The following is a 48,666-nucleotide window of genomic DNA, read 5'->3' on the forward strand; positions in this document are numbered from 1 at the left end:
TGTGGTTACCGTTGTGCTAAGAGAAGAAATAATACATTACGCTGCGATAACAAACGTATCGTTTACGAAAACCAATTGGAGCAGTACATATTGAATCAAACCAGATATGTACTAGCTCAAACAAGAATCAACTTTGATAAAGATCGGAATAAACAAAAACCAAAATTGGATAATAAAAGAAAAATTGAAGTCAAACTAGATAGATTGAAAAAAGCATACTTAAACGAAATAATCGAGTTAGAAGAATATAAAGAGGACAGACAAAAATTGATTAATGAACTGGAATCAATAAAAATAATCCCGATGCCGACCAATACTAAAATGATTGATTTTTTTCTTTCAGATGAGTTTTTAGAAATATATAATAATTCTACCGCTGAAGATAAACAATCCATATGGCGATCGGTTATAGATAAAATAGAGATTGATAAAGACGGAAATATAGACGTTTCTTTTTTAATATAATTTTATTGCTCAACTTATAGTTTCCAGAGGGATGATTATGACCTAAAACTACCCGTGCGGCACTTATCCGAACGGCCTCGCGAAATATCTCCCGTGGATGCGCGATTGACTGGTTCAATGAACCGATGAAAATCGTCTTCTGTAAAATGATTTCATTTTTAGTATTCAAAAAGAGCGCAACTAAATGTTCTTGTTGATAATCCTTCAGCTCTGTGATCAAATGCTGGCCTAAAGATAAGCTAGACTGGATCTTGCCCATTTTCGGCTGCAACGCTCGGTTGATCCGATACCCAAACTCCATCATCGCCTTCAATTCAATTGCACGTGTTTCCCCGATTCCTTTAAACTGCTGTAATTCTTGCAGCGTTGTATGTTTTAGATCATAAAGTGCCGGATATTCACGTAAAATACTGCCTGCCAACTCCATAACATTTTGCTGCCGTGATCCATTCCGCAGAATGATTGCCAACAGTTCTTGATCAGATAAATGTTTCTCGCCTTCTCGCAGCAATCGTTCTCGCGGCCATGAACTTTCTGGCAGCTCCTGTAGTAATAAACTCTTTTCCATAAAAAACTCCTTTGCCTACTTTTCATTAAAGTACGCAAAGGAGTCTATTATTATGCTTCTAAAAAGTTGATTACCTCATGCAGCGTCGGTAAAACAGCTTCTGTTTTTTCCTTTATCTCAGCGGTTGGCGGAACAATATCCGGAACCATCACAACCGGGACACCCGCTCCTTCTGCAGCGAGAATGCCATTTTTCGAATCCTCTAAGACTAAGCCGTCAGCAGCAGCAATTCCTAGCCGGTCAGCAGCAATCATAAAAATTTCTGGATCAGGCTTAGCAAATTTTACATCTTCTGCCGAAATGATATCAGAAAATTTGTCGCGAATCCCGGCATGTTCTAATAGAATCTCAATCACAGGACGGACATTGCTGGATGCCAATACGCGCGGAATTTCTTTTTCTTCTAAATAAGCCAGCAGTTCGTGGACACCTGGTTTCAAATCGACATTCCCTGTTTTGAAACGATCATGGGCCATTCCCCAACTCTCATCAATGAACTTTTGGACGGTCTCTTTACCATGGTCAACAAACATTTTGTGCAATTCCGCCCAGACTTCTTCATCCGAGATACCGATAAAACGTGCATATGTTTCTTCAGTAAAAGGAAGATCATATTTTTCAGCCACTACTAAATTCGCATCACAATAAATCGATTCCGTGTCAAACAACAAACCATCCATATCAAAAATAATTCCCTTAACTTTTTTCATTCGTACCTCCCAAGTTTAATAGTAATTGACGTACTTCAGAAACGAAGTACAGTGATCCTGTAATTAATAGTAAATCATCTGATCCCATATCCTCTAACAATTCTCCTAATCCAAACTGCCAGAGTGACACAACTTCAAAGCGGCTATCTAATTTATCAAAACGACTAAGATCTAATGCCTTCGGATATTCAAATGTCGTTAGATAGATTCGTGCATTGGGAATATCTGAGAGCAAAGCCAACATCCGATCAACATCTTTTGTCTCTAATGCTGAAAAAAGGATTTTAATCGTATAGCCGCGAAATTCGCGTTTTACATTTTCGACCAAACGCTTCATGGCATGCCCATTATGGGCGCCATCCATCACAATCAACGGTTCGTCGCTGATTTTTTCCATCCGAGCAGGCCAATGCGCTTTCGCTAAGCCTTTTTGGATCGTTTTTTCTTCGAATGGCAACCCCTGCTGCTCACAATATAGATGAAATAGTTCAATCGCGACACCAGCGTTTTCAACTTGATGACGCCCTAATAACGGAACTTTGAGCGCAGTAAGTTTGCCCGCCTCATCCGTAAAATTGAATAATTCTCCCCAAGTTGTATCTGGACGCAAGTAGTCTACTTGGTACTCCTCGCCGTAGCGGTAGATTTTGGCCGTTTCAGTCACCGCCTTTTCTACAATTTCAATCAATGGCCCTTTGCCGATTTTCCCAGTCACAACTGGAATATTTTCTTTAATAATGCCCGCCTTTTGCTGCGCGATCTCATGCAGGGTATCGCCTAAAACATCCATATGATCGTAACCGATAGTCGTAATTGCTGTTAAAATCGGTTCCACCACATTGGTTGAATCAAGCAACCCGCCTAGTCCTACTTCGACAACTGCGACATCAACCTTTTTTTCCGCAAAATAATCAAGCATGACTGCGGTTAAAATTTCAAATTCAGTGATCCCGCCAATTGCAGGGTCTTGATCTAGTTCAGCTACAATCGGCTGATATTTTTCTACATAATGGATCAGTTCAATATCTGGAATAGGCTTCGTATCAATGGCAATCCGCTCATTGAACTCTTCAATATAAGGAGAGGTAAAACTTCCAACGGTTATTCCAGCCTCCATCAAGATACTCCGCAAATAAGCTACAGTCGAGCCTTTGCCGTTCGTCCCGGCGATATGAATCACGGATACTTTTTTTTCTGGATTGTCTACTTTATTTAATAAGGCTTGAACACGGTCTAAACCAGGGCGCGACCCAAATTTTTGCCGACTGTGAATCCAAGCAATCGCTTCTTCTATCGTCATAATCATTCGCCTCATTTACAACATTTTTTGCATGCCTCTAGTATAGCAAAGTTTATCAAAGAAAGATTGTTAAGCGCAGATGAAATTCCGCAAAAGAGAATAAATTTATAAAAAGGAAATCCTGCTATCAAAAAAATGAGTGCGGCCTCAGTAAGACCACACTCATTTATTTTATCCATTTTCTTTTTAAGAAATCGTCCGCAAGCTTTCGATTCGTTCTTGAACCGCTGCTTGTTTTTCTAAATAGTCTTTTTCCTTCGCACGTTCTTCAGCAACGACATTTTCAGGCGCGTTCGCGACAAAACGTTCGTTGGCTAATTTACCCTGTACGCGTTTCACTTCGCCGCTCCATTTTGCTAGTTCTTTTTCTAAACGTTTGATTTCTTCTTCAATATTAATCAAACCAGCTAACGGCAGATAAATTTCGGCACCAGTCAATACAGCAGACATCGCCAAGTCCGGCGCAATGATATCACTTGCGATTACTAATTCTTCCGGGTTACAGAAGCGTTCGATGTAGCTGGTATTCTCAATCAAGAATTCCTCTACTTTCAGATCACTGGTTTTAATCAATAAAGTGATTTGTTTTGAAAGTGGTGTATTTACTTCCGCACGAATATTACGAACAGAGCGGATCAATTCTTTCAAGACTTCCATCCCTTTGGCAGCTGATTCATCGTTGTTTTCTGGATGAACTATAGGATAATCAGCCACGACTAATGATTCACCAATATGAGGAATCTTCGCCCAGATTTCTTCCGTCACAAACGGCATGATTGGGTGCAGCAAACGGAGTGTTTGATCCAATACAAAAATCAAAATACTCTTAGTTGTTTGTTTCGCAGCTTCGTCTTCACCGTAAAGAATCTCTTTACTCATTTCGATATACCAGTCACAGAAGTCATCCCACATAAAGTTGTATAATTGACGTCCCGCTTCACCAAATTCAAATTGATCAAACAGATTGGTTACTTTTTCGATGGTTTCATTCAAACGCGTCAGAATCCAACGATCGGCGACAGTCTTTTCACCAGAAAAATCAATGTCTTCCGCGCTAAAGTCCTCAACATTCATAATTACGAAACGAGAGGCGTTCCAAATTTTATTGATGAAATTCCAAGCCGCGTCCATTTTTTCATAACTAAAACGAACATCTTGACCCGGTGCTGAACCAGTTGATAAGAACCAACGTAATGCATCGGCACCATATTTTTCAATGACATCCATTGGATCAATCCCGTTGCCTAATGACTTACTCATCTTACGGCCTTGCTCGTCACGGATCAATCCGTGGATCAAAACGTTTTTGAATGGACGTTCATCGGTGAATTCCAAACTTTGGAAAATCATTCGGCTAACCCAGAAGAAAATAATGTCGTAGCCAGTAACTAATGTACTTGTTGGGAAGTAACGTTTGTAATCTTCGCTCTCTTCATTCGGCCAGCCCATCGTAGAAAATGGCCATAAGGCTGAACTGAACCACGTATCCAAGACATCTGGATCTTGCTCCCAATTCTCGCTATCGGCTGGTGCTTCCATGCCTACATACATTTCACCAGTTTCTTTGTGATACCAAGCTGGAATACGGTGTCCCCACCATAATTGACGAGAGATTACCCAGTCGTGAACATTTTCCATCCATGTCATAAAGGTATTATTGAAGCGCGGTGGGAAGAATTCTACCGCATTGTCGGTCTCTTGATTTTTAACTGCTTGATCAGAAAGTGGTCCCATTTTTACGAACCATTGCGTAGATAAACGCGGTTCAACGACCACTCCGGTTCTTTCTGAATGTCCAACACTGTGAACCATTTTTTCAACTTTAATCAAACGGCCGATTTCTTTTAAGTCAGCGACAATCGCTTTACGAGCGGCGAAACGATCCATGCCGGCATATTTTCCAGCAAGCTCATTCATACTGCCGTCTGCATTCATCACATTCACTCGCGGCAAGTCATGACGGTTACCAACTTCAAAGTCATTAGGGTCATGGGCAGGTGTAATCTTCACCGCGCCCGTTCCAAATTCGCGATCCACATAGCTGTCCGCAATAATCGGAATTTCTTTATCAACTAACGGCAAGATTGCTGTTTTCCCAATTAAATCTTGATAGCGTTCGTCATCCGGATGAACCGCAATAGCTGTATCTCCTAGCATCGTTTCAGGACGAGTAGTTGCGATTTCCAATACACCGCTGCCATCCGTTAACGGATAAGAAACATGATAAAAGGCGCCTTCTAAATCTTTATGAATAACTTCGATATCAGATAAGGCTGTTTTAGCTTGCGGATCCCAGTTGATGATGTATTCACCGCGATAGATCAGATCCTTTTCGTACAAAGAAACGAATACTTTACGAACAGCATCAGACAATCCATCATCAAGTGTGAAGCGTTCACGACCATAATCAAGCGACAGACCTAACTTCGCCCATTGCTCGCGGATATGTCCAGCGTATTCCTCTTTCCATTCCCAAACCTGATCAACAAATTTTTCGCGACCAAGATCATAGCGCGAAATGCCCTGTTCTCTCAATTTTTCTTCAACCTTTGCTTGCGTCGCGATCCCCGCATGATCCATTCCAGGCAACCATAGAGTATCAAAACCTTGCATCCGTTTTTGACGAATAATCATGTCTTGCAATGTTGTATCCCAAGCATGACCTAAGTGCAATTTCCCCGTTACGTTTGGGGGCGGAATAACGATTGAATAGGGTTTTGCTTGTTTATCTTCTGATGGCTTGAACAAATCTTGGTCCAACCATTTTTGGTAGCGACCCGCTTCGACTTCCTGCGGATTGAATTTTGTTGGTAAATTTTCAGTCATAGATGTTCCTCCTAATTAATTGTTTCGAAAATTATCTAAAGCTTGCTTAACTAAATAATGACTCTTACATTTAGTGAGACTCACAAAAAAAGTCCTAGAACACAAGTGTGTTCTAGGACGTAAAATACGCGGTACCACCTAAATTGCAGAAAAATTTTCTGCCGCTCTTTCATGCCATAACGGGCATGTGCCGTGCGCTCCTACTTGATTCAGCTCGCAAAACTCCCAAGCTACCTTCCATGAGTCAAAGTGAAAATGTTTCAGCCAGGCATCTTCTCTCTAAGACTTCGTTGCTCATGTACTCCTCTTGATCATCGTATGAATCATTCTACAATGAAGTCAGAAACTTGTAAAGTCCTACTGTCCATCAAAATAGATCAGCGTCTGCAATTCTGATGTTAAATCAATATAATGTACATGAACATTTTCCGGAACCTTCAAGGGATCTGGCGCAAAATTCAAAATGGCAGTGACCCCATTGGCAACTACTTGATCAATCGCCCCTTGTGCATTTTGACTTGGAACAGTAGAAATGGCTACAGTAATTTTTTCTTTTGCCAAAACATCATTCATCTCATCAATTGAATAAACGTAATAGCCGCAAATTTCTTTTCCAACTTTTTCTGGATCATTGTCAAAAGCGCAGACAATATTCAAGTTTTCATTGCGGCGAAAATTATTATTTAAAAGAGCTTGTCCTAAATTACCGCAACCAATCAATGCAATCCGCTTTTCTTCTTTTGTTTCTAACATATCGCTGAAAACCTTAATCAGATCGCTAACGTCATAGCCGTAACCGCTGCGTCCAAGTTCACCGAAATGAGAAAAGTCTCGTCGAATCGTCGCGGACCCGACTTGCGTCATTTTACTTAACTCAGAAGATTTGACGCGGGTAACACCATTCTTTTCCAATCCTTTTAAACAACGCAAATACAATGACAATCTTTTTGTCGTTGCTTTTGATAGTTGAGGTTTTTCAATTATCCGCTCCATGTTTGTTCTCCTTGTTCGTTTTAGGGTAATAAAAACAGTTCGTGCTTAGAACCACTCTGCCAAAGCAAAAACGTGGAATCCACACCTTTGTTAATTACTTCACATAAATGATTTTAACATGGAAAAAAATCAATAACAATCTTTTGACAAAAAAAGAGCAAGAAAGTGTCCTTTCCTGCTCAAAAATTTTATAGTAAGTCCGCAAATTCTTCGGCTCTCTCTGCTTGTGCAGGAGTAATTTCTTCAATCTTAATTCCTGCTAAGCAACGTGCCATTAAGCCTTCAATATCAAAACGTTCTTCTAATTCCAAAACTTTTTCCAATTTAGGACGTGTCTTCGGCTGCGGCGGTGCAAAGATCGTACAGCAGTCTTCAAATGGTTGGATCGCCAATTCGAAAGTATCAATTTTTTCCGCCAATTCGATAATTTCTGTCTTATCCATCGTTACAACTGGCCGGATAATTGGTGTTGTTGTCACTTCGTTGATCGCTACCATGCTGTGTAACGTTTGCGAGGCTACCTGTCCTAATGATTCCCCATTAATGATCACTAGACCATGGCGCATTTCACGAATCGCATCTGTCAAACGCAGCATCATTCGACGTGTCAGTGTCATCCAATAGCCTTGCGGACTGCGTTTTTTTATTTCTTCCTGAATCTCTGTAAATGGGACTTCGATAAATTGAATTCCGCCAACATATGGGGTCAATTTTTCTGTTAGATCTTTAGCTTTTTGTAAGGCCTGCTCGCTAGTATATGGTGGGCTTGCAAAATGAACTGCTTCAATCTCGACTCCACGTTTCATCGCTAAATAGCCCGCCACCGGTGAATCAATCCCACCAGACAGCATCAACATACCGCGGCCGCTAGTACCAACTGGCAACCCGCCTGCTCCCTTGATCGTCTCATAAGAAAGATAGGCTGCGTCCTGACGAATCTCCACGCGTAAATTGATATCCGGACGTTTCATTTGAGCTTTGATTTCTGGGAAAATATCGATCACAGCGTCACCCAAAAATTGCTGCAAACCATGACTATCTAGTTCAAAGGTATGATCACTGCGTTTGGCCGTGATTTTGAATGTTTCTTTCCCAGTGTAAATTTCTTGCATGATTTGATGGGTCATTTGTTCAAGAGCATCCAAGTTTTTTTCAACCCGAATACTTGGTGAAAAATTTTGAATTCCAAAGACCTTTTTCAATTTTGGAAATACTAAGCGGCTATCTTCACCATTTAATAATATATGCATCCGATCACGATCCGCTTGAATTTTTAAATTTGGAAATTCACCCAGAGCGTTTCGAACATTTTGAGCGAGTCGCATGATGAAACTACGACGATTTTTCCCCTTTGTCGATAACTCCCCATAGCGCACCATAATTTCAGTATATTGCACAGTCATTCTCCTCATTCGTTTTACCATATTCTTTTCTAAACTATAAATAATCTGCCAGTCTTTTCACAAAACAATCGACTTTGGCGATATTCGCGTTTAATTTATCTTTGAAAATTTTTCGTAGAGATGGTTGATTATCACCATAAATTGTTCTGCTTCAGCCATCGTATTCGCTTCATCCAAACTTACACGAATTGCTGTAGTCGCAACATCGTGTGGAACATTCATGGCATGTAAGGTTGAACTGTCGACCTTTTTCCGACTAGAGCAGGCACTAGTAGTAGAAACAAAGATTTGTTTTTCTTCCAATGCATGAACCAATACTTCTCCACGTATCCCCTTAATACCGAACGTCAAGATATGCGGAGCAAAGTTCTCATCCCCAGAAAAAATCATTACCTTATCGTAACTGGCTAAGGCCTCTTTCAAATACTGGCGAATAATCGCTGTGTGATTAGGCCGTTCTGCCTTTCTCTCAAGATGTAAACGTAAAGCACGACTCATAGCTACGATTCCAGGAAGATTTTCAGTCGTCGCACGCTGCCCATTCTCCTGCCCGCCACCGTTCAATAATGGTGCTAATTTTCTGCCAGCTTTCCAATAAATGAAGCCAACACCGCGCGGCCCATGAAATTTATGTGCAGAGAAAGTGGCAAAATCAACACGTGGTGTTAACCATTTCGCTTGATCAACTTTTCCGATGGCTTGCACTGCATCCACATGAAAATGAATCGTTGGATAATCTTCCAAGATTTCACTGATTGCTACAATTGGTTGGATTGCTCCCATCTCATTGTTAACGCCCATAACAGAAACTAGAATTGTTTCAGGCCGAATCAATTCAGCTAGTTTATCAACCTGAACGAAGCCTTTACTATCAACTGGTGCGATACTGACCTCGAATCCAAGTTCGTTTAATTGTTGAGCTGTTCTGCTGACTGCTGGATGTTCAACACTCGAAATAATAATATGATTGCCATAGTCTCTTTTTTCGATTGCCGTTCCCTTCAAAACCCAGTTGTCGCCTTCCGTGCCGCCGCTAGTAAAATAAATTTCATTATCCTGAACACTCAAGAGCTCCGCAATTTGCTTGCGGGCCTGTTGCAGTAGACGGTTCGCTTGGGTTCCTAAGTCGTGCAGACTTGAAGGATTCCCCATGATGCGCTGGCTAGTTTTTACATATGTATCAAGTGCCGACGGATAAATTGCGGTCGTTGCACTATTATCAAAATAAATCATTATCTGACCTTCCTTCAAAAATTCTTTCCTATTATAGCGAGAAAGCCACAAGTCTTCAAGTATTCCTTACAAATAAGAAGAGTTTCATAAACTATCGTCAATAATTCGCAAAAAAAAAGCCGAGCAGGTCGCTCAGCTTAAACTAAATCTCGGTTATTGAAATAGAAATCTTCTATTCGTTTGAATGCGCCTGGTTCAACACGTTCTAACGCTGTACCAATTTCGTCCAAAGCATCTTGATAGCGATACTCTTTGTTAAACAACTCTAGACTATTTTCAATTGCAGTTTTGATGTCAGGATGTGTATGGCGATAACGATTCGCATATTGCATCATTTGTTCGGTCAAAGCTGCTGCATCAACTAGATCATAGGTCTTTTGATCCAACATTTCCATGTCTTCATCACAAAGGCTGACCAGTTTGTTGATGTCCTGCATGTTGATTCGAATCTTATTCAATGATTTGCTTAATTCCTCTACACGATCTGTTGCTACGAAGAAAAATTCTAAGTAGTCGCCTGGCAACCCAGGTAAACGCTGTTGTTCTACATAGCGTTTCAAATTACGTAAGCGGAATTCATATTTTTCGATTTTGGCAGAGGCTTCTTTTTCACCTTTGCGCAAATCGTGCAAGTCTTCGTCTATTTCAACTTGTTTGGTTTCGATATCGTCTAAGACTTTAAAAGCATCCTTATAAAAGACTTGAACCTCTGAATATGGCAGCTCATGTTTGTCAATCTGCGGTTCAATGTTGCGGTTGCGACGTTCTAATTCTTCGATCTCTGTTTGGAAACCGCGGGCACGTCCCAACTCATTATTATTCAATGCATAACTTTGAGAAGTATGATCCAATTCAACCATCAGCTGATGATTGTTGCGAGAAGCGTGAGCAATGTATTCACCAATCGTTTTACGATTCGTCGTAACATATTTTTTCGCTTCAAATTCTTTTTCTAGCGTTGCATATAGATCATCAATCAACTCAGCAGTTTCTTTGTTCGCTGTTTCCACTGTACCTAATTCAATTTTCTCTAAATCCTCTAATGAACGTTCCAAGTGTTTTTTTACTTGCCCTAAACGTTCTTCAAAATTATCTTCAGGTAGAACAAAATTTTCTGCCATCATCTTCTTGTAAGTTTTTTCTAACTCATCAATTTGACTTGGGAAAGTTTTTTCTAAATCTTCATAAATAGCTGGAACTTTTTGCATCATTTCTTGAACTTCATAGGTATGCTTCTCAGCCTCGTCTAGCACTTCACGGGCTTCAATCGGATCACCGGAGGTATTCAGAGTCACAAATTGTGTAAATTCGATTTCAACATTCTTCACTTGCTTTTGGATTTCCGGTAAAGCAGGACCAAAGTTGTCTTTCTTTTCCTTCATATCCTTTTTCAGTTCTTCAAAAACATCCAGTGCTTGTTGAACAGCTAATGAATTTCGTTCTTCTGTTTCACGCAATTCTTTCAATCCAGCGCGAATGCCTTCAACTTCTTCTTCCATCTCAGTCATCGTACGTTCAGCGCTTTCGATTGCTGATTTGCCCTTCATAAAACGGAAGGTTTCATTTTGGCTCTCAACTTCAAAAATTTGACTTTCTAATTCCGCAAAAGATTTTGTCGAAACGTCCGTCCATTTTTGATTCCATTCACGGAAAGTATTCTGACTTTGGCCGACAAGGTGCATTTTCTTCACTTCATCGACTTCTTCCACAACGGGAAGATCGAATAACGCTTCTTTCCTTTTATCAAGTTCTTTTAAGCGTTCTTGATTCTTTTTCTTCATCAGATAACCAATCAAGTATAAAACGGCAGCCAGTATGACTAAGCCGATAACGATCCCTATGATTACATTACTTCCCATGTATGATTTTCCTTTCAACTATCAAGATTCAGTTTATTTAATGGTCCACTATTTCCTGTTTTTGGCGAAAACATCTAACGTAGATTATAACACAAAAGACTTTTCTCTTCACTAGCTAGTTTCGAATTCGTTTTTTAAATGCCTATCGCACAGTCACTCCTCATACTAGCATTTTTTGGAGATCGCTTCAATTACTATAAATTTAAGAATATTGTAATTTTATAAAATTTTCTATTCGTGAAAGCGACGAATCCTCTTGAAATTGTACGACTTTTCAGATAATATTAAAGCCACATTAAAATAAGAGGTGATTAAAGTGAAAGTGATTAAATTTGGCGGAAGCTCAGTAGCTTCAGCTGAACAACTAAAAAAAGTCTTACAGATCGTTACTGACGACTCCGAGCGTCGTTTCGTGGTGGTTTCAGCTCCAGGAAAGCGAACCAATAAAGACAAAAAAGTCACCGACTTATTGATTCAATTTTACAATGCTGTTTTATACAAACATGAAACTGAAACGTTAATTCGCGAGATCGTTGCCCGCTACACAGAAATCGCAACTGAATTTCACGTAGATGACGATATTGAAAAAAAATTTACTGCTGAACTACAGCACTTGCAAGAAAATTTTAATGAGACAGATCCTTATGCCTTAGACAGTTTTTTAGCCAGCGGAGAAAACTTGAATGCACAATTAGTTGCTGCTTGTTTTCAAAAAGGCGGGACTAAGGCTCGCTACATTAATCCAAAAGAATTAGGTATCACCGTTTCCAACGAACCGCAAAACGCTCGGATTTTAGACGAATCCTATGAAAAAATTTATCAATGGCATGATTCATCAGAAATTTTGATCATCCCTGGATTTTTCGGCTACACGAAGGATGGACATCTTTGTACATTCTCGCGGGGCGGCTCTGACATTACCGGTTCAATCGTCGCAGCAGGTTTGAAAGTGGATCTCTACGAAAACTTTACTGATGTCGATGGTATTTTTGCTGCCAGTCCAAAATATATTCACGATCCAGAACTGATTGAATATGCCACATATCGAGAAATTCGTGAATTAACTTACGCAGGTTTTACCGTTTTTCACGATGAAGCGCTGATGCCGGCTTTTAAAGCACAAATTCCCGTCATCATCAAAAATACCAATAATCCTGAGTGTCAAGGAACCTTGATTAAGAAGTCCTTTGAAGATGAAACTCGGAATGAGGTCGTTGGGGTTGCCAGCGATGGCGGCTTCTGCGGGATTACTATCGGAAAATATTTATTAAACCGAGAAGTCGGGATCGTTCGGCGAATCCTGCAAATCATTGAAGATTTAAACATTGGTTTCGAACACATGCCTTCAGGAATTGATGACATCTCGATCATTTTAAGGGAACGTCAGTTAACTCGGGATATTGAAGCCGAGCTAATGAAACAGATAGAAGAACAGATTCAACCCGATCAATTGTCAATCGAACACGGGCTATCTGTCGTGGCATTAGTTGGCGAGGGTATGCGAGAACGACCTGGCACTACTTCAGACAGCACTGCTGCTCTGGCACGTAAAAATGTTAACTTGCGGATGATTTCCCAAGGAGCTGATGAACGCAGTATCATCTTCGCGATTCGCAGCGAACAAGAACGTTTGGCCGTTCGTTCCCTCTACTATACATTCTTTGATTAACCATATATCCAATAAACCAATACTTAAAAAGGTAGCAAGTGCTGATTGGCACCTGCTACCTTTTTCGTTTTACCGATTTACTTAAGCTTATACTGTTTTTACTTATTTTCTTTTTCCAGCTCGAATTTCAATTAGTCGTTTAGCCAGATTGGCCCAATCGGTCGCTCTTGGAGGTGCTAACCACAAAATCTTTTCACTATGCCTTTTGTCGTACAATTTATTCAGATCAGTGATAACTAAATCGGTCTGATCATCAGCTACATTCGTTATGTTGATGACAAAATTTATAAAGAAAGACAAATTTCGAGCAATAAACTGATTGTACTGCTGGCCAAAAGAAAAATCGATACAGACGGAAAGCGGCTCGGATATCTCCTCCATAGGAATATACATAATAAAGGTAAGCAGATATTTGGAAAAAAGATAAATTCTGGCATCCAGCAAGTCTTCAGATTTTAAAAAGGACTGGTCTGACAAATATTTTTGGCAAAAAGTAAAATACTCAAAATAGGAATCTTTAAAAAATGTCATATCAAAACGCTCAAAAGAATAGAGTGTATTCAATGGAAAGTAAATTGCCTCATAGTGAATCCGATTAAAATCATTAAATACCTGAACCAACTTATCAGATGATCCAGGTATTGTCTTTCTTAATCGAGACATCCTTTTTGTTCAGCTCTTTCGCTTTTGTTCCATCAATCGTGAAGTCTTTTTCCAGAATCCAACGATCTTTATAATGAACATCTTTTCCTCGAGTAAATTGACCATCCGTATTCTTATTTCCATAAGCAATTATTTTGATATGGTAATCCCCAGTTTTTAGCGGATCACCTTTGAGTGAGACCGGCAGACTGAAGGTTGAGTTAGGAGCAATTTGTAGTCCATCTTTATGTTCTGAATACAATACTTGCTTGTCGCCCTTTTGAGTGATTTCAGCATCAACAGCAACTTGATTGATATAGGTCATTCGATCATTTTGCAAATCAGATAAAATGACATTCCGCGCATTAATTTGATCTGGCTTAACCGTGTTCAGCACTAAATTAGCTGGGACTGTCTTTTCTGATTGGCGCATCAGTAAGGCAACAACAAAAGAATACTCATTTTTGATTGCCAGTCCCTTTTCATCTGATGAACTGTCTGTTTGAGCAGTGTCTTTTACTTCTTTAAAGGTAATTCCGCCAGCCATCACACCATCAAATGTTTCATTAGGCATGGTAACTTTGATTTTTACAATAGATTCTGTATGTGGTTTAAGTAAAACTTCTTTGGGAAGCTCTGTATAATTGGCTAAACTGTATTTTAGGCTTTTATCTGCTTTGATTGCATTTTTGCCATATTCTACAACGCCATTGATATTAGTCGTAGCACTCGCAGTACTCATAGCTACTTTGACCTCTTTATCCGTATCATTACGTAAAACTGTCTCAAGGGTTTGTTGCTGCCCTGGCGTCATCGCCAGATCATAATAAGTCTTAGACTTGTCTATTTGGTTTTCAGGAATTGTTGGGGTTACCGCGAAATTAAACTCACTGGCATGGCTAATCGGTGCCTGCGTAAAAAGGGCAAGCATAATTAATAATAAAAAGGGCAGTATTCTTTTGATTTTCATCGTTCTAATCTCCTATGTATAGAGTAGTTAAAGCCATAAATTGAACAATTTATGGCTCTGACTACTATTTGTTCGTTCATTTTGTTATAGTACATAATCCAATCAAGACTATGATTTTGGCGTTGTGCTGCCATTTCCAGGTACATCTGTTAATGTCCAAACTAATTTTGTTGCGTATTTTTCTGCATATTTTGTTGTTGAGCCAGGAACTGTAAGATCAACAGATTGACCCCCAGTTGCTTCATCGGTACCCCAATCTAATAGGTATGTGCCGGCTCCTTCTTTATCTTTTGCAACCATCACGTCAGCTTCAGCACCTGTTGGATCTAAAGTAATTTTAGCCGTACCTGTTGGTTTTGCAGAAGCCGAATTTGTCACAACATGCCCGTTATTCAAGACTAGTTGAGCTCCAGTTAATTCAGCTTGTTTATCCTCTGCATGTTTTCCTTCAGAAAGAAATTGACCATCTTGTTTCACTTTTAATGTCCAACCTGTTTCTGTTCCGCGATTATCTGTAATTTGAACATAGTTAGGTCCTTTTTTAACGTCACCTGTCGGTTTGCCATCAGCACCTAAGATTTGGTAAGACTGCGCATCTGCATGGTATGTTTCATTTTGAGAAGTGATCTTTTGTTTGCCAAAGTAAAAACTTGAGGCAAAGTCAATTGATAAAGGTCCATTTGTTCCTGGATTAGGTCCTTCAGGGTTTGTTGGATCAGTCGGATCAACTGGCTTTTCTGGATCAGTCGGGTCAACCGGATCGGTTGGATCGGTGCTAGGGACATATTCGATTACTCCATTTGACTTGTATTCGCCCCCATTGTTTGCAGCAAGAGTGGCGATTGGTGCCGCGAACATTGAACCTAAGATCAAGCTTGACATCAATAAATTTTTACCTAATTTCATTTGTTGTATTCTCCTTTTTTACATGAACTTTTTTTAATTCTAGTTTCCTGGAACATCTTGCAACGTCCAATTAAGAGTTCCGTTGTAGTCACCCTTTAATTGTTTTTCTACAGGTACAACGAGGTGCAATCCGTATTCTTTATTCCAGTTGTCGCTAATAACTTGCGATCTACTGTCCTTATCACTTTTCTCTACTAATGCTGGTGTCGAGCCAATTGAAACTTTCCCGCCTTGATTTGTATAAACCAGCAGCCCGCTAAGGTCGTTATCAGCTGAGGTTAGCCCCGTTTTCTCACTTAACAGCAGCTGCCAATCACCAGCAGTTGCCCCTCTTGTATCAGATACTTCTAATGACCCGGTGATTTTGGGAGTCAGCGTCTGCGTTGAGGTAGTAATTTCATTCATGCCAAAATCAATTGCACTCGGTGCAGTAAATTCCAATGATCCCGCCACTTTTACTTTAAGTGCGGCTAAGAAATCAGCATCATGAAAAGTTAACTCTTCCGCCGGCTCAATATTTCCGACAGCATTGTTGATAGCTGGCGGATTTGATATTTCGGCCTTTCCAGCATGATCTCTTAAGAAAATTTGTAAAACATCATTTTTCTTCAGGTTATCTGGTAAGGTCAAAGTAAATTTTCCAGAACTGTCTGTTTTGGCAGTCAGCCCTGTTTCTTTACCATTTAATGTCAAGCTGACATCGGTATTTGCTTCACCAGTCCCTTGTAATTCCTTAGTTCCGGGTGCAATCGTTGTCGCGTTGCCAACTAATTTAGCCGGTTTTGTCGGTGTTACGTCATAGGTTAGAACCGAATCTGTTTTGATATCTTCTGGTCGGCTCTGATGAATCCATTTTCCTTCATACTGCCCTGACCAAGCTTCTAACACCTTCATGGTATAGCCCGCTTTAAGAAAGTCTTTGTCTGAGGAATCAATTTTGAACATACCAGCTCGCGCCGGATCCCCGTAGACACTCATTGCCGAACCGACTGACGTTCCTTGAACTTGGCCGACCTCTTTGCCCGTTGTATCATAAATACCGATTTTTAGCAGAACCTCATTGTCATAGGCATCGCGAATTTCGCCTTTTGCTTCTGGTACCGAGGCATGGGCGTAAATATATTTATCTGCATTCGTTGGTACACGTAAGTCTTCAATTACAGCTGCTTGATTATTGGCCATCATCCGCGAGTAATTTGTTAGTTTCCCAAACTCACTAGACATCGTTGCACTGGACGAAGAATCTAAATTTGCCAGATCCGTCCCCGACAACTTATAGTCAACCGTGAACCATTGCCTTGTCGGAGTACCGTTCAAATCTGATCCGGCATTCCAAACAGCTAAATCCGCCTTATTACTTTCAAATTTTGAACTGGCACTTGATTCAATGATTCTCCCCCCGCCAGAACGACGATTGGCAAAATCAAAATACTTCACTTGATTCATCGTGAAATTCAATGCCCCAGCATTAAAAGTTCCTCGACCAGCTGTATTCGTCGCACCCCGCGTAACGAAATACGTTCCTGGATCTGCGACAATATTCATGGAGTGCGTTTTGGAATCAATCGCGGCGCCATTTTTAGCATCAATTAAGACAGAAGAATTTTCATCTTTCAAATTGAACTCGTTATTGGCTCCAGCGGTGTAAAGGATCCCCTGATTGCCGGCATCAACGCCAGGGTCATTGGGCGATCCATCCCCTTGGTTAGTAACGATAAAATCTGATCCGCCGGAAACATTTATTTTATTATTCCCGCCATACATTCGAATGGCTGGTGCATTTCCTGCGGTTTTATTTACTTCAATGGAAGAATGATCTTCTACATTAAAGGTCATATCACCATCTAATCTAAAACGTAAAGTGGCTCCCAGCGTATTGGATTGCCCATCGGAAATCAGCTTGATTTTTCCTTTATTTTTGACATTGAAGGAACCGCCCTTACTTTGAAGCAATAATGCGGGCGCTTTTTGTGAGTGGCTTTCAAAATAAGCACCATCAGAAACATTCATCGTTGAGTTCGCTGCATTAAAAATAAACAGCCCGCCGTCTTCACCGGTATAGGCAATATTCCCTTCCATCAACAGTTTGGTTCCCTCATCTCGAATCCAAAAATCGGTTTGTCTTTCAACTTTCCAAACTTGTCCGGAAATACTCCCTTTATCACTATTCGTTTTAACGATCGAACCTTTTTCAATAATGATTTGGCTCCCATCGCTGGCAGCAACTTGATTTTCATAAAAACGGATCGCTGTGGAAGTTACTTGAGATTGATTGGTAATTGTAAAGAATTTTGCAATTACGCCTCCAGCAATCGCAGTATCACGATCGTAAGTCAACACGACTCCATCAAAAACGACCGTCCCAGTATTCATATCCGCGATACCAGCATGATTGCCCGGACCTGAACTAACTGTTCCCATTAGAGTTAGTTTTCCTTCACCTTCGGCTAAGTTACCCACTCCCGTTCCCGTGAATTTCAAATCTTTAAGTGTCAAAGCACCAGTATCCTTAATATCAAAGTCGTACCCTTTAATATCAAGCTGATGGTTGCCAAAATCAACAGCCACCCCATGATCAACTTTTGGCCCTGTTGAGCTTGCTGTCAGATCCGTTGTTACAGTAATTGCCGTAATATTCTTATTCTGCACAGCTGTCTTCAGTTCAGCCCAAGTGTCTACCGATTCAGCGGCTTTTGTACTTTTGGCAAGATCTTGTATTCTGGGTGTCACTGGATCAGTTTCTTCATTTGAATCTGTAGTTCCAGCAGGTTGATCACTGGTAGTATTATCGGTCGGCTCTGCTTCAACCAACTCAAGATTTTCTTTCGATGGTAAGCCTTCCGAGGAGCTTGTTGATACTGTCGAACTGGAATCTGTGGTTAAAGGCGGCGTAGGCTCAGAAGACTCTGTTCCAGAAGTCTTTTCAATCTGCGTTTCTGTAAAATCCGATTGGTTAACATCAGCAGCAGCTAACACCGGAATACTCAGCAGCAGACTAGCGGAAAGAACGATACTTGCTATCTTACTAAACACTACAAATCTCCTCCTTTTCTATTTTTCAAAACAAAAATTACTCATACACTAATTCTCAGGAATATCATTAAGCGTCCACGTTAAGCTCGTTTTATACGTAACCGCATCTTTAGGCGTACTTCCAGGTACGCTTAAAGACACTGCTTTCGTAATATTGTAGCTTTGCTTAGGCAAGACACTTTTACTAACAAATGGTTCAACTTTCCCCCAATATTCATCCCAAGTTCCTGATCCTATTCCTGATTTTGCTGTCAGTACTAGTGAAACAGCTCCGGCTGGATCAACGTGGATAGTGGATGCGGCATCCGGTTTCAGCACACTTCTTGCGTTTGATTTCAATTCTGGATCTGCTAACGTAATTTGAGCGCCTAATAAATTATTATGCTGCACTTTTTTCTCAGCCATAAATTGTCCATTCTGCGCTACTGTTAGAGTCCAACCACCATTTGTTCCACGATTATCCGTCACTTGAAGATAGTTGGGCGAGTCTGAATGCCCATTATAGTGCTGTGCCATAGCATAGTAGGTTTCATCTTTATTGGATATTTTATTTTTACCAAAATCAAAACTCGAGACATAATCAATCGATAGCGGACCTGCTGTTCCTGGTTCTGGTTCACCGCCGGGTTCAGTCGGATCCACTGGATCGACCGGCTTTTCTGGGTCTGGATTTTCCGGATCAACCGGCGGTGTTATTTCATCATTAGGAACAAACTCAACAATTCCATTTGAATGATACTCTTTTGCTTCCGCTGTAGGAGCAATCGCCGCAGCTGAGATACTTAACATTGCGAAACTGAAAAGTGCTAGATATTTCATGTAATGACACACTTCCTTTTATCAAAAATGCAGCTTCGCAAACTATGGATTTTCAGAACCGTTATCTGGAGTAGAAGACAATGTCCACGTCAACTCCGTACTATATTCCTTAGCCAATTTAACTGTCTTACCTGGGACTTCCAGTTTGACGGCATCTTTGGCAGATGCTTCGTCAGAACCAAAACGATAAACCCAAGTACCGGCACCTTGACCTTTTGCAGCATCCACAACGTTAGGAACTTCTGTCCCCGGAACAAGAGCAACTTCCGCTTGTGCAGTTGGTTTATATTTGGCATCGTCTATATTGGAAGCAACTTCTGCTTTAGTGAATTTCAAACTTGCACCAGCCAGTTCATCTTTGTCAGCTGTCATAAATTGAGCATTTTGTTTTAAAGACAGTTTCCACCCTGCAAGAGTCCCGCGTTTATCGGTGATCTGAACATACATAGGTCCTTGTTTAGCAGCCCCCGTTGGTTTGCCTTCTGAGTTTACTGGTTGAATTTTTTCAGTAGCGGCAGCGTAAGTCTCATCTTTCGTTGTAATTTCCTGTTCACCAAATTTGAAATTGGAAACATAATCAATGGATAGTGGACCCGCAGTTCCGGTTGGTGGTTGTTCTGGATCAACTGGGTTTTCTGGATCCGGATTTTCTGGATCGACTGGCGGATTTGGTTTTTCACTAGCTTTAAAGCTGACCGTCCCTTTAGAATTGACAGATTGGGGCAGTTCCACTGCTTGCGCGGTCAAAGTTGAAGCGCCAATACTTAGTAACAATCCAGCTGTCGCAAAAAATAATGTTTTTTTCATGATTTCCGATCTCCTTCTATTCTTTTATTTATTAGTAGAATTGAAAAAACAGTAAAAATAACAAGCGTTCCTATTATTTGAATCATTACATAACGTTGATCACCCATGGGTGGTATTACTTGATGTCCCGAGGCAGAATAATTTGGCGACTGTTCATTTCCGGCAATGGCGGAATGATTTGACGATTGCCCATGGTTGTTGCCAGGTCTATCACTATGGGTATTATTCTGATTCTCAGATTCACTGGGATAGTCATATTTTCCAAAGAAAGTGGCTTCGCCATGCGAATGGTAGTCATGAGATTCCGCGGCATTAGTCACTGTTATAGGAACTACCAGTAAAGCGAACAGCACTAAACCGATAAAAAATTTTCTTGTCATGTCTTTTCTCCTTTCAATTCTTGTTCACAGCTTAATGAAATACGCGTAGTGAACTGAGAGAATAATACAATAGAACCATGATCGTTTCTATTTTATTTTTTCTATAAACAAAAAATAAAAAAACAACCTATTCACCTACATATTTCATCGAGGACAATTTTACACCTCAGAAAAATAAATAGAAACTAGAATGTTTTTTTGTTTTTTTCACATAATTTTAAAGTTGTCCCTGTCTCAATTTTTTTTTGTAAAAAGTGATCATTCCATTCTCAAAAATTTAAAATCGCTTTTTTTTACGCATGAATCAACAAATCTTACTGTAAAAAACGGTATAAATCATGGCAAAAAAAATAAAAGGTGCCGCGAAATAGTTTCTCTCGCGACACCTTTATTCTCAATCAATGACTATCCTTGCTTCCTATTAAAGACCAATTGATGGAACTATTTTCTTTGTCTATCCAACTCTCTTTTGATCAACGGTTCTGGTGCATACTTTTCCTGCCAATCATCCGGTTTCATGACTTTATTCGTGATCGGATGGTAGCGTGGTTTGCCATCAGGGAAAAGTTTTCCCATGTTGGCACGATGAACAATCTCAAAAATTGGTTTGGGATCGACACCGATTAAAGCAAATGAGCCATAAGTAAAATAAAGCAGATCCGTCAACGCATCAACTTCTGCTACCAGCGGATCTTTCACAGGTTCTGCTTTAGTCAAAACCTTTTCCTTTGCTTGCTCGATGCTCTGGTGAAGTTGCTCAACCAAGTCATTAAACTCGACTTCATCACCTTCTGCTACACCATATAAAAATTCCACAATTTCCTCAGCCTTGAACCCAGCTCGAAAACTTCCTCGTTCTCGCGAAAAAGCTTGCGGTTTTTTAGGCGGCGCTGGCGCAAACGTCTCATGAAATTCTCTTGCCATTTGATATAGTCCGTCCATTATATACACCTCATACTCATTGGTTATTACTAACTTATCGTCTTTGATCCTTCAGTTAGTTTTGTGAAAGTAAGAAAGCTACAAGAAATTAAATTATTCCGAAATGCTTCATTGCTTTATAAATACCGTCATTTTCATTGGTTGCGGTAACATAATCCGCTTGGGTTTTAACCTCCGTGAGAGCATTTCCCATGGCCACGCCGATGCCGACCTTTTGAATCATCTCGATATCATTGTAGTGATCGCCAAAAACCATGACTTCTTCTATCTTAATTCCTGAAGCCTCGGTAAATTCTAAAATACCGCGATACTTCGAGCCGTTCTTTGGAACGATATCGACAGAGTAAGGGTTTGAGCGTTGGAAAGAGCAATCCGGCAGCAGTTCTTGTAAACGTTCTGCTTCAGTTTCAGCACTAAAAAGGACACATTGATAAATGGGTTCCGCTAAAATTGCTAATTTTTTGTAGCGGCCTTTTTCACGATTAGGGCTAAAGGACTGCAACAATCTTCTTGCTGGTCTTACAGGGAACCATTTAGGCATCCACCCTGCTATTTTTTTAAGCAAAGAGTTTTGTGACCATTTCATTAAATGACTTCCATCAACGCGGTCACGACCGCCAAAAATAATTTGACGATGCTCATTATCGGCAAAATTCACGATTTGCTGTAGTGTTTCCTCAGCAAAGGAACGCTGATAGATATCTTTCTGCTTGGTATACACCAGCTGCCCATTGTACATAACAAAGACATCTAATGGCATTTGCTCGATCCGCTCTTCGATTTTTACCGGACCTCGGCCAGTCGCGACGCCACAAAGAATCCCTTGTTTTTGGGCTAAGCGAACGGCTTCACGTGTACTATCCAGTACCTTTGAATCCTTCGTGATCAAGGTTCCGTCAATATCAAAAAAAATAGCTTTTATCATGGCACTCCCTCGTTTAAAATAAATCAATTTGACTTGGATTCAATCCTTCGTAATCCAATTGAAGAATTTTTTTTAACTGCATCGCATTATCAGCGGCATCTCCGCCGGAATTATTGTTAAATATGACACCGACTTGATCAGAGTCATTTGCAGCTTGCTGAATTTTTTCGCCTAATACTTTCAGCTCGGCTTCATTATAACGGTACAACGTGCGCTTCTTGCGCCAATCCCCAGTACGATCATTCCAATAAGCTTGATTCCTGCCGTGAAGACGAAATAGGCTGAAACTCTTGTTGGTCACCGTATTGTCTAAAGGAACCGTGTCTGGCAGCTGCGGTTCATCCACCATCACCAAACTAAAATTCAGCTTTCGCATCAACTGCTGGGTCTTTTCGAGAAACCCTTTAGCATACCAGCTATAATCCCGCAGCTCGATTGCCATTGGTAAATCGGGAAATAATTCTCGCAGTGTTTCTAAATACCCAACATTCTTTTTCGTACACTTAAATTGTGCAGGAAATTGAGCTAAAAAGCAAAATAACTTTCCGCTTTCGATCATAGGCTGCAGTGTTTCTAAAAAATGCTCCTGCATCGCCGCCATTGAAGGATAGCTATCCTGCCATTTACTTTGCCCAGTAAATCCGGCATAGAGCTTCACAACAAATCGAAATTCTTCCGGAACTTGCGCCAGCCAATTTTCGACGGAGCTCTTACTGGTAATCCCATAATAATTTGTATCCAGCTCTACCAAGGGCAGGTAACCAGCATATTCATACAAGGAAGAGGTCTTCTTACCTGTCAAACTGCTGTGTTCATTAAAAGAAGTTAATCCAATTCGAATCATAGTATCCTAGCCTCCACTTGTTTCATAGTATACAATAAACATAGCAAAAAATTAGCGAAAATGCGCAAATAACGAATGGAGTAATGAAGATGAAACGGATTTTGATTTTACATACAGGCGGAACAATCTCGATGAGCCAAGACGCTGATGGTGCTGTACGCCCGGATAAAAAAAATCCTTTATTGGCGGCAGGTCAAGAATTGCGACTGCCCGCGGATATTGAATTAATCGTGGAAGATTTTTCTAACCTTCCTTCTCCCCATATTACGGTTGAGACCATGTTTCAATTAAAGGAACGAATCAAAGCTGCGAAAAAAGAAGGTCTCGACAGCGTAGTCATCACTCATGGAACAGATACCTTAGAAGAAACGGCCTATTTTCTTGAAATAACGATTGGCGATCTGATGCCGATCATCTTAACTGGTGCAATGCGCTCCATCAATGAATTAGGCAGTGACGGTCTCTACAATTTTGAATGTGCGATTCGTGTCGCCGCTTCAGACAATGCTGTCGGTAAAGGTGTTCTTGTTGTCATGAATGATGAAGTCCATAGTGCGCGTTATGTAACCAAAACACACACGACCAATGTCGCAACTTTTAGAACACCGACTTTAGGGCCAATCGGTCTGGTCACAAAATCAAAAATTCTTTTCAAGCAGGAATTACCTAAAGCAACGCATTATGATATCAACAGTTACGATGCGATGATTCCGATCGTAAAAGTTTTTGCTGGAATGCAGGGAGATTTCTTCAAAATCCTTGACCAAGGGATCACAGTTGATGGACTCGTAGTTGAAGCATTAGGTGCTGGAAATTTGCCGCCGCAAACATTGCCGCCTGTTTATCATTTATTAGAAAAAGGGCTGCCGATTGTTTTAGTTTCTCGCTGCTTCAACGGGATCGCTGAACCAGTTTACGATTATCATGGTGGTGGCATTGAATTAGCGCAACACGGAGTGATCTTCTGCAATGGTATCAATAGTCAAAAGGCTCGTTTAAAATTATTGATCGCATTAAATGCCCATTTATCAAAAGCAGAACTGAAACAATTTATGGAAGAATAAAAAAAGAAGTTGAATCGAAATAAATTCGATTCAGCTTCTTTTTTGCCATAAGATATTCGCTTCGCATGCAAGCTGATCGCCTAGACGAATTTCGTGACGCGTTTTTACTTCATCACCTTCAATGATCTCATAAAAACTCTCAATATCATTTCCATACAATACTTCTTTATCAAATTTGACATTTACATACGTCGGTTCGTGTTGTGTCATAAAGTCATAGCCCAGCACATCGATCAACCAATTGAAATACATGGCGTTATTAACATGATGATTGCTATCAAGATCATAATATCGTACGTGATACAGTTTTCTTTGTTCCTCTTCAACTTTTTCATTTTTTGGCCAGCGACGAATTTTTTTGGTTTTTGGTGATTCGTAAGGCGCCATAAGTTCGGCGTCGACACTGCTCATTTTCCGATTTTCTATATCCATCAAAACAAAAGACATCTCAATCTTCAATAATTCCGTTCCAGCTAAATCATATATCCAATAGCTTCGATAGCAGAAATAGCGATTGAATTCTGTTGGTTCGGTCACGACTGTAATCTCTTCGCCAACTTGGGGCAGTCGGTTAATCTTTACTTCCGTTTGCGTAATCACCCATGTGATGCCTAAAGTATTGATGTACTCTGTTCCCCGCTGCAATTCATCGCTTTGATCCGATGATGCCTTGATAGCGACACTCAATAGAGCAGGAAACGTCATATTTTGATTGATATCGCACTCATAATAAGCGACTTCGTGATTCATGGTGTATCTTTTTCCCAATTACTTTCCTCCTAAAGCTAAGACACGATCTACCGCATCCCCATAACTTTCACCAAAAATATTCAGGTGAACAAGCAGATAGTAAAACTGATAGACCGTTAGTCGATCTTGCCAGCCTTCGCGCATCGGTAGAATTTCTTGGTAGCTGTCGATAAATTCCTGACGAAATCCGCCAAAAAGTTGTGACATCGCGAGATCCATTTCCCGATGTCCGTAAGAAACTGCCGGGTCAACAAAGACCGGCTGACCGTCGACATCGAAAAAGGTATTTCCGCTCCAGAAATCTCCGTGCAATAAAGTTGGTTCAAAAGACATTGTACCCCAATTTTGATAAACCCACTCTTTAAATAACTGATAATTTTTTTCTCGTTGGGCTGTCCAGCGATTTCGTCCATTGGCAATTTCAATTTGAACGCCTAAACGATTAGTAAAATAGAAGTCCCACCAATCAGAAGAGCGTGTATTAATCTGTGGTAGTAAGCCCATAAAATTATTTCTTTTATAGCCAAACTTAATCGCTTTTATCCCATGCAGTTTGCTAAGATCACGCGCCAAGTCTTTTTGGTCGCCTTCGCCTGGTTCGATCCATTCCATCAAAAGAAAGGCCCCCCCGGCAAAGCTTCCATGTTGATACGTTTTCGGTACTCGCACAGCATTGCTCAACTCGGCTAAGCCGTCGACCTCTGCTTGAAAGAAATCTGCCGACATTTGAGGATGATATTTCAAAAAAAAGTTTTGTTTGCCATCTGTTACACGATATGCCTGATTGATATCTCCACCACCGATTGGCACTGCTTTTGATTGTAATTGTAGATAATTTAACAATTCATCCATCTCGTCAACTCCTTACAACAAGTAAATTTTTTGTAGGTCTTTGATTTCTGGTGCTGATACTCCAATCCCTTCGTGAATAAACTGTGCTACGGTTCCATAGTGTTCTTTAATTTGTTCAAAACTAGTCTGCAAATAGACTTCCTTAGCAGACATCATGTCTTCAATACCATGTAGCGATTCAGCTGGCAGTCCTGCCAATTCCGCCTTCTTATACATTTCTTGTATAACTTTTTTTAAATAACGATTTGTCGCCATATAATCTTGCACGATCGTTTCACTATCCACGTCTAGACAGTTCAATAAAAGAATCGCTGCGAATCCCGTCCGATCCTTTCCCGCTGTACAATGAAACAGCAAGCTTTCATCTGTTCCCTCGTTGTCCAATACTAAATCAAAAAATTTGCGGTATTGTCCGCGAACATGCGTGTCTGTTACAAAATGCTTGTATACTTCAACCATTTGCTGAAGAGCATCCTCACCATCTTGCATACGCTGCATCATTTTTTTAGGTGAAGCCGAAGCTGTTTTTGTCTCCTTAATAGGAAAAATTGGTAAAAAAATATTTTTTGCTTCTGGTATCTCTTGATCTGGTTGAGCATTCCGTTCTTCAAGTGAACGAAAATCAACAACCTTTTTGATCCCATACTCGCTTAAATAATTCTTATCTTGGGTGTCTAAATGATTGATACTGGCAGAGCGGATTAGTTTGCGATGAGCAACTTTACGCCCATCCTTTGTCTCATAACCACCCAATTCCCGTAGATTTTCAGCATGTCGAACCGCTAAAAGTTTAGGCATTCAACAAACCTCCTTTTTGCTAAAAGTATAGCACAACCCAGAAGAAAACGCTTTTCCAATCCAAAAAGGACTTAAAACAAGCGCGCTTGTTTCAAGTCCCTTCTGAGTTATGCCAAGGCACCCATTGGGTCCCACGGAGCTAAAACAGTTGGTTCTGCCTCAAAGGCGGCCAATTGTTCTTGCGTTAAAAATTCTTTGCGAACAACGATTTGATACGTGTATTCATCCATCCATTCGTCACTCATAACAAAGAATCCCTTCTCACCGACTTTTTCGCCCCAACTATTTTCAACTTTCCATTTTTTCGCTTGGTCATCAATCAAATCGACACCCGTCAAAACCATCGCGTGGGTCATCATACTTTCACCATAATCCAACCGTTCCGCTTTGGTCATTGTCAAATCAACATCAAACAAATCATCAACATCATACGCATCTAATGCCATAATACCGCTATCGCGAGTGGAAGATTGACCGACATCACAACCGAACCAAACAGATTCTCCTTGTTCCAATTGTCTAACAGCTAAAGCCTTAAACTCGTCCATTTCAAGATTCAAATATTTTACTGGTTTGTCGCCTACCACATTGCCTAACATATCGACAGTGTAGGACTTCATAAACGGTTTGTCTTCCGTTGGTGCATTGATAATACTTACATAATCATCTAAATTTACACCAACATACTTCTCATAAAAACTTTGCGGTGTTAATGCTTGATCCAAATGATAGTTCTTTTCATCATCACGATATTCAAAGTCAAAATTATCCGGCGGAGTCCCCAATGAAATCGCTAAAAGATTATAGACTTCTTGCAGCATCGCTTCACGATTGGCTTGTATCTCCTCATCTGTCGCTTCCTCTGCTGCCATTTGGCGTAATAAAACAGCATGTTTACGCAATAGTTTGTTCAGATAATTATTTAAATCGCGAGAGTTCGAGCTGTTGCTGCTTTCTGGCATCACACTTTTCGGTACGACCCCATATTTTTGAAAAAGGGACACGATCATATCCCATTGACCGCCATCTTGTTGCGGTGTTTGCAAAAGAAAAGCAACTTCGCGACTCGATGTAGGTTGTTCCGCTGTCTTTAAAATATTTTCATAGAAATAATTTGCCTTTTCGTATTTATCCCAAAAAAACGTATAGTTTTGTGAAAGCTCGAAGTCTTTCAATTGGAATGTCGTCAACATTTTATGACGGAAGGTATTTAGTGCCGCGAACATCCAGCAACGACCGGATTGTTTTTGATTCGCTACTTTGCCTGTCGCAAGATCAATCGAAAAGACCGGAGTATTTTCAACATGTGTTTGTATATTTTCGGCAGAGGCACGAATCCCGTTTTTTACAACGCTTCGTTGCAATGCGACTTGTTTAGAATTTTTTTCAAAAGCTTCACGAAAAGCTTCAGTTCGTTCATTTTCAATTTTTGCCATAAAAAAGCCTCCTTGGCCTCATTTTACGCTTAATGAGTCAAAGAGACAATTAGTTTACAAGCTTGGCTGTAATGCTCGCTTTCCTCGAACGATCCAGCGACCGACTTTTTTACTGGATAATGCCGCCGTTAACAGCATACTTCCAATAAACAGCAGCAGGACTTCTACGGAACTAATTTCAAAATCAAAATCTAGCGCCCGCAGTCCCTTAACTAAAAATCCATGGAGTAAATACACCGTCAGCGTATTTCTTCCCCAGTTAGAAAAGAAGTAGCGGCCTTGGGGTACCAGCATCAAAAAGGCGCTGATACCAATCAAACCGGCTGCAAAGAAAAGCAATCGCTGCGGACCTCCAAGCAAGGGATGATTTAAATAGTCTTCATACGGTTTAGAACCGAATACCCAATATTTGTTAATCAAATCATTTCCTTGGATAAACAGAAACAAGCCGCTAAATAGCAGGATAGCCAACCATTTTTTAGGATAAGACCTCAGTTTCTCAATCCAACTTTTAGGAATCACATATCCCACCATGAAATACGGGAAGAACGTCAATGTCCGCTGAATGGCTAAGTAACGATCAAAAATCGGAAAATAGCCGACTAGTAGTGCAAGAATTACGCTGGCAATCAAAACTTGTTTAACAGTGAAACGCTTCGTGAGATGAAGAAAGACATTCCAGCAGAACAAACTCAATAAAAACCATAAAGACCATTGCGGGATACCAAGGTCTAAACTAAAGGAATCCTGCAAACCGATCAATGTATAATAGCCGGAATAAAGTAGTTGAAAAAAGATATACGGAAGCAGCAATTTTTTTACCAGACTCATGATTGGTTTGGGGCCGCTTTTCGCAAAGTAGCCTGAAATTAAAATGAAGGCCGGCATATGGAAAGTAAAAATGAAATAGTACAAATCATTATATACTGGATGATCATTCACAAACGGTTGCAAGAAATGTCCGAATACAACTAAGATCATCAAAAAAAGTTTTGCGTTGTCAAAATAGGCATCGCGTTTTTCCATTTTATCCCCCCTCAATTTTGAGTATAACGAGGATTTTTACCAGTTTCAAAAGGATTGCGCTAGTTTTAAAAAAAGGTCATGCTTTCCTCAACATTTCCCTCACATTTAAAGACTTTATTCACAAAAACTTCATTTTTTAGGTGTAAAAAAATAGAGACAATAAAATTGTCTCTAAAAACTCCGGCAGTAGGACTCGAACCTACGACATCATGATTAACAGTCATGCGCTACTACCAACTGAGCTATGCCGGAAGAATACTTTATTATCATATCAATTTTTAAATCATCATGCAATCATAGATTGTTCTTATTAAAAGATCAGTCGCGCATTTCATTACATTGTGAGAAAAGTACACTAACACGAACTAGGAGAATTTTTATGCCCAGACGACTTCATCGAAAAAGAAAAAACATCAAGCTAAGACTCGGTCTTTCAATTCTATTAATAGTTATTCTAGCGTTAAGCGGGATCTACATTGAGCACGCTCGCAAGCAACAGGCCGCCGCGGAAAAAAATACGGATACCGAGCTTGTCAGCTTGCCCGAAACATCGAATGGCTTCAAAAATAAACAACCAATCGAACCAAAAAATGCCGTTTCGGCTAATATTGAACAAGCTTTAGTAGAAAAAAACTTTAGCGGGACCGTTCTAGTTTTTCAACAAGGCAAAGTCATTTTGAACAAAGCCTATGGTTGGAAAGATCAGGCCAAAAAAATTCATAATACAATTGCCACACAATATTGTATTGGGTCTGTTCAAAAAGGACAAACTGCTTATCTGATTATGCAAGCCGTCAAATCAGGTAAATTGTTCTTGGACGAAAAGCTTAGTGCCTTTTTCCCTCAAGTACCTAATAGCGAAAATATTTCTATTAAAGATATGTTGAATATGAGTTCTGGTTTGCGAATCGACGAAAAAAAAATCGAAACACTAAATACAACCGATACAAAAGAAATACTTTCCGAAACACTTCGCCAAACGACTGTTTCTCCAAATGCCGGTTATTCTTATCAACCAGTTAATTATGTCTTGCTAGCAGGCATTTTAGAACAAATCTATCAAACGGATTACAATTCTTTATTTGATAAGGTATTGAAAGATCCGATGGAATTAAAAGAGACTGATTTCTATTCTGAATCGAATAAGGATCAAGCTCTATCCTATTCGCAATCAGCCAATGGCCCGGTCTACGCACCGACGACCGCATCGTCTTATGCTGATGAGCTTGGCACAGGAAACGTCTTTATGTCCTCAGGCGATCTGTATCAATACTTTCAAAATCTCTTCAACGATCGCTATTTAACAAGTCAAGATCGTGCTGAGCTTTTGCATACCTATTTAGGAGAAAAATATGCCAGCGGTCTCTATACATTGGCAAACAGATACCATACACGCGGCGTTAAAGCTCGCTTCGAAACAGTCGCTGATTTTTCAAAAGATGGAAAAAACGGAATCATCTTGCTATCAAATGTTTGGACTCAACCTAAAGGGTACGATGATTTCGTTGGTCAGTTATATACTAAGGTTGCCGCAGTTTCTTAAGCGGCGGCCCTAGTATAAATAAAGATTTCAGATCATTCGATAGCAACTTTTTTTCTGTTTAAGCAGTTGACAAACAGCCTTTTCTTCGCTATTCTATATCTTGTGTTAAATAACTATGCCGCCTTAGCTCAGCTGGTAGAGCACCACCATGGTAAGGTGGGGGTCGTCGGTTCAAATCCGACAGGTGGCTTCCTAGGAACGTTGAGAAATCAACGTTCCTTTTTTATGCTTAATTTCCTTACAAACAACACAAGATAAAATTGGACAAGTGACAGCCCCAAAACTGTTCCTCCAAAAATATCAGTTATCCAGTGGACTCCGGATACAATTCTTCCTATGACAAGCGCAACCATTCCTATAATGCATAGATAGGATAAATACTTTTTGAGCATTCCCTCTTCCTTGCTCAATAGATAAAAGGCTGAAAGTAAAACGGAAACAGCAAGAAATGTATGACTTGATGGATAAGAAGCCTCTAATTGCCCCTCCACTAAAATCGGTCGATAATTGATCACAACCTTTTCAAAAAAGATATAAAAGCCAGCTATAGCCGCGTATAAAAATCCTAATCCAAGAATTTTCTGGTCAATCAAGCTAATTTTCTTGCGAATACATAATTGTAGAAATCCGCGAAGCGCAAAATAGCCCATGAGTAACAAAGGAAAAATTCCTAATATCTCCGTTACTTGATACCAAAATGAATGAGTTCCGATCGTACTAGAGAAAAATTGATTGATTGCCGCAAATCCTATCTCAGAATGTCGCGGTCCAATTTGCTGTACATCGATCATTTTTAAACAAATCGTGTACAAAATAAAAAATAGAAATAATCCTATCGGTAGGTGTAACGCCTTTTTCTTTCATCTGCTTCTTATGCTCCTAACTTTTTATTTGGCAGCTATCCAACTAAAAAGTAGCAAGATTATCAATAAACAAAAAGAAGCGCATCGTCACATAGACGTGACGATGCGTGTCATTGGCTTTTTAATAGGAATCCCACCTTGGTTGCTAAAATCATTAACATATAAGTAGCAGGGTAAGGATGTCTGGTCATGATGAATAGAAGTATGCCGATCAATGTCAAAATTAGGGAAATTTCCTTGTTCACTTTCCGTTCCCTATTAGAAGAAACGAGCTCGTACAATCCAAACGAGATAGTTAAAATAATAAAGATCATAAGAATCGTTTTTAGAAATAGGGTCTCAGGATATAAATGCCACATTGTTACAAATGCAATACCATCTCCTCTAGCTTGTCCAAAAATAGGGAGCAGTATCAGCAACCCAACCATACAGTCTAAAATACCTAATAGCAGCTGCTGGAACTTTTGTTTCTGCCTTTTCTTATCGTTTTCTGCAATCGAGATCAACTCGCGATTAGAAAGTAATTCATCAATCGAGATATCAAAAACCTTAGAAATAGCCTTGAGTGACTCAATACTGGGAAACCCTCTACCCGACTCCCACTTCGAAACGGCCGTTCTGGAAATAAACAGCTTATCCGCTAATTCTTCCTGTGTCCACTCTCTATTCTGGCGTAATTGTTTTAGTTTTTCATTGAAATACACAACATTCCTCCAAATTCTCTTTCAACAATGGTTTTGTCCATAAATCATACCATAATAGAAATTTCTTTTTCGGACAAAAAAAGAATCAGCAGAAATATCGCTGATTCTTTCACTCATTGCTATAGTTTATTCGTCTTCGTCATCATCACTATTGATTCGTTCGTTAACGTGACAAATATTATTTGTAGCTGATTCTACTAGCGCAAGTTCTGTGCCGATCATTTCACTGTTGATAAAATCAATTACCATCGGCATATTCATTCCAGCATACAAATCGATTGCTTGTCCTTCTAAAATCATTCGCGAAACAACGTTGCAAGGAGTACCGCCCATTAAGTCCGCCAAGACGACAAACTCATCTAACTCGGCAATCACTGCTTCAAATTTGACACGAAAGTCTTCTGCTGATTCTGAAGGAAGCAAACCGACTGTATAAATGTTTTCTTGCGGCCCCATAATCATTTCTGTACTCTTTTTTAATTCCTCGCAAAAGAGTCCATGACTGACTAAAACTAAATTTTTGCCCATATAATTCCTCCGTTACATTCTGCTGAAACTGACAATTCAAATGGTATTATTTAGAAATTACACCTAAGGCAGACAAAGCCACACAAACAATTAAAACGATAAAGATTGCTTTGGTAGAAGTCATATTCTTTTTACCTAGCATCCAATAAACACCACCGACGATACCAGCTGGCAATAAGCGTGGCAAGATCATGTCTAAATTGTTTTGCATGTTTAGCGTAACATCGCCAATACTTGGTGCCCAAGAGAATTTTACATTAATCATGGTTGCAACAAGTGCTCCGACCATGAAGACCCCAAGTAAAGTCGCTGCATCAGTTAAAGCGGTCAAACGATGCTGCATCGTTGTAACGAGCGAGATTCCTTCACGATAAGCAAATTCCAACTGTTTCCAACGAAAGATCATGACCGCGATTTGTGCGATGATCCAAATAAAGATCCCGGTTGGATTTCCATTGATCGCCATATTGGCAGCTAGAGCGCCAAAGATCGTTGGAATTAAAGCCGCAAAGATCGAATCTCCGATTGCAGCGAAAGGTCCCATCAACCCTGCTTTTAACCCTGAAACTGTCTGTTTACCACCGATTCCTTCTTTTTCTTCGATCGCCAGATCGATCCCAGTAATGATCGTATTGAAGAAATTCGACGTATTAAAAAATTGTGTATGGGTTTTCATTACTTCTTTCAATTCTGGTGTATCATCGCCATAGATCTTGCGCAGCTGCGGCAAAATCGTGTAAAGATACCCTGATCCTTGCATCCGTTCATAGTTCCAACCTAGCTGGAAAGTGAACAAGCTTCTGCGATTGATCTGCTTAAAATCTTCCTTCGTCAACTTGTAATTAGATTTCGTCATCTTCGATCTCTCCTTCATCTGCATCATTGGAAGCATCATCTTTTTTCGGTGCGGGCGCATTTGGTATCATCTGCCCATTCTTATAGCTGATTGCGGCCAAGGCAAAACCAATCAACGCAACTGCTAACATTGGCAGTGCATTGAAGACGCCGCTGAAGTCTTTCACCACACTAGCGACTCCCGTTCCCAATAATTGCATATTGGTGAAGACCGTTCCTAATAAGGCCGTCAATGTGAAGCCCAGAATCAAATAAGGAAAATGTTTTTTGACTGGCAAGTAACGTAATAAAATTGCAAACCCGACTGCTGGCAAAACTGCACCAGCTACTGATAACCCATCACCTAACCATTTTAAATCACCATTTAAGACAGCCACAACTTTTTCTACTAAGCCGCCACCGAAAGCCAAGGCTAGAAAGACTGGTGTCATACGAGATAAGGACCATGGAAGAGCACCCATTAAGAAGTTCCGTTCGATACCTTTATAATTCATATCCTCAACTAATTTATCGATCCGATGTGCAAAGTACGTATTGGCAAAACGAGCCAAGATGTCCAATTGAATCATCAAGCTGGCAACCGGTACTGCGATGGCTGCAATCGCTTGTTCAGGATTCATGCCTAATGCTACGGAAAAGGCTGTTGCCAAAATTGTCCCGGAGTTCGCATCGATTTTTGATGCCCCGCCAAATGTACCGACACCTAAAACGGTCAATTGCATACTACCACCAATAATAAGTCCAGCTTTTAAGTCTCCCATGACTAATCCGGCAAATAATCCGGCAAAAACGGGGGCGCTTAATGAAGAATAAACTTGCAGCTCATCTAAAATTTGATACCCTGCATATAATGTTAATAATAAGATCTGCCACCATAAGATATCCATTGTATTACCCTCCTATTTCGCTAAAAGACTCATAAAGTCTTCTGCTTTATCACTTGGGACCATTTGTGCAATCAAGCGAACACCTTTATGGTTCAGTTCATTAAATACATCCACGTCCTGATCAACAACATTGATTGACTTTGTAATTGAACGTGTTTCATTCGATTGCGACATATTCCCTACGTTGATCTCTTCAATCGGTACACCTAACTCAACTAGTTTTAACAAACGGTCTGGTTTACGCACGACGATCAATAATCGTTGAGAATCATATTTACCAGCTAAAATATTATGTGCCGCTTTTTCGATTGGCAATACGCTCAATTTCACGCCGGCTGGTGTCGCAAGTTTCAATCCACTTTTTTCAATGTCATTTTGAGCGACTTCATCATCAATAACCATAATGCGGGAAATGTTCAATTTCGTCGTCCACAAATTTGCCACCTGTCCGTGAATCAAGCGTCCATCAATTCTTACTCCGATAATACTCATGCTTATCCCTCTTTCATTTCTATATATAGTGGTTCTTTTAATAAACTTATTTCAGGTTGATACGTGCCTTCAGTTTCGAAAATGACGATCTCGTTGTTTCCTTTGTTTAGCAACCCTTTAGGAATGTATAGTGAAAGCGTAGGTCCCACTTCCCAGAAACGGCCGATATTCGTTTGATTAACGAAAACGACACCTTTACCAAATTTTGCTAAATCAAGAAAACAATCTTCAACTTCCTCCAAAGCTACCTCATAGCGATAAAAACTTGGCTGATTGGCCTGCCACTCTTTTGAATAATCGATGTTCTCACATGAATCCAACGGCAGACAATAGTGCTCCCAATTAGTAATAAAATGCAGATCCGCCATCACTCCGGTACGAATTCCTTTTTTCTGAGTATCCGCAAATAATTTATGACCGTAATTGACTCGCCCCATGTTTTCGATTAAAACATCGATTTGGTTGTTCGCTTGTTTCAAAGGAACGGTTATATCCTCGCCTATCTCCGTTTGATACTGTGTCGCCTTCAGCTCCTGATTGACAAACAGCTGGCTGCGGTCGCGACCATCAATCACTCTCAATCTTTCTTCTTCCGCGTCTTTTTCAATTGTCGTTCGATACAGCAAGTACCCGGTATTTTGGCCTAACTGCTCCATTGTTTGCGGATACTTCGAGCGAACAGGTTCGCTGAAAGTCTCCAACGTAGCAAACAAACTAACCTTATCAGTTAAAGGAATACTTTCCTTTTCCATCGTCTGCTTAATCAGCGGTTCCATTTGCGGAATCTCAGGATAATTCTCGCGGATCATCTTTTGGATCGCATAATATTTCTTAGTTGGATTTCCTTGTTCGTCTAGTGGCGCGCCGTAATCATAGGAAGTGATCTGCGGTAAATCAATCACTCCGCGAGCAGAGCTGCCATTCATAAAACTAAAATTGGTTCCCCCATGAAACATGTACAAGTTGATACTTCCCTGGACTAGGACCTCTCTCACTGCCTCAGCCAATTCTTGCGGGTCGCGTTGAATGATGGGTTCTTTCCAGCGATTAAACCAGCCATCCCAAAACTCCATACACATTAACGGCCATTTCTTGTCATGTTCATCAAAGAAACTTTGCATCGATGCGAAATTCTCTTTTGCTTTAGAACCAAAATTGCCAGTAACTAAAATATCTTCATCGATCATGCTGCCAGCTCGCAAAGTCGCCCGCCAAGGACCATCTGATGTGAAAAGCGGCGCTGTAATGTCTCGCTCAATCAGCAGGTCACGAACCGAACGCAGATATTCTTTCTCTTCTCCATAGGAACCGTATTCATTTTCAATTTGGATCATTAGGATATTGCCGCCATTAGAAAGCTGATGCGGCACAATCTTTTTCAGCAGAACATCATAATAGTCAGCGACATGATTCAAATAAACGGTTTCATTTGAACGGATTCGAGTTGATTCATTTAAGAGCCATGCTGGAAAACCGCCAAACTCCCACTCGGCACAAATGTAAGGTGCAGGTCGAACAATTGCATAGAGCCCCAAATCCTGAGCAGTCGATAAAAACCGTTCCAAATCCAAAATGCCCTCAAAATGGAAGTCATTCTTTTTCGGTTCATGCAAATTCCACGGTACGTAGGTCTCAACCGTATTAAATCCTAAGGCCTTCAAGTTATATAATGAATGATACCAATCGGCAGGATCGACCCGGAAATAATGAATCGCTCCAGACATAATCTTGAAAGGTTCTCCATTCAAAAGAAACTCTTCTTTAATTTCAAAAGTATCCAAAAGCTCACTCCTCAATGAAAGCGTTTTTAATATATTAATATATTAAATTATTTTAAATAGAAAGTCAATCCTTTCTATTCTCTTCTGATGTGTTAAAATCAAGCCATAGAGGGAACTCAAACTATTCTAATGAAATTTTTAGTCCCTATTCATTATTTGGAGGAATATTATGGCAATCCCAAAATATCAAATCATCAAAGATGAGCTGAAGCAGCAAATCATTTCTGGTAAATTTGAAAATGGCGACAAGTTTTATACCGAAGCAGAATTGGCAGAGATGTTCAAAGTCAGCTCGATCACAGTTATTCGCGCATTAAATGATTTAGTGAAGGACGGTTTTCTGGTTCGTCATCAAGGGCGCGGCTCCTTCGTCTCCCGAGCTCGGAAGGGAAAAGTAGTCGAATTTTCCGATATAGAATTATTTCCCATCAGCCACGATCAAGTACAAGTGCTATCGATCGTTCGCGGCAATGATCCAGAATTTTTGAGCAAGCTAGAGCTGTCGGATACTGCTTTCTATTATTGTATTGAACGGTTGCGTACCACAGAAGACGTCCCTTACATGTATCATCGGACGTATTTACCGGAACAATATGTAAATTCGAATTTTCCGGAATTAGGCTACTATAGCTCAATTTATCAGCGCTTCAAATTGGATTACAACATTCATATGAACGAAGAGAATTTTACCGAAACCAATGAAATCAAATTTCCTACTCCTAACGAGGAGGCCGAAAAACTACAAATTTCTACCGACGAACCGACCGTTTTACAGATTCGAGTAACAAAACGGCGGGATACTCAACAAGTACTGGAATACGTTGAGACCTATAAGAAATGGAACTTCTACAAGATCGAACTGGTTTCAAAAACAAATTAATGCAGATCGAGCTAACGCTCGATCTTTTTTACGGTTATTTTTTCAAAATGGTTTTTCACGTTGGCTGGATCGACATGTCCGGTCTTGTTTTCTTGGGCATTTGCCATCCCGGTCGCCATGCACATCTTCAACAGATCCATCGGAGGCATCGCTTTCGATAGTCCATAAGCAAAGCCTGCGATCGTTGAATCACCGGAACCAACCGGATTAACTACCTGAATTGTTGGAATTTTTACGCGATAAAAAGTGTCTTGATATTTGGCAATAGCCCCATGTTTCCCTAAAGAAACAACAATCCATTCGATCTCTTCAAATAGAGGTTGAGACAATGCTGCCTGAATATCATCCAGCTCTTCTAAAGAAAACGCTTGTCCCAATAAAGCCTCTAACTCTTCCAAGTTCGGTTTGATTAAATAAGGTTTTTGTTTGGCTGTTATAACCTGTTTCAAACTTTCACCAGAGGTATCTACTAAAGCCTTTACTGCGTGCTGTTGCGCAATTTGGACTAGTTTCTGATAAAAGTCTGACGGGAATCCCTTTGCTAGACTGCCAGAGATTGTTACAATATCCGCTTGTTTTATCAACTCTTCGAACTTTTCCAAAAAGGCGGCCTGTTCATCTTCTGAGACTGTCGGACCAGATTCTAAAATCTCAGTCTGATTGCCTTCATGCAGAATCGCAATGGAATCGCGACTTTCTTCAGCAATTGGTGTAAAGTCTTGCTTGATCCCTGCTTTTTTTAATTCTTCCGCGATGTATGCTCCATGAAAGCCTCCAAGAACACCGGTCGCCAAAACATCCCCGCCCAAATCATGAATGACGCGGGTCACATTGAGTCCTTTTCCACCGGCCGTCTTTGTTACCTTATTGGTTCGATTAACAGTATCGATTTTCAAGGTAGCTAAAGGGTAGGAAATATCAATCGAAGGATTCATCGTTACCGTTACTATCACGAAATCACCTCCTAATTCCTAATTTATTTTTTCCTGCCGTGTAATATCTAGCTGGATATTCTATTTCATGACGGCTTCTTCAGCGACTTGAACTTTTTCGAACCAAGAACTTGCCGTTTGGGCTAGAACCTTATTCAAGCCTTCAATATTTTCTCGACCTTCTTTTTGCAACCATTCACGAGCAGCCGCTTCACCTGATTCGATGTAAGGTTTCACGCCATTTTTCCAAGTAGCACGTCCGCATAAAACACCGTTAAATGTTGAGCCGGCCTCTTTAGCAAAGACTAACGTTTGTTGGAACAACTCTGTTGAAACACCAGCGCTCAAAAAAATGAAGGGCAAATCTGTCGCTTGGCTTTGTTCTAAGAAATAGTTTGCGGCTTCTGCTTTGGTATAAGCTGTTTCACCTGTTGCGAACCCTTCGACATAATTCATGTTGACCGGCACTTCGACTTTCAAGACATCCACTTTGTATTGCGGTTTCGAAAATTCCTTCATCATCTCATTGACTTTATGTGGTTTTACTTTGGCATATTCCAATGAGCCGGCATCGCTATTTTGAGCATCATAAGAAACCAATTCTAAATAGAATGGCAGGTCTTCTTCCGCACACTCGCTGCCTAATCGTTCAATAAAAACATGCTTTTGATGATTGATCGTTTGATCTTCATCGACATCATAATAAAGCAAGAACTTGATCGCATCTGCTCCTTGTTCTTTCAAACGCAAAACAGACCAATCCGCTAATAAATCTGGTAAACGACCTGGTGTCGTCGCATCATAGCCGGTTTTTTCATAGGCTAATAATAGACCTGCATCTTCATGACGAGCTTTAGCTGCCGGCAAGCCATATTCCGGATCTAATAGAATAGATGATGCATAGGGGGTCAATTCACTGGAGACTAATTCCTTGAATCCTTCAATATGTGCATCTGTTGGTTCTGCGTCTAATGCCTTGATCATCTTCTTCAACGCACCACGCTGATCGATCGCCAAAGCACTGATAATTCCCTCTTTTGTTGATAAGCGATCCATCGCCGCCTTTTTGCCTGCTGTTAATGTAAGCATGGTTCTTCCTCCCAATTGACTCTTACTTGTACTCATGAATCGTTACGCCTTTTACGACACGGTTAACCGTTCCTGTTGGTGACGGGGTATCAGGTTTGTTTGCCACTTTGATTGAAGTCAATAATGCTACAGTCTGTGCCACCATGACATCTGCTAAGGCTAAATAGCCGTCGGGCAATAATTGTGCATCTGTTGAAAATTCAAATTTGTTTCCTGAGAAATTACGTTTACCTGATTGGGTAATGGCAAAGACACCGGAAGCGATTTCATCTTCATGAACTTCTTCTAAGACATCCAAGTCATAATCACGTGTATACGGATCATTGTTAACAAAGCCGAACATCACTGTTTTTTCATTGATGAAGGATTTAGGCCCATGACGGAATCCCATTGATGAATCGAAAACTGTCGCTATTTTGCCAGCTGTTAATTCTAAAATCTTCAATTGCGCTTCTCGGGTCAATCCAGCTAAACTTCCTGAACCGACATAAACGATTCGTTCATAATCCAGTTCAACAATCTTTTCAATCTCAGTCTCGCGAGCAATAACCTCTTTGCCTAATGAAATTAGGGTTTCAACATATTGTTGTTTTTCTTTTAAGTCGGTTTGATCAAAGGTCAACAACGCTCCTAGAGTCATACAAGAAAAACTACCTGTCATCGCGAACCCGTCGTCGTTCGAACGAGCCGGCATCAATAATAGGAAACTGTTCGATTGTTCCTTGCTGATTTGAGCCAATTTTCCATCTTCCGCACAGGTAATCGATAGATGATGGATCGTATCAACCACTTGGTCGGCAACCTCGACAGCCGCTATACTTTCAGGACTGTTCCCGCTTCTGGCAAATGAAACCAATAATGTCGGTTCTTCCTTAATCAAATATTCTTCCGGTTCTGCCACAATATCCGTGGTACCGATACTTTCAAAACTAAAGGTTTGACGATCGCCATGTTTGCGCAAATAAGGAACTACGGTATCGCCGACATATTGTGACGTACCTGCACCAGTGAAAATCACCCGTGTACGTTTGCCTTGTGCTTGTTTTTTAACTTCTGCTAAAAAGTTTTCTAGTTCCGATTGTGCGGCTTGATAAAGTCCAACGGTTTCTTCCCACAATTCTGGTTGCTGACGGATCTCGCGAGTCGTGATCTCCGCACCTAATTCTTCTAATTTTTCTTTTTCTACGGTAAACATGCTGCAACTCTCCTAACTATTTCGAATATGGCGAATCTGATAATGAAATTGATCCGCACGAGCGACACTCAAAGTAAATTCAATAATTTCATTTTTCATGTTGTAGGTTTGACGGGCCAAATGAAGAACCGGCGCTCCGATTGGAATCATCAATTGTTTCGCATCATCTTTCGCGGCGACACTGGCATACAATTCTTCATCGGCTAAACGGACTGTTTGATCGAAATCCTCTGAAAAAAGATCATATAGCGGCTTGCTGCGTAAAAGCTGGTCGTCTAACGTTAAGAAGTATTTGACCGGTAAATAGCTGTCCTCGATCATTAATGGTTCCCGATCGGCACTACGCAGCCGGCTCAACTTAAAGACGGTTTCACCTAATGACAGATTAAGATGCTGAGAAATAAATTTGTCTGCCTCGATTTTTTCAAAAGATAAAATTCTAGTCTCTGGATTTCGTCCCAGACTCTTCATTTGCTCGGTAAAACTATACGCTCCAGCTATATCCGCGGCGTCCTTTTTGAGATCAGAAACAAAGGTGCCCTTTCCATGACGACGATAGATATAACCATCATTTTCCAATTCCTGCAGAGCCAAGCGAACCGTCGTCCGACTAACTCCATATTGTGTTGTCAATTCTCGTTCAGAGGGCAACTTATCATGAGGAATCATGCTCGTTTCCATCCGTTTTTTCAATAAATCAACGAGTTGATGATACAAAGCTTTGTTTTTAAACGCATTTTCCATGGGATTTTCCTACCTTCATAACTGGTTATAACCACAACCCAATGGTAAGGTGGTTTTTTTATGTTTGTCAATACAAAAATTTTAGAAACAGAATCAATATTTAACAATCATTGATTTAAAAAGGTTTCATGTGTCGAAAATCCTTTTCTCAGAGATTCGGAATTTCTCTTCTGTTCTTATTTTTGGACTAAACGAATCAAAAATCTAATACCAGTTGCATGTAGTGGTACTCAATTAAGTACAAAAAAAGTGCCGACCAAATGGTCAGCACTTCAACTCTATTTTTCATTAGAAAACAAGAACCGGCGTTCCTACTTCCAGCATTGGGTACAATTCATCCATTTTAGCTGGCGGAGTATTGATACAGCCATGAGACCCTCGATACAACCACAGGTCCCCGCCATAAGCATATTGCCAATCAGAATCATGAATCCCAACACCTGTTTTATCAATCGGCATCCAATAACGTACGGGACTGGCATATTTTGAGCCGTCATCATTCAATCCCCGCAAAACCTGATCCGTTGATTTACTGGTCACGTAATTTATGCCTGGCGGCGTCGGTGTCGAAGGTTTCCCGCTGACAATGTCAGTCTCAAAATTCACTTTTCCATCTTTGTAATACCACATGTATTGATTTTGCAAATCCACCTCTACATAAGTATTCCCGATATTCGTCTGCACATTTGGCACATCACTCTCTACCAGCGGAACTCGGCTGAAGTTTTGTCCTTCCAAGATTTGAGCGGACAATGCTTTGACCTCTGCTGGAATATCGATCGACCAACTATAGATTCCAACGGGCACAGCAACATTTCCCCGGCGCGTGCTGCTAAATTGTGTAGGATTATTTTTCGTATTATACTCTTCATTCAGTTTCGTTAGATAAGCGGTCACTTCATCCTGATTCAACGATATTTCTTTCTGCTCGTTTATCGTAAGCCAATTGCGCAGCTCGTCAGTAGAAATTTTCACCTGTTTGCCGCTGATCGTATAAACCGCCTCTAGCTTAGCCAATTGATTCATTTCAGCTTTCCGTTTTCTTAGTCCGCTGTCCTTTTTTGTTAAAATCGGCTGCGCGTAATAATTTTCCGCGTTCAATGAATTTTTGCCATTTTCCAAGTTCTTTCTCAAAGCCTTTTGTGCGGCCGCCACATCAATCGTCGTTCCTTGTTTTTCAGGAACGATTACGAAATTGTCTTTCTTCCATTCGATCGTCGCATTCTTCGTGGGAATCCGCGTCGCATTTTTTTGAAGAATCTCCATTCCTAAACCTTCCACTAGTTGATCAACTTGCGCTTGATCATACGTACTAGAAAGTTGATGCTGACTCCCTGTGAAAAAGTGCAATCCCCAAGCAAATGGATTCTGCTGCTGCTTGATCCCAGCAAGCTCTTTCACGTGATCCTTCTGCCAACCCAAATCGCTTCGCTTGATGTTCCTCCACGAAGTATTATCTAAACGAATGGCAAATGGCGCTTCTGAAAATTTTGCTTTTATTTTTTTGTTGGCCTGATTGATGGTCAGTCCACCGACATTAATGCTATTAACCTTGGTTTTAGGCAACAATCGATCTGCATATTGAATACTTTTAAATGAATAGAAACTAACAACGACAAGTAAAACTACCAAACTGATAATAATGATTTTTTTCTTTTTATCTTGAAAAAAATCGGTCTCAAACCCTCTCAAAAAACATACCCTCACTTTTCTTGATTAAAATCGGTCTTTTCACAGCAGCCACCCAACTGCCTAGAGAAGGCCATTCCTTTTGCTACCATCATATTCTACCAAAAAAGTAACGGCCATTGTTCTATAATTTATATTTTTTTAGTGAATATGGCGATTTTCGAGGAAGAAAAATTTTTTTCTCGATATTTTCCACTAATTAGTATTCGAAAATAGCTTTTAAATAATTAGGTGATCGCGAAGGTAAGACTGAATATAGTATCCTTTTTTTGTTTGTTCATTACTATTAAGTTATGAATGAAACATGAAATAGCTGATCATCCATTCTACGTTCAGGCTGATCGATGGCCATCTGGATCTTTTCGGCATAGGCCTTGCCTAACTTCTTATAAGGCTGGTGAACACTCTTAATTTGCGGTCGTACGATCTGTGTAACTTCTCCTCCATCAAAACCGACAACGGTGATCTCTTGATCCATTATTTTCCCACTATCGTAAATTGCTTGATAACAGCCGATGGCTACCATGTCATCACAACAGAAAATGGCACTAACATCTGTCTCATTTAATAATTCCGAGGCCCCTTGATAGCCTCCTGCAATAGTTAAAGGCATCTGTTTAATATATTTTTCTTCTATTAATAGGCCACAATCTAGTAACGCTTGCCGATAAGCTTCAAAGCGTTCTGCCAAATGATAGTGCTCGGAATTGTCTATTATCAGACCAATCTTTCGGTGCCCTTGAGCAAGCAGCCACTCAATGGCTCGATAGACACCCGAATACTCATCAATCTTGATCGTCCCATAAAACCCATCATTCAGACCACGATCGGCAAAAATTACTGGAATATCTCGAAAGCGTCCATTTTTAAATAGCTTCTTGTCCTGATAATCATTCGGCGTAAATAATAAAATACCTTCAACCGCAATGTTTGCCAGCTGATTTAATAATTCCTGCTCTTTATCAAATTCATGATCGGACTCGCAAATAATTAGATAGTACCCCTGCTTCTCTAATTGATGTTTGATTTCTTTTAAGATAGCCGCTGCAAATTGTTCCGAAAAATCAGGAACGATCACACCGATCGTCTTGGATTTTTTCGCAATAATATTTGAAGCAAAGTAATTGGGCGAATACTCCTGCTCCTCAATCACCTTTAGCACTCTTTGTTTCGTGGCCTCGCTAAAGCGCCCGCCTTTTTGATTGATGATCTGAGATACCGTTGTGACCGATACTCCCGCCATTTGCGCTACTTCCTTTATCGTAATCTTCATAATTCACCTCGCACATTGTTTTCTTCGTTTACCTTTTCTTAAGAAATATTTGGTCGTTTTTCCGATTTTTTCTCGGTTCAATTTTCTGATTTTTTACAGCAGAATTTCAACATTGCAACTTTTACTAGCGCTTTCAAAAAAGGGCGTTCAGAATAGGGCTCAAAATCCTTATCAACTAGCTCTTTTCAATTATTCTTAATAGAGATTAAGTATTTCAAAAGTCCCATTTCGGTGATAAGTTGTTACATTTATACATTACTCTGTAACCTATTGTCACTGGTTTATAACCCATGCAATACAAAACGATGGTAAAGTATGTCTCGTAGTCGAAATGACTGATTTAAAAAAACAAAAAACTTTTTTGGAGGAATTTACATAATGAAACTTGGAAAAACTCTAGTACTTACGACTTTACTTACAGCCGGTGCAGCATTTGCATTAGGAACAAGCGATGCTCATGCAGCAGAAAACTACACTGTTAAATCTGGTGATACGTTATCAAAAATCTCAATCAAATTTGCTGGCGACAACAGCTTAGTTGATTCCATTGCAAAAGAAAACAATATCTCTAACGTTGACATGATTATCGAAGGTCAAAACTTAACAATCGATACGGACGCTAAAGGAAACACAACAGTGACTCCTGTCCAAGAGCAAGCGGCTCCTGCACAAGCAGCAACACCTGTTCAAGAAACAGCAGCCCCAGCTCAACAAGCGGCACCCGTACAACAAGCTGCAGCCCCTGTTGCTGAAGCTTCAACACCAGCAAATACCAGCTCAGCTAAAGAATGGATCGCACAACGCGAATCTAGCGGTTCTTATACTGCAACAAACGGTCAATACATCGGACGTTACCAATTATCAGCTTCTTACTTAAATGGTGACTACTCTGCAGCTAACCAAGAACGTGTAGCTGACCAATATGTAACTTCTCGTTATGGATCATGGGAAGGCGCTCAAGCTTTCTGGCAAGCAAACGGCTGGTACTAAGTCGAATAAATAGACTAAAATCCCTCATTCGAGGGATTTTTTTTGGTTACGTTTGATTAACATAGCTCAGACGCAATATGAAAGACTCTATCAATCTGAAAAAACACGGTTGACTGCGGCTGGAATCTCTTCAACCGTTGCTGCGATTTTATCCGCCTCAGCATCCGTCATTTCTTGCAGATCGCCAAAACCATACAAAACACCGATGCTCTTTAAGTGATTCTCTTTAGCACCAATGATATCAAATTTCCGATCGCCGATCATTACAGCCGAGTCGCCCTCTAGCTGCTCAAGCGCATAAGCAATCACATCTGTCTTCTTTGAACGTTCTCCAGCTAAGTCCGCTCCGAAAATCCCCGTAAAATAGCTTGAAAGATTCACGTCTGCTAGGATCTTCTTCGCATAAAATTCTGGTTTTGAGGTGGCAATCGCTAAAACATAATCTGCCGACAACGCCTCTAGAATTTCTTCGATCCCCGGATACACAGCTAACTGCTTAATTCCTTTTTCTGCATAGTATTCACGATAGATTTCGACCGCTTTTTGCGATTCATCCTTATTCAACCCATAAAGATGATTCAGCGTTTCATCCAGCGGCGGCCCAATAAAAGTATGCAGCGTAGCTAAATCAGGGACTTCCAGTGCTTTTTTCTCCAGCATATAACGAACACTATTCAAAATTCCTTCACTGGAATCCGTCAAGGTACCATCTAAATCAAATAAAACAATCTTCTTCATCATCTACCTCCTGTCCCCATCCTACTGATTCCTTTAACAAATATCAACCCAAGGCAATATTCTTGCTAAAAAAACTTATTCCACATATACTTACTTTTAGTAAGAATTTTTAGGAGGAATTTATTATGGACACACAAATTCGCGGATTACACCACGTTACAGCAATGACTTCTAGTGCCGAAAAAAATTACCGCTTCTTTACGGATATTTTAGGCTTGCGTATGATTAAAAAGACCGTCAACCAAGACGACATCGAAACCTATCATTTGTACTTTACCGATGATGCCGGTGCTCCTGGCACAGACATGACCTTTTTTGACTTCCCACAAATTCCAAAGGGAACGAAAGGGACAAATAGTATCTCTCGGACTGGCTTCCGGGTTCCAACGGATGCTTCTCTAGCTTATTGGGCACAGCGCTTTTCAGATTTAAACGTGGCTCATAGTGAAATCAAAGAACGCTTTGGTAAAAAGTATCTAGAATTTCACGATTATGACGATCAGTTGTTCCAATTAGTTTCAGATGAAAAAAATCACGGTGTCGCTGGCGGAACTCCTTGGAAGAATTCAAATGTTCCTGCTGAACATGCGATTTTTGGTTTAGGACCAACGATCGTAACCGTAGCAAAATTCGAACATTTAAAACTAGTTTTAGAAAACTTATTAGGATTCAAAGAAACGGCCGCTGAAGATAGTCTTCATCAATTTGAAGTTGGCGAAGGCGGAAATGGTGCTACAATTATTGTAGACGATCAGCCCGACATGATTCCAGCACAAGAAGGCTATGGAAATGTGCATCATTTAGCTTTGCGTGTTGCTGATGACGAGGCACTTCGCGATTGGATCGAGAAGATCAATGCTTTAGAGTTTCCAAACTCCGGCTTTGTCGATCGTTTCTATTTCCAATCTGAATACTTCTTAGCAGCACCAAATGTTTTATTTGAATTAGCAACAGATGGTCCAGGCTTCTTACAAGATGAAACCTATGATAATGCAGGAGAGATCTTATCCTTACCGCCTCATCTACAATCAAAACGCGAAGAAATCGAAGAATATGTTCGCCCCTTTGATACATCTGATGCCAATAAAAAACGTCAATAAGGAGGAAACCATGCTCTTCTATTCCGCTAAAGATCTAACAACTAAACAGAATTATAAGTTTTTGACTGGCAGCGTCATTCCACGACCGATTGCTTGGATCACGACAATTGATCAAGAGACAAAAGTCATAAACGCTGCTCCCTTTAGCTATTTCAATGTTGTTGCGAAGGATTTACCTTTAGTCAGTCTCTCAATCAATCGAAATGATCAAAAGATGAAAGATACTGCTCGTAATCTGCTTCAGCAAAATGAGGGTGTAATTCATCTTGTGGATGATAGTGTATTAGCGGAAATGAATCAATCCTCTGCCAGCTTGCCCGCTAACGAGAGCGAACTATCTGATAGTGGTCTCACACTTTTAGATAGTCAAGCTGTTGCCGTACCAGCTATTGGTGAAGCACCGATTCGTTTTGAGGTTCGGCTGCATCAATATATCCCAGTCAAAGATCATCACGAGAAAATCATCAGCGACCTGTTTATTTTGGAAGTGTTGAATTATCATTTTAAAGAGACGCTTATCAATCAGGAAAAAGAATATATCAACTCATTAACATTCGATCCATTAGCACGATTGGCCGGCAATACTTACAGTCATATCGCAAAAACGCTGGATCTCAAAAGACCAAAATAAATAAGGAGTGGGCTCGTTTGAGCTCACTCCTTATTTTCACGTAGATCAATAATTTGCACATTTCCATCAATCATACCGCTAGGACCTTTTAGTTTAATCAAAGACATCCGTGGATCAAAGATCAAAGACATCTCATCCTCCAAATACAGTTTAGAATGTTCTTTGATCGAGATTTTACCGATCGTACTTTCAACATCCATTGTATAATCTGAATCGTCTTGATCCTTATCCAAGATTAACAAACGAAAGCTAATGTTTAGCGCACAACTACCTGATTTAGAGTATCGGCCTACACCGTCATCCAAGTCTAAAACAATTCGGCTATCTTGATACTTCTCAAGTCGTTTTACCAATTCATCTGCAATATTTATATACATGATTCTCATCACCTCAAATAAAGCATAGCACGATTCCACCAATCAGCTAAATACTTTGCTCACAAAAAAAGACAACCCATAATGGATTGTCTTAAGAACTCCGGCAGTAGGACTCGAACCTACGACATCATGATTAACAGTCATGCGCTACTACC

The 48,666-nt window shown here is 40.3% G+C and carries 46 protein-coding genes, 2 tRNA genes and 1 other annotated feature; of the genes, 9 read left to right on the forward strand and 39 right to left on the reverse strand.

Features of this window, described 5'->3' with window-relative positions; translation table 11 throughout:
* Positions 1-465 (forward strand): zinc ribbon domain-containing protein (locus PGP85_RS20360; RefSeq protein WP_270329070.1); only part of this gene is annotated, 465 nt, incomplete at its 5' end.
* Here the strand turns inward: PGP85_RS20360 and radC are convergent.
* The 8 genes from radC to PGP85_RS20400 all read right to left on the reverse strand — a co-directional run bounded on the left by radC (position 407) and on the right by PGP85_RS20400 (position 11,357).
* Complete coding sequence (gene radC, locus PGP85_RS20365) at positions 407-1,033, reverse strand: RadC family protein (RefSeq protein WP_270329071.1); 627 nt, start codon at positions 1,031-1,033, stop codon at positions 407-409. The genes PGP85_RS20360 and radC overlap by 59 nt on opposite strands.
* A 50-nt stretch (positions 1,034-1,083) precedes the next feature.
* Positions 1,084-1,743, reverse strand: a complete 660-nt coding sequence (locus PGP85_RS20370; RefSeq protein ID WP_270329072.1) for an HAD family hydrolase — start codon at positions 1,741-1,743, stop codon at positions 1,084-1,086.
* Positions 1,730-3,043, reverse strand: coding sequence for a bifunctional folylpolyglutamate synthase/dihydrofolate synthase (locus PGP85_RS20375; RefSeq protein WP_270329073.1), 1,314 nt, complete (start codon positions 3,041-3,043; stop codon positions 1,730-1,732). The genes PGP85_RS20370 and PGP85_RS20375 overlap by 14 nt, the downstream gene beginning before the upstream one ends.
* Before the next feature lie 186 nt (positions 3,044-3,229).
* The gene (locus PGP85_RS20380) at positions 3,230-5,869 is read right to left on the reverse strand and encodes a valine--tRNA ligase (protein ID WP_270329074.1); all 2,640 of its coding nucleotides are present in this window, start codon (positions 5,867-5,869) and stop codon (positions 3,230-3,232) included.
* A gap of 110 nt (positions 5,870-5,979) precedes the next feature.
* Positions 5,980-6,193: a binding site (T-box leader), on the reverse strand.
* 33 nt (positions 6,194-6,226) lie between these two features.
* Complete coding sequence (locus PGP85_RS20385) at positions 6,227-6,862, reverse strand: redox-sensing transcriptional repressor Rex (protein ID WP_010743249.1); 636 nt, start codon at positions 6,860-6,862, stop codon at positions 6,227-6,229.
* Between the two features lie 188 nt (positions 6,863-7,050).
* Positions 7,051-8,259 carry a tRNA uracil 4-sulfurtransferase ThiI gene (gene thiI, locus PGP85_RS20390; RefSeq protein WP_010743248.1) on the reverse strand — a complete coding sequence of 403 codons (1,209 nt, stop codon included), beginning with the start codon at positions 8,257-8,259 and terminating at the stop codon, positions 7,051-7,053.
* A 96-nt stretch (positions 8,260-8,355) separates the two neighbouring features.
* Complete coding sequence (locus tag PGP85_RS20395; RefSeq protein ID WP_010743247.1) at positions 8,356-9,498, reverse strand: cysteine desulfurase family protein; 1,143 nt, start codon at positions 9,496-9,498, stop codon at positions 8,356-8,358.
* A 137-nt stretch (positions 9,499-9,635) separates the two neighbouring features.
* Positions 9,636-11,357 (reverse strand): septation ring formation regulator EzrA, encoded by a 1,722-nt coding sequence (locus tag PGP85_RS20400; RefSeq protein ID WP_010743246.1) that lies wholly within the window; start codon positions 11,355-11,357, stop codon positions 9,636-9,638.
* A gap of 316 nt (positions 11,358-11,673) precedes the next feature.
* Here PGP85_RS20400 and PGP85_RS20405 point away from each other — a divergent pair, with 316 nt between their 5' ends.
* Entirely contained in the window at positions 11,674-13,026 is a 1,353-nt protein-coding gene (locus tag PGP85_RS20405) for an aspartate kinase (protein WP_010743245.1), read from the forward strand.
* Positions 13,027-13,128: 102 nt separating this feature from the next.
* On the opposite strand, the gene PGP85_RS20410 is transcribed toward PGP85_RS20405, so the two are convergent.
* The 10 genes from PGP85_RS20410 to PGP85_RS20455 all read right to left on the reverse strand — a co-directional run bounded on the left by PGP85_RS20410 (position 13,129) and on the right by PGP85_RS20455 (position 23,294).
* Entirely contained in the window at positions 13,129-13,557 is a 429-nt protein-coding gene (locus tag PGP85_RS20410) for a hypothetical protein (RefSeq protein WP_270329075.1), read from the reverse strand.
* Between the two features lie 94 nt (positions 13,558-13,651).
* A complete protein-coding gene (locus tag PGP85_RS20415) occupies positions 13,652-14,638 on the reverse strand; it encodes a DUF916 and DUF3324 domain-containing protein (RefSeq protein ID WP_270329076.1) in 987 nt (328 codons plus the stop codon).
* 108 nt (positions 14,639-14,746) lie between these two features.
* Positions 14,747-15,544, reverse strand: a complete 798-nt coding sequence (locus tag PGP85_RS20420) for a WxL domain-containing protein (RefSeq protein WP_010743240.1) — start codon at positions 15,542-15,544, stop codon at positions 14,747-14,749.
* 39 nt (positions 15,545-15,583) lie between these two features.
* Positions 15,584-18,577 (reverse strand): Ig-like domain-containing protein, encoded by a 2,994-nt coding sequence (locus PGP85_RS20425; protein WP_270329077.1) that lies wholly within the window; start codon positions 18,575-18,577, stop codon positions 15,584-15,586.
* Positions 18,578-18,625: 48 nt separating this feature from the next.
* Complete coding sequence (locus PGP85_RS20430) at positions 18,626-19,396, reverse strand: WxL domain-containing protein (RefSeq protein WP_010743238.1); 771 nt, start codon at positions 19,394-19,396, stop codon at positions 18,626-18,628.
* Between the two features lie 42 nt (positions 19,397-19,438).
* Positions 19,439-20,203: a WxL domain-containing protein gene (locus PGP85_RS20435; protein ID WP_270329078.1), complete on the reverse strand. Its 765-nt coding sequence runs from the start codon at positions 20,201-20,203 to the stop codon at positions 19,439-19,441.
* Complete coding sequence (locus tag PGP85_RS20440) at positions 20,200-20,583, reverse strand: hypothetical protein (protein WP_270329079.1); 384 nt, start codon at positions 20,581-20,583, stop codon at positions 20,200-20,202. The genes PGP85_RS20435 and PGP85_RS20440 overlap by 4 nt, the downstream gene beginning before the upstream one ends.
* Before the next feature lie 441 nt (positions 20,584-21,024).
* Positions 21,025-21,525, reverse strand: a complete 501-nt coding sequence (locus tag PGP85_RS20445; protein ID WP_270329080.1) for a pyrophosphohydrolase domain-containing protein — start codon at positions 21,523-21,525, stop codon at positions 21,025-21,027.
* Positions 21,526-21,613: 88 nt separating this feature from the next.
* On the reverse strand, positions 21,614-22,450 hold the full coding sequence (locus PGP85_RS20450; protein WP_251865806.1) for a Cof-type HAD-IIB family hydrolase: 837 nt from the start codon (positions 22,448-22,450) through the stop codon (positions 21,614-21,616).
* Between the two features lie 13 nt (positions 22,451-22,463).
* Entirely contained in the window at positions 22,464-23,294 is an 831-nt protein-coding gene (locus PGP85_RS20455) for a DUF72 domain-containing protein (RefSeq protein ID WP_270329081.1), read from the reverse strand.
* Between the two features lie 89 nt (positions 23,295-23,383).
* On the opposite strand from PGP85_RS20455, the gene PGP85_RS20460 reads away from it, so the two are divergent.
* Positions 23,384-24,358: an asparaginase gene (locus PGP85_RS20460; protein WP_270329082.1), complete on the forward strand. Its 975-nt coding sequence runs from the start codon at positions 23,384-23,386 to the stop codon at positions 24,356-24,358.
* A 30-nt stretch (positions 24,359-24,388) separates the two neighbouring features.
* On the opposite strand, the gene PGP85_RS20465 is transcribed toward PGP85_RS20460, so the two are convergent.
* The 6 genes from PGP85_RS20465 to PGP85_RS20490 all read right to left on the reverse strand — a co-directional run bounded on the left by PGP85_RS20465 (position 24,389) and on the right by PGP85_RS20490 (position 29,472).
* Entirely contained in the window at positions 24,389-25,126 is a 738-nt protein-coding gene (locus PGP85_RS20465; RefSeq protein ID WP_270329084.1) for an acyl-[acyl-carrier-protein] thioesterase, read from the reverse strand.
* Positions 25,127-25,960, reverse strand: coding sequence for a fructosamine kinase family protein (locus tag PGP85_RS20470; RefSeq protein ID WP_010743230.1), 834 nt, complete (start codon positions 25,958-25,960; stop codon positions 25,127-25,129).
* A 12-nt stretch (positions 25,961-25,972) separates the two neighbouring features.
* The gene (locus PGP85_RS20475) at positions 25,973-26,758 is read right to left on the reverse strand and encodes a tyrosine-protein phosphatase (protein ID WP_270329085.1); all 786 of its coding nucleotides are present in this window, start codon (positions 26,756-26,758) and stop codon (positions 25,973-25,975) included.
* Between the two features lie 107 nt (positions 26,759-26,865).
* A complete protein-coding gene (locus tag PGP85_RS20480; protein WP_270329086.1) occupies positions 26,866-28,194 on the reverse strand; it encodes a C1 family peptidase in 1,329 nt (442 codons plus the stop codon).
* Between the two features lie 54 nt (positions 28,195-28,248).
* Positions 28,249-29,220 carry an acyltransferase family protein gene (locus tag PGP85_RS20485; RefSeq protein WP_270329087.1) on the reverse strand — a complete coding sequence of 324 codons (972 nt, stop codon included), beginning with the start codon at positions 29,218-29,220 and terminating at the stop codon, positions 28,249-28,251.
* Positions 29,221-29,398: 178 nt separating this feature from the next.
* Positions 29,399-29,472: transfer RNA gene (locus PGP85_RS20490), tRNA-Asn, on the reverse strand.
* Between the two features lie 127 nt (positions 29,473-29,599).
* On the opposite strand from PGP85_RS20490, the gene PGP85_RS20495 reads away from it, so the two are divergent.
* Both PGP85_RS20495 and PGP85_RS20500 read left to right on the forward strand, forming a co-directional pair.
* Entirely contained in the window at positions 29,600-30,763 is a 1,164-nt protein-coding gene (locus tag PGP85_RS20495; RefSeq protein WP_270329088.1) for a serine hydrolase domain-containing protein, read from the forward strand.
* A 117-nt stretch (positions 30,764-30,880) separates the two neighbouring features.
* A tRNA-Thr gene (locus PGP85_RS20500) sits at positions 30,881-30,953 on the forward strand.
* Between the two features lie 19 nt (positions 30,954-30,972).
* Here PGP85_RS20500 and PGP85_RS20505 read toward each other — a convergent pair.
* The 7 genes from PGP85_RS20505 to PGP85_RS20535 all read right to left on the reverse strand — a co-directional run bounded on the left by PGP85_RS20505 (position 30,973) and on the right by PGP85_RS20535 (position 36,873).
* Positions 30,973-31,554 (reverse strand): phosphatase PAP2 family protein, encoded by a 582-nt coding sequence (locus PGP85_RS20505; protein ID WP_270329089.1) that lies wholly within the window; start codon positions 31,552-31,554, stop codon positions 30,973-30,975.
* Between the two features lie 182 nt (positions 31,555-31,736).
* On the reverse strand, positions 31,737-32,330 hold the full coding sequence (locus PGP85_RS20510) for a helix-turn-helix domain-containing protein (protein WP_270329090.1): 594 nt from the start codon (positions 32,328-32,330) through the stop codon (positions 31,737-31,739).
* A 126-nt stretch (positions 32,331-32,456) separates the two neighbouring features.
* Positions 32,457-32,858 (reverse strand): PTS sugar transporter subunit IIA, encoded by a 402-nt coding sequence (locus PGP85_RS20515; RefSeq protein WP_010743223.1) that lies wholly within the window; start codon positions 32,856-32,858, stop codon positions 32,457-32,459.
* A 46-nt stretch (positions 32,859-32,904) separates the two neighbouring features.
* Positions 32,905-33,714 (reverse strand): PTS system mannose/fructose/sorbose family transporter subunit IID, encoded by an 810-nt coding sequence (locus tag PGP85_RS20520; protein WP_090402972.1) that lies wholly within the window; start codon positions 33,712-33,714, stop codon positions 32,905-32,907.
* Positions 33,701-34,600 (reverse strand): PTS mannose/fructose/sorbose/N-acetylgalactosamine transporter subunit IIC, encoded by a 900-nt coding sequence (locus tag PGP85_RS20525; RefSeq protein ID WP_090402973.1) that lies wholly within the window; start codon positions 34,598-34,600, stop codon positions 33,701-33,703. Before PGP85_RS20525 ends, PGP85_RS20520 begins: the two co-directional genes overlap by 14 nt.
* 12 nt (positions 34,601-34,612) lie before the next feature.
* Positions 34,613-35,092, reverse strand: coding sequence for a PTS system mannose/fructose/N-acetylgalactosamine-transporter subunit IIB (locus PGP85_RS20530; RefSeq protein ID WP_010743220.1), 480 nt, complete (start codon positions 35,090-35,092; stop codon positions 34,613-34,615).
* A gap of 2 nt (positions 35,093-35,094) precedes the next feature.
* Positions 35,095-36,873 carry a glycoside hydrolase family 35 protein gene (locus PGP85_RS20535; RefSeq protein WP_270329092.1) on the reverse strand — a complete coding sequence of 593 codons (1,779 nt, stop codon included), beginning with the start codon at positions 36,871-36,873 and terminating at the stop codon, positions 35,095-35,097.
* 169 nt (positions 36,874-37,042) lie between these two features.
* Here PGP85_RS20535 and PGP85_RS20540 point away from each other — a divergent pair, with 169 nt between their 5' ends.
* A complete protein-coding gene (locus tag PGP85_RS20540; protein WP_010743218.1) occupies positions 37,043-37,753 on the forward strand; it encodes a GntR family transcriptional regulator in 711 nt (236 codons plus the stop codon).
* Between the two features lie 11 nt (positions 37,754-37,764).
* Here the strand turns inward: PGP85_RS20540 and PGP85_RS20545 are convergent, their stop codons facing one another.
* The 6 genes from PGP85_RS20545 to PGP85_RS20570 all read right to left on the reverse strand — a co-directional run bounded on the left by PGP85_RS20545 (position 37,765) and on the right by PGP85_RS20570 (position 44,675).
* Positions 37,765-38,706: a hexose kinase gene (locus tag PGP85_RS20545; protein ID WP_270329094.1), complete on the reverse strand. Its 942-nt coding sequence runs from the start codon at positions 38,704-38,706 to the stop codon at positions 37,765-37,767.
* 60 nt (positions 38,707-38,766) lie between these two features.
* Positions 38,767-39,774: a tagatose-bisphosphate aldolase gene (gene lacD / locus PGP85_RS20550; protein ID WP_090402977.1), complete on the reverse strand. Its 1,008-nt coding sequence runs from the start codon at positions 39,772-39,774 to the stop codon at positions 38,767-38,769.
* 22 nt (positions 39,775-39,796) lie between these two features.
* A complete protein-coding gene (locus PGP85_RS20555; protein ID WP_251865779.1) occupies positions 39,797-40,969 on the reverse strand; it encodes an SIS domain-containing protein in 1,173 nt (390 codons plus the stop codon).
* Between the two features lie 12 nt (positions 40,970-40,981).
* On the reverse strand, positions 40,982-41,713 hold the full coding sequence (locus tag PGP85_RS20560) for a GntR family transcriptional regulator (RefSeq protein WP_010743214.1): 732 nt from the start codon (positions 41,711-41,713) through the stop codon (positions 40,982-40,984).
* 288 nt (positions 41,714-42,001) lie between these two features.
* A complete protein-coding gene (locus PGP85_RS20565; protein ID WP_270329095.1) occupies positions 42,002-43,405 on the reverse strand; it encodes a L,D-transpeptidase family protein in 1,404 nt (467 codons plus the stop codon).
* Between the two features lie 283 nt (positions 43,406-43,688).
* On the reverse strand, positions 43,689-44,675 hold the full coding sequence (locus tag PGP85_RS20570) for a LacI family DNA-binding transcriptional regulator (protein ID WP_270329096.1): 987 nt from the start codon (positions 44,673-44,675) through the stop codon (positions 43,689-43,691).
* A gap of 378 nt (positions 44,676-45,053) precedes the next feature.
* Here PGP85_RS20570 and apf point away from each other — a divergent pair, with 378 nt between their 5' ends.
* A complete protein-coding gene (gene apf / locus PGP85_RS20575) occupies positions 45,054-45,665 on the forward strand; it encodes an aggregation-promoting factor (protein WP_270329097.1) in 612 nt (203 codons plus the stop codon).
* Between the two features lie 90 nt (positions 45,666-45,755).
* Here apf and PGP85_RS20580 read toward each other — a convergent pair whose 3' ends face one another.
* Positions 45,756-46,403: an HAD family hydrolase gene (locus PGP85_RS20580; protein ID WP_270329098.1), complete on the reverse strand. Its 648-nt coding sequence runs from the start codon at positions 46,401-46,403 to the stop codon at positions 45,756-45,758.
* 125 nt (positions 46,404-46,528) lie between these two features.
* On the opposite strand from PGP85_RS20580, the gene PGP85_RS20585 reads away from it, so the two are divergent.
* The gene (locus tag PGP85_RS20585) at positions 46,529-47,503 is read left to right on the forward strand and encodes a ring-cleaving dioxygenase (protein ID WP_010743209.1); all 975 of its coding nucleotides are present in this window, start codon (positions 46,529-46,531) and stop codon (positions 47,501-47,503) included.
* Between the two features lie 10 nt (positions 47,504-47,513).
* Complete coding sequence (locus PGP85_RS20590; RefSeq protein ID WP_010743208.1) at positions 47,514-48,134, forward strand: flavin reductase family protein; 621 nt, start codon at positions 47,514-47,516, stop codon at positions 48,132-48,134.
* A gap of 23 nt (positions 48,135-48,157) precedes the next feature.
* Here PGP85_RS20590 and PGP85_RS20595 read toward each other — a convergent pair whose 3' ends face one another.
* On the reverse strand, positions 48,158-48,511 hold the full coding sequence (locus PGP85_RS20595) for an iron-sulfur cluster biosynthesis family protein (RefSeq protein WP_010743207.1): 354 nt from the start codon (positions 48,509-48,511) through the stop codon (positions 48,158-48,160).
* Positions 48,512-48,666 lie beyond the last annotated feature (155 nt).

The organism is Enterococcus malodoratus (assembly GCF_027659535.1).
Classification (GTDB): Bacteria; Bacillota; Bacilli; order Lactobacillales; family Enterococcaceae; genus Enterococcus_A; species Enterococcus_A malodoratus.

Excerpts from the sequence above, each read along its gene's own strand:
- apf (WP_270329097.1), top strand. The coding sequence starts at position 45,054 with ATGAAACTTGGAAAAACTCTAGTACTTACGACTTTACTTACAGCCGGT.
- PGP85_RS20445 (WP_270329080.1), bottom strand. The coding sequence starts at position 21,525 with ATGGACGGACTATATCAAATGGCAAGAGAATTTCATGAGACGTTTGCG.
- PGP85_RS20435 (WP_270329078.1), bottom strand. The coding sequence starts at position 20,203 with ATGAAAAAAACATTATTTTTTGCGACAGCTGGATTGTTACTAAGTATT.
- PGP85_RS20380 (WP_270329074.1), bottom strand. The coding sequence starts at position 5,869 with ATGACTGAAAATTTACCAACAAAATTCAATCCGCAGGAAGTCGAAGCG.
- PGP85_RS20570 (WP_270329096.1), bottom strand. The coding sequence starts at position 44,675 with ATGAAGATTACGATAAAGGAAGTAGCGCAAATGGCGGGAGTATCGGTC.
- PGP85_RS20530 (WP_010743220.1), bottom strand. The coding sequence starts at position 35,092 with ATGAGTATTATCGGAGTAAGAATTGATGGACGCTTGATTCACGGACAG.
- PGP85_RS20455 (WP_270329081.1), bottom strand. The coding sequence starts at position 23,294 with ATGATTCGAATTGGATTAACTTCTTTTAATGAACACAGCAGTTTGACA.
- PGP85_RS20385 (WP_010743249.1), bottom strand. The coding sequence starts at position 6,862 with ATGGAGCGGATAATTGAAAAACCTCAACTATCAAAAGCAACGACAAAA.
- PGP85_RS20475 (WP_270329085.1), bottom strand. The coding sequence starts at position 26,758 with ATGCCTAAACTTTTAGCGGTTCGACATGCTGAAAATCTACGGGAATTG.
- PGP85_RS20450 (WP_251865806.1), bottom strand. The coding sequence starts at position 22,450 with ATGATAAAAGCTATTTTTTTTGATATTGACGGAACCTTGATCACGAAG.
- PGP85_RS20515 (WP_010743223.1), bottom strand. The coding sequence starts at position 32,858 with ATGGGCAAAAATTTAGTTTTAGTCAGTCATGGACTCTTTTGCGAGGAA.
- PGP85_RS20555 (WP_251865779.1), bottom strand. The coding sequence starts at position 40,969 with ATGTTTACCGTAGAAAAAGAAAAATTAGAAGAATTAGGTGCGGAGATC.
- PGP85_RS20370 (WP_270329072.1), bottom strand. The coding sequence starts at position 1,743 with ATGAAAAAAGTTAAGGGAATTATTTTTGATATGGATGGTTTGTTGTTT.
- PGP85_RS20400 (WP_010743246.1), bottom strand. The coding sequence starts at position 11,357 with ATGGGAAGTAATGTAATCATAGGGATCGTTATCGGCTTAGTCATACTG.
- PGP85_RS20585 (WP_010743209.1), top strand. The coding sequence starts at position 46,529 with ATGGACACACAAATTCGCGGATTACACCACGTTACAGCAATGACTTCT.
- PGP85_RS20580 (WP_270329098.1), bottom strand. The coding sequence starts at position 46,403 with ATGAAGAAGATTGTTTTATTTGATTTAGATGGTACCTTGACGGATTCC.
- PGP85_RS20480 (WP_270329086.1), bottom strand. The coding sequence starts at position 28,194 with ATGGCAAAAATTGAAAATGAACGAACTGAAGCTTTTCGTGAAGCTTTT.
- PGP85_RS20420 (WP_010743240.1), bottom strand. The coding sequence starts at position 15,544 with ATGAAATTAGGTAAAAATTTATTGATGTCAAGCTTGATCTTAGGTTCA.
- PGP85_RS20590 (WP_010743208.1), top strand. The coding sequence starts at position 47,514 with ATGCTCTTCTATTCCGCTAAAGATCTAACAACTAAACAGAATTATAAG.
- PGP85_RS20485 (WP_270329087.1), bottom strand. The coding sequence starts at position 29,220 with ATGGAAAAACGCGATGCCTATTTTGACAACGCAAAACTTTTTTTGATG.
- PGP85_RS20415 (WP_270329076.1), bottom strand. The coding sequence starts at position 14,638 with ATGAAAATCAAAAGAATACTGCCCTTTTTATTATTAATTATGCTTGCC.
- PGP85_RS20505 (WP_270329089.1), bottom strand. The coding sequence starts at position 31,554 with ATGATCGATGTACAGCAAATTGGACCGCGACATTCTGAGATAGGATTT.
- PGP85_RS20460 (WP_270329082.1), top strand. The coding sequence starts at position 23,384 with ATGAAACGGATTTTGATTTTACATACAGGCGGAACAATCTCGATGAGC.
- PGP85_RS20395 (WP_010743247.1), bottom strand. The coding sequence starts at position 9,498 with ATGATTTATTTTGATAATAGTGCAACGACCGCAATTTATCCGTCGGCA.
- PGP85_RS20440 (WP_270329079.1), bottom strand. The coding sequence starts at position 20,583 with ATGACAAGAAAATTTTTTATCGGTTTAGTGCTGTTCGCTTTACTGGTA.
- lacD (WP_090402977.1), bottom strand. The coding sequence starts at position 39,774 with ATGCTTACATTAACAGCAGGCAAAAAGGCGGCGATGGATCGCTTATCA.
- PGP85_RS20525 (WP_090402973.1), bottom strand. The coding sequence starts at position 34,600 with ATGGATATCTTATGGTGGCAGATCTTATTATTAACATTATATGCAGGG.
- PGP85_RS20375 (WP_270329073.1), bottom strand. The coding sequence starts at position 3,043 with ATGACGATAGAAGAAGCGATTGCTTGGATTCACAGTCGGCAAAAATTT.
- radC (WP_270329071.1), bottom strand. The coding sequence starts at position 1,033 with ATGGAAAAGAGTTTATTACTACAGGAGCTGCCAGAAAGTTCATGGCCG.
- PGP85_RS20595 (WP_010743207.1), bottom strand. The coding sequence starts at position 48,511 with ATGTATATAAATATTGCAGATGAATTGGTAAAACGACTTGAGAAGTAT.
- PGP85_RS20410 (WP_270329075.1), bottom strand. The coding sequence starts at position 13,557 with ATGACATTTTTTAAAGATTCCTATTTTGAGTATTTTACTTTTTGCCAA.
- PGP85_RS20470 (WP_010743230.1), bottom strand. The coding sequence starts at position 25,960 with ATGGATGAATTGTTAAATTATCTACAATTACAATCAAAAGCAGTGCCA.
- PGP85_RS20520 (WP_090402972.1), bottom strand. The coding sequence starts at position 33,714 with ATGACGAAATCTAATTACAAGTTGACGAAGGAAGATTTTAAGCAGATC.
- PGP85_RS20430 (WP_010743238.1), bottom strand. The coding sequence starts at position 19,396 with ATGAAATATCTAGCACTTTTCAGTTTCGCAATGTTAAGTATCTCAGCT.
- PGP85_RS20495 (WP_270329088.1), top strand. The coding sequence starts at position 29,600 with ATGCCCAGACGACTTCATCGAAAAAGAAAAAACATCAAGCTAAGACTC.
- PGP85_RS20560 (WP_010743214.1), bottom strand. The coding sequence starts at position 41,713 with ATGGAAAATGCGTTTAAAAACAAAGCTTTGTATCATCAACTCGTTGAT.
- PGP85_RS20540 (WP_010743218.1), top strand. The coding sequence starts at position 37,043 with ATGGCAATCCCAAAATATCAAATCATCAAAGATGAGCTGAAGCAGCAA.